Genomic DNA, 57,671 nt, shown 5'->3' with positions numbered 1-57,671 from the left:
GTGGGCGCCCCACGCCTCGTCCACGATCAGGGGCCTGCCGCGCCGGTGGCAGGTCTCGGCCAGGGTGCTCAGGTCCGAGCAGGTGCCGTAGGGGGTGGGGCTGGTGACCAGGGCGCATCGTGCGTCGGGGTGTTCTTCGAAGGCGGCCTCGAAGGAGCGGGCCGCCGGCGGGTGCGCCAGGTGCAGTACGGGGTCCCACTGGGGGTCGACCCAGATGGGCCGCATGCCGGAGAGGATGAGGCCGGAGACCACGGATTTGTGGGCGTCCCGGCCGACGAGGATTTTCTCGTGCGGGCCGGCGGCCGAGAGCATGGCCGCTTTGACCGACAGGGAACTCCCGCAGGTCGAGAAGAAGGTGTGGTCGGCGCCCACGGCGTCCGCCATCAGGGCCTGGGCCTGTTCGAGTACGCCGTGGGAGGCGGTGCGGTCGTCGAGCCCGCTGGTCGCCAGGACGTCGGAGCGGAAGACGGCGTCTCCGAGTACTTTCCGCACCCGCGGGTCCGCGCCCCGGCCTTGTTTGTGCCCGGGCGGGGTGAAGGGCAGCTGCCCCTGTGCGTGGTATGCGGCCAGTGCTTCCAGAACCGGGGCCCTCGAATGATCCATGCAGGGCGCGTGCCCCGGCCGGCGGACCAGGAAACAGCGACCCCCCGGCCCGGCCCACACCCCCCCCGGCCCGGCCCACACCCCCGGCCCGGCCCACACCCCCGGCCCGGCCCACACCCCCGGCCCGGCCCACACCCCCGGCCCGGCCCACACCCCCGGCCCGGCCCACACCCCCGGCCCGGCCCACACCCCCGGCCCGGCCCACACCCCCGGCCCGGCCCACACCCCCGGCCCGGCCCACACCCCCGGCCCGGCCCACACCCCCGGGGGCACCCACCCCCGCTCACCCGCCCCCGGACACTGCGACGCCCGCCCCCGGACACCAGGCTGCCCGCCCGCGGGTACTGCGCTGCCCGCCCCCGGGTACTGCGCTGCACTGCGCTGCCCGTTCCGGGCGTCGCGGCCGGTCCTGGTGTGGGTTTCGGGAGCCGTGTTCTCCTCCGCGGTGTGTCCGGTGGGGAACGCCGGTGTTCCCCGGGGCTCCCCGGCATGCCCCCCGGGCAGGCCGGTGCCCGGGGGTGGGGGCATGGAAGGCCCGCGGGTGTGGCAGGGGGTTTTCATGAGGCACGCTGCGGGAGGGAAGGTATGTGCGGAGGCGGCTGGGGTCGCACGGTCGGTGCGGCGGGCCTGGCGGGGGCCGGGCCGGGAGCGGGACCTGGTGGTCCTGGCGTGCAAAGCGACACTGGCGGCGGTCCTGGCGTGGTCGGTGGCCGCCTGGCTGTTGCGTAACACTCTTGCGCTGATGGCGCCGTGGGTGGCGCTGGTTTTGGTGCGGACCACGGTCTACCGGTCGGTGGCCTGGGCGGTCCAGCAGACGCTGGCCATCGCGCTGGGGACCGTCGTGGCGACGGCCGGTGCGATGGCCCTGGGCCGGCCGGTCGCGGCGATGCTCCTGGTCCTGCCGGTGATGCTGCTGATCGGTAACTGGCAGCACTTCGGCGAGCAGGGCATCGCCGGGGCGACGTCGGCTCTGTTCACTCTGGCGGGCGGCGAGTGGTCGGTGTCCATCGCGGCCGACCGGGTCCTGGCGGCGTTCCTGGGCGCGGGGGTGGGTGTGGTGGTCAACGCCCTGGTCCTGCCGCCGGTGTACCTGCGCAGCGTCCACGAAGCCGCGGGCGGTGTGGTGCGCGAGTGCTGCGCGGTCCTGGAGGCGGTCGCGGACGGGCTGCAAGGACCGTGGCGGTACGAGCAGGCGGTGCGGTGGCAGGAACGGGCCCGCCGGCTGCCCGGGCTGCTGCGTGGTCTGCGCTCGGCGGTGGAGCGGGCCGAGGAGAGCACCCGCCTGAACCCCGAGCACCGTCGCCGCGCCCAGCCGTCCGGGCCCCCGGGCGAGGAGACGCTGCGCACCCTGGAGGATGTGGCGGACCATCTGCAGGGCCTGACACGGGTCCTGGCCGAGGCGGCGGCGGACTCCCCGGCGGCGCGCTGCGTGCGGCACACCGACGTCACCCGCCCCTACGCGGACTTCCTGCACGGGGTGAGCCGGGCCCTGGCTGTCTACGGGCGCACGGTGACCGGTGAGGACACCGGGGAAGCCCGCCGGGAGCTGGAGCGGACGCTGCGCCAGGTGGAGGCCGCCCACGAGGACTTGCGGGCCCGTCTGGCCGGGCGGCCGGTCCTGGGGCCGGCCGCGATGGAGCTGTCCGGTTCCCTGCTGGCCGAGGCCCGCCGGCTGACCCGCCGCCTGTGCCCCGGGGGAGACACGGGGCGGGACGGACGCCCCCGCAGGGAGCGGACCACCGGCGCCCGCTGAGCCCCCCGGCGGCCGCGGCGACGGAACGCGGCGACGGAACGCGGTGACGGGCCGCGGTGGTGCACAGGGCGCGGGGTGCGCAGGGCTGCCCGCCGGCCCGCCACCGGACGGGGCACCGGTCAACGCGGCACCGGACGCGGCACCGGACGCGGCACCGGTCAACGCGGCCGGGCCGGGGGCCGGTCCGGCCGGGGGGTCAGGCGGCGGCGCGCAGGGTTTCCGGGCGGGTGACGGCTGTGGGGGGCAGGGCCGGCCCGGTGAGTTCGGGCAGGACGGCGGCGGGCGTGTGGCGCCGGTGGTGGAGCAGTGCGCCGGCTCCGACGGCACCGGCGATGAGGAGTCCGCCGACGGCCAGGGTGCCGCGCGCGCCGGCCAGTTCCATCAGCAGGCCCAGCAGCGGCGGCCCCATGAGCCCCCAGACGGTGCTCGCGCTGCGCCACACGCCCAGGACCCGGCCGCGCATGTGGGCCGGGGGGTCGGTCTGCAGGACGGTGGTTCCGGCGGTGTCGGACACCGACTCCACCACGGCCATCGGCAGCACCATGATCAGCAGGATGGCGAGAGAGGGGGAGAACCCGGCCACTGCCTGCAGCAGGCCTCCGGCGGCGGCCAGGGCGCCCACCAGGCGCACCGAGGGGCTGCGCAGCCGGGCCGCGAGAACGGCGCCGGCCATGCCGCCGACGGCCAGCACGGTGGAGACCGTGCCGAACGCCGCCGCGCCGGCCTGCAGCGGGCCGGTGACCAGGACGGCCAGGGTCAGGCCGTAGTTGCGTCCGAAGACCGCGCTCAGGCCCGTGATCCCGGCCAGTGCCATCAGGCGCGGGCGGCGCATGAAGAACGCCAGGCCCTCGCGGGCGCTGCCGGGCCGGTGCGAGCTGCCCGGGACCGGTACCTGCGGGGCTGCGGGGGTGGGTGCGGGCGGTGCCTGGACGGGGCGCAGGAAGGGGATGACGGCGGCGACGAAGAGGAAGGACAGGCCGTTGGCCGCGTAGGCGGATGCCGTGCCGAGGAACGCCACCGCGACTGCGGCCAGTGCCGTGCCCGCGAGCCGGCCGACGCTGTGGACCAGCGAGCCCACCGCGATGGCGGAGGGCACGTCCTTGACGGGTACCAGGTCGTTGCCCAGCAGGGCGCAGGCCGGCCCGTCGACGGTGGCGATGAGACCGGTGACGGCGGCCAGTGCCATCAGGATGCCGACGTTGAGCTCGCCGAAGGCCACCAGTGCGGCGGTGGTGAAGGCCACCAGGCCGAGCGCGGCCTGGCTGACGGCCGCGGTGACCTTGCGGGGCCACCGGTCGACGACGGCACCGCCGAACAGCCCCATCAGCAGCCCCGGGGCGGCCTGCACCGACAGCGACAGTCCCGTGGCGGCGGCGGAGCCGGTGATCTGCAGCACCAGCAGGTTCTGCACGGTCAGCTGCATCCAGGTGCCGGCGTTGGAGACGAGGTTGGCGGCCGACCACCAGCGCATGCTGCGGTGGCGCAGGGAGCGCCAGGGGGCGTGGTCGCCGTGCTGCTTTCCGCGGCGCGGGGAGCGGGGCAGGCGGGGGAGGGGCAGACGGCGGCCGGCCGGTACAGGGGCGGGCGGCACGGGGGCGGGGGCGGGAGAAGGCACGGCGGAGGTCTTCGTGAAGAGCCCGTCAGGCTCGGAAGGCGGATGCGGCAGGCACGGGGCACCGGCCGCGTCGCGCGGCGCCCTGGCGGAGATTCGGATGCGCCTTCCGGCACCGGTCCCGTGCGGGAAGCGCAGGGGCCTTGCCGTTCAGCGACGTCCCATCGTCACAGACAGCGGGGCCCGGCCGCCGCCGCGCTCACCCCGCACGGGGCCGGCCCGGCCGCCGGGCCCCTTGTGGCGCAAGGGATCGGGCCGAGTGGGTGGGGTTGCTCACACGAGTGGCGCGGCCGCCGGGAGCGGCGCGCGCACCACGGGGCCCGCGGCGGCGCACCATGAGCCCGGCAGAGCCCACCACCCCACCCCGCCCAGCCGTCCCACCTCACCACCCCGCCCGACCACCCCGCCGCACCGGGCGGCCCGACCACCCCGCCGCACCGGGCGGCCCGACCACCCCGCCCCGCCGGGCGGCCCGGCCGCGTACGGCCGGGCGGCCGTTCCACCCCCGGCTTCAGGAGGAGAGATGAACAGGCACCCCGCCGTACCCGTCGCGGTGATCACCGGGGCGGACTCGGGCATCGGCCGCGCCACCGCCGTGCGCCTGGCCGCCCAGGGCATGGACATCGGCATCACCTGGCACCTCGACCACGAGGGCGCCCAGGCCACCGCCGCCGAGGTACGGGCCCTGGGACGGCGCGCCGCGCTCGCGCCCATGGACCTCACCCGGCTGCCGGACGCCGCCGACGCCGTCGACCGGCTCGCCGGGGAACTGGGCCGCCTCGACGTCCTGGTCAACAACGCCGGCACCGGCACCGCCACCCCCTTCCTCGACCTCACCCACGACACCGTCCGCCAGGTCGTCGACGTCGACCTCATCGGCCCCCTGCTGTGCGCGCAGCACGCTGCCCGCCGCATGATCGCCCAGGGCGGCGGCGGCAGGATCGTCAACGTCACCAGCGTCCACGAGCACCAGCCGCGGGTGGGAGCCGCGCCCTACTGCGCCGCCAAGGGCGGCCTGGGGCTGCTCACCCAGGTCATGGCACTGGAACTCGCCGAGCACGGGATCAACGTCAACGCCGTGGCACCCGGCGAGATCGCCACCCCCATGACCGGGCAGGAGGACACCGATGTCCACACCGAGCGCCGCCCCGGTGTGCCGCTGGGCCGGCCGGGCGACGCCCGCGAGGTGGCCGCGGTCATCGCCTTCCTGGCCGGCCCGGACGCGAGCTACGTCACCGGCGCCTCATGGAGCGTGGACGGCGGGATGCTGCGCATGGGCCCGCAGGCCGGCTCGCACCTGAAGGACGACGCCTGGCGCCGGCCCTGAAACAGCCCTGAACCGCCCTGGACCGCACCTGGAGGCAGGGGAGGGGGCGGAGCAGCGGGCGGGCGGGCCTGCCGGGCGCCAGGGCGGTGCCCGCAGTCCGCTGACGGTCCCGCCCGCTGACGGCCCTGCCCGCTGACGGCCCTGCCCGCTGGCGGCCCCGGCTGCGTTCCCGCCCCACCCGGTGCGGCCCCGGCCCCGTTCGCCCCGGCCCGTCCCACGGCCCCGGCCGCGCCGGCGGCCCGTCAGGTGCCCCGCGGGCGCCCGCCGCTGTCGTCTTCTCCCCGCTCCCGCGGTTCGCGCTCCCCGGGGCCGGGGGTGATGTGCAGCGCGGCTTCCTCCGCCGAGGCGGCCCCGCCGTCGGTGCCGACGTCCCTGGCGACCACGTCGTTCGCGCGGAGCGGGAGCCCGTCGTCGGCCGCCACGACCCGCCCCGCGCGGGCCTCGCCGGCCTCCTCGTCCACGGCCTCGCCGTTCGTGCCCACCTGGTCACCGATGCCGTCACCCTCGGGCGGCGCGACATCGGGCTCCTCCTCGGCCAGGCGCTGCTCCAGGCTCTCGCCCTCCCGCTGCTCCCGCGCTGTCGTGCCGTGGTGCTCCGCGGCCAGGGGCTTCTCCGGCGGCGAGTACCCCTCGTCGAGGGTCTCGTCGAGCCCGTCCCCCTCCAGCGCGTTCTCCAGGTCGAGGTCGTCGGGGTTGTCGCGGGTGTCGGAGCCGGCCGGCTGGTAGACCTCGTCACCCATCGCCTCGTCGGACATCACGTGCTCTCCCTTCCCAGGAGCGGGAAACGGCCGCGTCGCCGCGCGGACGGCCTGGACGGCCATGGCCTGTCCAGCGTGGGCCCGCTGCGGCCCTCCGGCCGTCCGGCGGTGCCGTTCAGGTGACGCCGTGCCGGGCGTGCCCGTGGCTCCCCGCCGGCGCGAGGCCCTGCTGTCCCGGCACGGCGGCTGATCACCTCCGGCTTCCGCTCCTCCGTGCGGCTTCCCGCCCTCCACGGACGAAACGGTGTGAATACGCAGGATCGGTCTGTTCCGAGGTGCGGCGGAGATGCGGCGGAGGTGCGGCGGCGCCACCCGGGCCGGGCAGGCCGGGCGCGCGCGGGGCCCCTGCCCCCGCCCGCCCCCGCGGCGGCCCCGCCGGCCGGCCCCCGGACGGTGGCGCTTGCGCGTCGTGTGCCCGCGCGGCGCCCGGGGGAACACCGGGCGCGTCCCGCCCCGCCGCGTCCCGCGCCCCGCCGCGTCACCCCTGCCACCGCCCGCGCCCCGCCCCGTCCCGCCGCCGCCCGTCTGCCGTCCTGCCGGGCCGGCGGGGAGCCGGGAGACCGCTGATCCGTCACTGGGCCAAGCGGGGATTTACAACCAGTAAGACCGAATGCTCCGGGTTTGCGGGGGTACTGGGAGGCTCCGCCCCGGTTTCCGTTCCGGGCGGCAGCCGGCGAGCCCGGCACCACCGCACCACCGCACCACCGCCTCACTGCACGTTCCCGCATCACCGCAGAAGGAGAGATTCCCATGGCCGAGACCAACCCCATCGAGCTCCAGAAGGCCCTCAAGGGCGCGCCCTACCCCGCCGACCGGGAGAAGCTCGTCGCCGTCGCGAAGAAGAACAAGGCGGGCAACGACATGGTGGAGAAGATCTCCCACCTCGACCAGAAGAGCTTCGAGAGCCCCGCGGACGTGCAGAAGGCCGTCTTCGGGACGGAGTAACACCCCGCCGGCCACCCTCCAGGAAGGAGCCCTCATGGCCACCACCCCCGCTCCCCGGTGGGAGCACGCGGTCGTCACCGGCGGGGCCGGTTTCGTCGGTTCGCACCTGTGTACCGCGTTGATCGACCAGGGCACCGCGGTGACCTGTGTCGATGACTTCTGTACCGGGTCCCGCCGGAACGTGGCCCATCTGGAGGGCCGGGCCGGTTTCACGCTCCTGCCGGCCGATGTCACGCAGCCGTTCGAGACCGCCCCCGCCGATCTGGTCCTGCACTTCGCTTCCCCCGCCTCGCCCGCCGACTATCTGCGGCTGCCGCTGCACACGCTGGAGACCGGCAGTCTGGGGACGCGTAACGCCCTTGCCCTGGCCCGCCGTCACGAGGCCCGTTTCGTGCTCGCCTCGACCTCCGAGGTCTACGGCGATCCCCAGCAGCACCCGCAGAGCGAGAGTTACTGGGGCAATGTCAATCCGGTGGGCCCGCGCAGCGTGTACGACGAGGCCAAGCGGTTCGCCGAGGCGCTGACCACCGCCGAGGCCGACGGGCACGGCACCCGGACCGGCATCGTGCGGCTGTTCAACACCTACGGGCCGCGCATGCGCGGCCATGACGGCCGGGCGGTGCCCACCTTCATCCGCCAGGCCCTGGCGGGGGAGCCGCTGACGGTGACCGGGGACGGGCGCCAGACCCGGTCGCTGGCCTATGTCGACGACACCGTCCGCGGCATCCTCGCCATGGCGGCGTCCGACCTGCGCGGGCCGGTCAATCTCGGCAACCCCACCGAGATCACGATGCTCGAACTGGCCCGTACCGTCATCGAGCTGACCGGTTCCTCCTCCACCGTCCGCTTCATCGACCGGCCCACCGACGACCCGGCCGTGCGCTGCCCGGACATCACCCTGGCCCGCGGCAAGCTCCAGTGGGAGCCCCGCGTCCCGCCCGCCGAGGGGCTCGCCCGGGCCATCAGCTGGTTCCGGGCCCAGGCCGCCTGAAAACCCCCGCCCCCACCGGCCGTTGCCGTCCCCCCCCGCCCCCGCCCCCCAGCCGCCCCGCCCCGCCCTCGCCCGGCCCTTCCGCCCCTCCTGTCTCGCCTCTTCCGTCCCGCCGTTGTCGCCGCCGGCGCCGAGCGCCCCGCCCCGCAGGCCGGCCACGAAAGGCCCCACCCCATGCGCATCCTCGGAATCAACGCCCTCTTCCACGACCCCGCCGCCGCCCTGGTGATCGACGGGGTGACCGTCGCCGCCGCCGAGGAAGAACGCTTCTCCCGGCGCAAACACGGCAAACGGCCGGTGCCCTTCTCCGCCTGGGAACTGCCCGGCCAGGCCGCCGCCTGGTGCCTGAGCCAGGCCGGCCTGCGCCCCGCGGACCTCGACGCCGTCGCCTACTCCTTCGACCCCCGCCTCGCCCGCCCGGCCGACACCATGGGACTGCACGACCCCTGGGACCACCTGCGCCTGACCTACGCCCGCGAGGCCCCCGGCTTCCTGAGCGAGGCCCTGCCCGGCCTCGACCCCGCCCTCGTGCACTTCGTCCCGCACCACATGGCCCACGCCGCCTCCAGCGCCTACGCCGCCCCCGGCGCCGAGAACTCCTCCGTCCTCGTCCTCGACGGCCGCGGCGAGGCCACCTCCCACCTCGCGGCCCGCCGCACCGGCAACCACCTCGAACCCCTCCACGGGCAGGAACTGCCGCACTCCCTGGGCCTGGTCTACGAAGAACTCACCGCGCACCTGGGCTTCCTGCGCTCCAGCGACGAGTACAAGGTGATGGCGCTGGCCTCCTACGGCACCCCGCGCCTGCTGCCCGAGCTGCGCCGCCACGTCCATCCCACCGGCGACGGCGGTTTCCGGGCCACCGGCGTGCCGTGGCAGGAGCTGTGCCCGCCGTGCCGGCCCGGCGAGGCCTGGACCCAGGCCCACGCCGACCTCGCCGCCAGCACCCAGGCGGCCTTGGAGGAGACGCTGCTCGACCTCGCCCGCTGGCTCCACGGCCAAACCCACGACGGTGTCCTGACGCTGGCCGGGGGAGTGGCGCTCAACTGCGTGGCCAATTCCCGTCTCGCCCGCGAGGGCCCCTTCTCCCGGGTGTGGGTCCAGCCCGCCTCCGGTGACGCGGGCACCGCGCTGGGCGGCGCGCTGCTGCTGTCCGCCGGCGCCGGGCACACGCCCCGCCCCCCGGCCGGTGCCGACCTCGGCCGCGGCTGGTCGGACGCGGAACTCGAAGCCTGGCTCAAGACGGCCCAGGTGCCCTTCGAACGGCCCGAGGATGTCGCCGAGACCGTGGCCGAGGCCCTGGCCGGCGACGCGATCGTCGCCTGGTTCCAGGGCCGCGCGGAGTTCGGCCCGCGGGCCCTGGGCCACCGCTCCCTGCTCGCCCACCCGGGCCGGGTGGGCAACCTCGAGCGCCTCAACGACGTGAAGGGACGCGAGCAGTTCCGCCCCGTGGCCCCCATGGTCCTCGCCCACCGCGCCCCGGAGATCTTCGACGGCCCGCTGCCCAGCCCCTACATGCTCTTCGTCCACGACGTGGCCCCCCGGTGGCGCGAGCGCATCCCCGCGGTGGTGCACGTGGACGGCACCGCCCGGATCCAGACCGTCGAGGCGGACACCGAACCCCTCGTCGCCCGGATGCTCACCGCCTTCGAACGGCTCACCGGGCTGCCCGTGGTCGTCAACACCAGCCTGAACACCGCCGGCCGCCCCATGGTGGACGACCCCCGCGACGCCCTGGAATGCTTCGGCTCCGCCCCCGTGGACCTGCTCGCGATGGGCCCCTTCGTGGTGCGCCGCCGGGAATTCTTCGCCGCCGGCCGGCCCGACCTGGCCACCACCACCGCCGGCCCCCAGGACAAGGGCTGCGTCCGGTGAACGGCACCCCCCTGCCCGACCCGGCCGGCCCGCTGCCCGACCCGGCCGCCGCCCTGCCCGGCCCGCTGCCGGCGTTGGCGTACGCGGTGGTCATCCCGACCCTGGGCCGCCCCAGCCTGACCGACTGCCTGCGCGCCCTGGACCGCGGCCAGGGGCCGCGGCCCACCCGGATCGTCCTGGTCGACGACCGGCCGCTGGAGGACTGCACGCCCCTGCCCGTGACCGTCCCCGCGCGCTTGCGCGACCTCACCGACGTGGTGCCCGGCCGCGCCGCCGGCCCTGCCGCCGCCCGCAACGCCGGCTGGCGGGCGGCGGCCGAGCCGTGGATCGCCTTCCTCGACGACGACGTCCTGCCCGGCCCCACCTGGGCCGCCGACCTCGCCGCCGACCTCGCCGCGGCCGGCGCCCGCACCGCCGCCGTCCAGGCACACATCACCGTCCCGCTGCCCGAGGGCCGCCGCCCCACCGACTGGGAACGCACCACCGCGGGACTGGCCCGCGCCCGGTGGATCACCGCCGACATGGCCTACCGGCGCACCGCCCTGGAGGAGAGCGGCGGCTTCGACGAACGCTTCCCGCGCGCGTTCCGCGAGGACGCCGACCTCGCCCTGCGCGTCCTGGACGCCGGCTGGACCATCACCCAGGGCACCCGCCGCACCACCCACCCCGTACGCCCCGCGGACCGCTGGGTCTCGCTGCGCACCCAGGCCGGCAACGCCGACGACGTGCTGATGAACCGTCTCCACGGCCGGACCTGGTGGGAGCGGGCGGGCGCGCCCCGCGGCCGGCTGCCGGCCCACCTGGCCGTGAGCGCGGCCGGGGCGGCGGCACTGGCGGCCGCGGCCGCCCGCCGGCCCCGGGCCGCGGCCGGCTGCGGGGCCCTGTGGCTGGCGGGCTGCGCGGAGTTCGCCTGGGCCCGTATCGCCCCGGGGCCGCGCACCGGCCGGGAAGTGGCCGTCATGGCGGCGACCAGCGTCCTCATCCCGCCCGCCGCCGTCCTGCACTGGCTGCGGGGCCTGGCCCGCCACCGCCACGCCGCCCCGCGCCCGCTGCCCCCGCGCCCGCCGGCCCCCGGCCGGCCCCCCTCCACCCCCGCCCCGGCCACCGCCCCGCTTCCCCAAACCTCCCCCTGACCCCGCCACGCCCCTCCCGCCACGCCCCTCCCGCCACGCCCCTCCCGCCACGCCCCTCCCGCCACGCCCCTCCCGCCACGCCCCTCCCGCCACGCCCCGCTCCCGCCCGGTGCTCCCGGCCGGGCCCCGCCCTGTCCCGCCGCTCCGCTCCGCCTTGCCCGCACCCCATCCCGCTCCGCCCGGGCACGGGCACCGCCCCGGGCCGTCCCGGCCGCGCCCGGCCGTGCTCGCACTTTGTAGCCGTTTGGCGTGGTTTTAGTGGTCGCCACCGGGTTACTCAGGGTGCGTGTTCACCACTTCCACCCCTCGAACCCCACCGGTCCCGGCCGGCGGCCCGTGGCTCTTCCCCCCGGGCCCCCCGGATCCGACGGCTGCCCCGGGCCCCCCGGACCCGACGGATGCCCCGGGCCTCCTGGACCTGCCGGGCCCCCCGGACCCGACGGCCGCCCCGGGCGGCCCGGGCGGCCCGGCCCCGTCGCGCTCCCAGGAGCCCGCCCCCTCCCGCTCACCCCGCCTGCTCACCCCGCCCGGCCCGCCCCGCCCGCCGGGGGGCCTGCCCGACGCTGTCCTCTTCGACCGTGACGGCACCCTCATCGAGGACGTCCCCTACAACGGCGATCCCCGCCGGGTGCGCCTGATGCCCCAGGCCCGTGCGGCCGTGGACACCGTCCGTTCCTGGGGGGTGCCGGTGGCGGTGGTGAGCAACCAGTCCGGTGTCGCCCGCGGTCTGCTGGACCACCGGCGGGTGAGGGCGGTCCAGGGCCGCGTCGAGGAACTCCTGGGCCCGTTCGCGCTCTGGGCGGTCTGCCCCCACGGCCCCGGCGACGGCTGCGCCTGCCGCAAGCCCGCCCCCGGGCTCATCCACGCCGCCTGCCGGCGCCTGGGCGCCGACCCCCGCCGGGTCGCCGTCATCGGAGACATCGGCTCCGACGTCGCCGCCGCCCGCGCCGCCGGGGCCCGCGGCGTTCTCGTCCCCACCGCCCTCACCCGCCCCCAGGAGACCGCGGCCGCCCCCGAAAAGGCCCCCGACCTGCTGGCCGCGGTACGGCTGCTGCTGCCCGGCGGACAGGGAGCCAGATGACCACAGGCGGACACACCCTGGTGGTACGGCTCGACAGCGCAGGCGACGTGCTGCTCGCCGGGCCCGCGATCCGTGCCGCCGCGGCGGCCTCCGCCCGCACCGCCCTGCTGTGCGGGCCACGGGGCGAAGCCGCCGCCCGCCTGCTGCCGGGCCTGGACGACATCCTGGTCTACGACGCCCCCTGGGTGGGCTTCGACGCACCCCCGGCCCGCCGGGCCGACACCGACGCGCTCCTGGACGCCCTGGCCGCCCGCCGCTTCGACCGGGCCCTGATCCTCGCCTCCTACCACCAGAGCCCGCTGCCGGCCGCCCTCCTGCTCAAAATGGCCGGCGTGCCCTGGATCGCCGCGGACAGCGAGCACTACCCCGGCTCCCTCCTGGACCTGCGCCACCACCGCGCCCCCCACCGCCACGAAGCCGCCGCCGCCCTCGACCTCGCCGAAGCGGCCGGCCTGCGCCTGCCCCCCGGCGACAGTGGCGCCCTGCGCGTGACCTGCCCGGCCGCGGCCCCCCATCTGACGGGCCCCGGCCCCTACCTCGTCGTCCACCCCGGCGCCGCCGTGCCGGCCCGCGCCTGGAGCGCCCCGCGCGCCGCCCGCGCCGTCGCCGCCCTTGCCGCCGCCGGCCACCGCGTCGTGGTCACCGGCGGTCCGGCCGAACGCGACCTCACCGCCGCCGTCGCCGGCCGCCACGCCCTCGACCTCGGCGGACGCACCACCCTGCCCGAACTCGCCGCCGTCATCGCCGCCGCGCGGACCCTCATCACCGGCAACACCGGCCCCGCCCACCTCGCCGCCGCCGTCGCCACCCCCCTGGTCTGCCTCTTCGCACCCGTCGTACCGGCCCACCGCTGGGCCCCCTACCGCGTGCCCCACGTCCTCCTCGGCCACCAGGACGCCCCGTGCGCCGGCACCAGGGCCCGCACCTGCCCCGTCCCCGGCCACCCCTGCCTCGACTCGGTCACGGACGCCGAACTCCTCACCGCCGTGGACACCCTGCTCACCCGCACCCCCGGCCCCGGCCCCGACCAGGAGGTCACCGTATGAACATCCTGCTGTGGCACGTGCACGGCTCCTGGACCACCGCCTTCGTCCAGGGCCCCCACACCTACCTCGTCCCCGTCACCGAGGACCGCGGCCCCGACGGCCTGGGCCTGGCCCGCACCTTCCCCTGGCCCGAGTCCGTCCGCGAACTGACCCCCCACCAGCTCCGCGACACCCCCCTCGACCTCATCGTCCTCCAGCGCCCGCACGAGGAGGAACTGGCCATGCGCTGGCTCGGCGGCAGGCGCCCCGGCCACGACATACCCGCCGTCTACCTCGAACACAACGCCCCCCACGGCCACGTGCCCGACACCCCCCACCCCTGCGCCGGCCGCGGCGACCTGACCCTGGTGCACGTCACCCACTTCAACCGCCTCTTCTGGGACAACGGCACCACCCGCACCGAAGTCATCGAGCACGGCATCGTCGACCCCGGCCACCTCTACACCGGCCACCTGCCCCGGGCCGCCGTCGTCGTCAACGACCCCCTGCGCCGCGGCCGCACCACCGGCACCGACCTTCTGCCCGCCCTCAGCGAAGCCGCCCCCCTCGACGTGTTCGGCATGGGCACCGAAGGCCTCGCCCGCCACCTCGGCCTGACCCCCGCCCGGTGCCGCACCGCCGACCTGCCCCAGGCCGAACTGCACACCACCATCGCCCGCCGCCGCCTGTACCTGCACCCGGTGCGCTGGACCTCCCTGGGCCTGTCCCTGCTGGAAGCCATGCACCTGGGCATGCCCGTGGTGGCCCTGGCCACCACCGAGGCCACCGAAGCCGTCCCCGCGGGCGCCGGCGTCCTCTCCACCCGCCCCCGGGCCCTGGCCGAGGCCGCCCGCCACTACCTGGACCACCCCGCTGCCGCCGCCGAGGACGGAGCCCGCGCCCGCGACGCGGCCCTGGCCCGCTACGGACTCAAACGCTTCCTGGCCGACTGGGAAGACGTCCTGCAGGAAGCGGTCCGCCGATGACCGCCACCCCGCGCCCCGGCCGCACCATAGCCCTGGTCTCCGAACACGCCAGCCCCCTCGCCGTCCTGGGCGGCGTCGACGCCGGCGGCCAGAACGTCCACGTCGCCCACCTCGCCGCCGCCCTCGCCGACCACGGCCACCACGTCACCGTCTACACCCGCCAGGACGCCCCCCACCTGCCTCCCCGGGTCGCCCTGCGCCCGGGCGTCGACGTCCGCCACGTCCCCGCCGGCCCGCCCCGCCACATCCCCAAGGACCAACTCCTGCCCCACATGGAGCAGTTCGGCCACTTCCTGGCCGACGAGTGGCGCCACCGGCCGCCGGACATCATCCACTCCCACTTCTGGATGTCCGGCATCGCCGCCCTGGCCGCGGCCCGCGAACTCGGCCTGCCCCTGGTGCACACCTACCACGCCCTCGGCACCGTCAAGCGCCGCCACCAGCGCCAGGAGGACACCAGCCCACCGGACCGGATCGCCCTGGAAAAAGCAGTCGGCCACGGCTGCGACCGCATCATCGCCACCTGCCGCGACGAGGTCCGCGAACTGGCCGCCATGGGCATCGCCGCCGACCGCACCACCATCGTCCCCTGCGGCGTGGACACCACCGTCTTCACCCCCCACGGGCCCGCCGCCCCCCGCCCTCCCCGCCGCCACCGCCTGCTCCAGATCGGACGGCTCGTCAAACGCAAAGGCGCCGCCCTGTCCATCACCGCCCTCACCGCCCTGCCCGGCACCGAACTCCTCATCGCCGGCGGCCCCCCGCCCCACCAGCTCCACCAGGACCCCGAAGTACGCCGGCTGCGCGAGACGGCCCGCCGCACCGGAGTCGCCGACCGCGTCCGCTTCACCGGCGGCCTGCCCCGCGAAAGCATCCCCGCCCTGCTGCGCAGCGCGGACGTGGTGCTGTGCCCCGCCGACTACGAGCCCTTCGGCATCGTCCCCCTGGAAGCCATGGGCTGCGGCACCCCCGTCGTCGCCACCGCCACCGGCGGCCACCTCGACACCGTCGCCGACCCGGCCACCGGCCGCCTGTTCACCCCCGGCGACCCCGCCGCCCTGGCCAGGGCCGTCACCGCACTCCTGGCCGACCCCGCCCGCCGCGCCGCCTGCGGCGCCGCAGGCCGCCGCCGGGTCCTGACCCGCTACGGCTGGGACCAGGTGGCCGCCGCCACCTGGGACGTCTACCACGACGTGCTGGCCCTGCACCCGAGCCACCCGAGCCGCGGCAGGAGCGAGGTGACCCCCGGCCCCGCGCGCTGACCCCGCCCCACCCCCCCCCGGGGGGCGGGGCAACGACCACCAGGCGAAGCACAGGCGAAGCACAGGCGAAGCACAGGCGAAGGAGGCAAGGGCCGCCCCGGCCACCACCGGAGCACCCCCACCCACCATGACCGATCCCCTGCACGCCGCACACACCCACTGCCAGTCGCTGCTCGACGCCCTCGGCCACCTCCGCCGCCGCGGACTGGGACAGCTCACCGAATGGGGCGGCCACCTCGCCGCCGTCCTCCCCCTCGGCGGCCGCCTGCTGGCCGCCGGCAACGGCGGCAGCGCCGCCCAGGCCCAGCACCTGACCGCCGAACTCGTGGGCCGCTACCGCACCGAACGCCCCGCCTACTCCGCGATCGCCCTGCACGCCGAGACCTCCACCCTGACCGCCATCGGCAACGACTACGGCTTCGAGGAGCTCTACGCCCGCCAGGTGAGCGCCCACGGCAGGCCGGGTGACGTGCTGCTGCTGATGTCCACCTCCGGCCGCAGCCCCAACCTGCTGGCCGCCGCCGACACCGGCCGCCTGGCCGGGCTGCGGGTCTGGGCCATGACCGGCCCCCGCCCCAACCCCCTGGCCGACCGCGCGGACGAAGCCCTGTGCATCGAAGCGGACAACACCGCCACCGTGCAGGAAGCCCACCTGGTGGCCCTGCACCTGCTGTGCGAATCCTTCGACGCCGCCGCCCGGACCGACGCCGCCGCCCGCGCCGCCACCGGCCCTCTCCCCGCCGGCGCCCACCCCGCCCCCACCGGCCGCACCACCGGCCACCTCACCGCCACCACCGGCCACCCCACCACCGGCCATCCCGCCACCGGCCGCACCGTCGCCGGCCGCCGCGCCCCCGTTACCGAACACCCCGTCACCGAAGACCCCGTCACCGGGGGGCCCGCCCCGGCTCCCGCCCCCGGCACACCCCCGCCCGCCGCGCCCGGCCCCGAAGTACCGGCCGGCTGAAAGGGACGAACCCCATGAGCAGCCACACCGATTCCCGCACCGATCCCCGCACCGGCCCCCGTCACCACAGGCGCACCAGGCGGGGGAGCGGACAGCAGCCCCTCCTCGTCGTCGGTGACACCCTCCTGGACCAGGACATCGACGGTGAAGCCACCCGCCTGGCACCCGATGCCCCCGCCCCGGTCGTCGACGTCCGCCACCACCGCAGCCACCCCGGCGGCGCGGGCCTCGCCGCCGCCCTCGCCGCCCGCGACGGGCGCACCGTGGTGCTGGTGACCGCCCTCGGCGACGACCAGGCCAGCGACACCGTCCGCCAGGCCCTGGCCCCCCGCGTCCACCTGGTGGAGCTCTCCCTCGACGGCACCCTGCCCGTCAAGACCCGCGTCCGCGCCGGCGACCGCCCCCTGGTCCGTATCGACGACGGCGGCGGCACCCCCGGCGAGCCCGGCGACGCCGTACGGGAGGCCTTCGCCGATGCCGGGGCCGTACTCGTCGCCGACTACGGCCGCGGCACCGCCCGCGCCGTGCGCAGCCACCTGCACACCGCCGCCCGCAGGGCACCGGTCCTGTGGGATCCCCACCCCAGGGGCGACACCCCCGTCCCCGAGGTGCGGCTGGCCACTCCCAACGCCGCCGAGGCCCGCGCCCTGGCGCCCCCGGCCGCCGAGCCCGCCACCGGCGACTCCCTGCGCGCCCACGCCCTGCGCGGCGCCGCTCTCGCCCGGCACTGGCAGGCCGCGGCCGTCGCGGTCACCCTCGGCGAGCGGGGCGCGATCCTCACCCGCAACGGCAGCGACAGCCCCATGCTCGTCCCGCCCCCGCACCCGGCCACCGGCGACCCCTGCGGGGCCGGCGACTGCTTCGCCGCCGTCGCCGCCGCCGCACTGGGCGACGGCGCCCTCCCCGAGGAAGCCATCCAGCGGGCGGTCGCCGAAGCAGCGGCCTTCGTCGCCGCGGGCGGCGCCGGCAACCCCCGCCTGTGGGACCCGCAGAGCCCCGCGCCGCCCCCCGCGCACCACTGCCAGGACCCCTTCACCCTGGCCGCGGCCGTCCGCGCCCGCGGCGGGACCGTCGTCGCCACCGGCGGCTGCTTCGACCTCCTGCACGCCGGCCACGTCGGACTGCTGGAAAGCGCCCGCCGTATCGGCGACTGCCTCATCGTCTGCCTCAACTCCGACGCCTCCATCCGCCGCCTGAAGGGACCGGGCCGCCCGCTGACGCCCGAAGCCGACCGCGTCCGCGTCCTGTCCGGGCTCGGCTGCGTCGACGCCGTCGCCGTCTTCCACGAGGACACCCCCGAAACCCTGCTGCGCACCCTGCGCCCGGACGTCTGGGCCAAGGGCGGCGACTACACCGCCGAGACCCTCCCCGAATCCGCCGCCCTGCGCGAATGGGGCGGACAGGCCGTGACCCTGCCCTACCTCGCCGGCCGCTCCACCACCGAACTCGCCCGCCGCGCCGCGCTCGCCCCCCTCACCCCGCCGACCACCACCCGCCCATGACCCCCCAGCACCCGCCCAACCCCCCACAGCCGCACGGTCCGCGGCTGCTGGCCCTGCGCGCCCTCGGCCTCGGCGACCTCCTCACCGCCGTGCCCGCCCTGCGCGCCCTGCGCCGCGCCCACCCCGGCCACACCCTCGTCCTGGCCGCCCCCGCACGCCTGGCCCAAGCCGCCGCGGCCACCGCCGCCGTCGACCAGCTGCTCCCCGCCCAGGCCCCCGGCCGGGCCGTCCCCGCACGCCTGGACTGGACCGGACCGCCGCCCGACCTCGCCGTGGACCTGCACGGCAACGGCCCGCCCAGCCACCTGCTGCTGCACGCCCTTGGCCCCCGCCGCCTCTACGCCTACGCCCACCCCGGCACCCCCCACCTTCCCGGCCCCGCCTGGCAGGAGGACGAGCACGAACGGGCCCGCTGGTGCCGGCTCCTGCGCTGGTACGGCACCCCCGCCGACCCCGCGGACCTGCGCATCCCCCCGCCTGAGGGCCCCTCACCCGCCCCCGGTGCCATCGTCATCCACCCCGGTGCCGATGCCCCGGCCCGCCGCTGGCCGCCGGGGCGGTTCGCCACCGTGGCCCGTGCCCTGCACCGCGCCGGGCACCGTGTCGTCCTGACCGCCGGCGCCGGCGAAGGCCCCCTGGCCCACCGGATCGCGGAAGAAGCCGGCCTGCCGGCCACCGCCGTCCTCGGCGGCACCACCGACCTGCCCTTCCCCCGCCTGGCCGCCCTCGTCGCCCACGCCCGCGCTGTCCTCGTCGGCGACACCGGCCTCGCCCACCTCGCCACCGCCCTGGACACCCCCTCCGTCGTCCTCTTCGGCCCCGTCGCCCCCCGCCTGTGGGGACCACCGCAGGGCCCCCGCCACCACGTGCTGTGGCACCCCGGCCCCGGCGACCCCGCCCGCCCCGGCGACGCCCACGGCCCCGCCCCCGACCCCCGGCTGCTGCGCATCACCTGCCAGGAGGTCCTCACCGCCCTCGACTGCCTGCCCGCCCCCCACCGAGCCGCGGAGACCGTGTCATGACACCCCCCGCCACACCCTCCGGTCCCGCCGCACCCCTCGGTCCCGCCGCATCCCCTCACTCCGCTGTCCGGGTGGGTGTCGTCGTCATCACCCGCAACCGCCGCGAACGCCTGCTGCACACCCTGGACCGTCTGGCCGCGCTGCCCGAACGCCCGCCGGTGACCGTCGTCGACAACGCCTCCACCGACCACACCGCCCACGCCGTACGCACCCGCCACCCCGGCGTCACGCTGCTCACCCCGGGCCGCAATCTCGGCGCCGCGGGCCGCAATGTCGGCGCCGCCGCCCTGAACACCCCCTACATCGCCTTCGCCGACGACGACTCCTGGTGGGAACCGGGCGCCCTGGCCCACGCCGCCCGCCTCTTCGACACCCACCCCCGCCTCGCCCTGATCGCCGCCGCCACCCACGTCGGCCCGGCCGGCCACCCCGACCCCCTCAACCGCCTCCTGGCCACCTCACCCCTGGGCCACGCCCCCGACCTGCCCGGCCCTTCCGTCCTGGGCTTCCTCGCCTGCGCCGCCGTCGTACGCCGCGACGCCTTCCTCGCCGCCGGCGGCTTCCACCCCCTGCTGCACTTCGGCGGCGAGGAAACCCTCCTGGCCCTCGACCTGGCCGCCGCGGGCTGGGGCCTGGCCCACTGCCCCCAGGTCATCGCCCGCCACGACCCCGACCCCGGCCCCCGCACCGGGCGCACCGCCCGGCTCCTGCGCAACGAACTCCTCACCCTCTGGATGCGCCGCCCCCTGCCCCGCGCCCTGGCCCGCACCTGGGCCCTGGCCCGTGCCTGCCCCGCCGACCCCGACGCCCGCAGCGCCCTGGCCGCCGCCCTGGCCCGCCTGCCCGCGGCCCTCGCCCGCCGCCGCCCCCTGCCACCCGCCGTCGAACACAGCCTCACCACCCTGGAAACCCCGCCCGCCCCGCCCCCGCACCCCGCATGCCCGCCCGCACCGCACCAGGGCACCACCCCCAGGGAGAACACCCCGTGAGCGACCCCCGCACCACCGTCATCGTCATCACCCACAACCGGCGCGACGAACTCCTGCACACCCTGGACCGTCTGGCCGCGCTGCCCGAACGCCCGCCGGTGACCGTCGTCGACAACGCCTCCACCGACCACACCGCCCACGCCGTACGCACCCGCCACCCCGGCGTCACGCTGCTCACCCCGGGGCGCAATCTCGGCGCCGCGGGCCGCAATCTGGCCGCCCGCCTGGCCACCACTCCCTGCCTCGCCTTCTGCGACGACGACTCCTGGTGGGAACCCGGCTCCCTCAGCGGTGCCGCCGACCTCCTCCAGGCCCACCCCCGCCTCGCGGCCGTCACCGCCCGCATCCTCGTGCACCCCGCCCCCACGCAAGCACCCCCCGCCCCCGCGGAAGAACCCCCCGCGGGGGCGCCCTTCACACCCGCGGAACAACCCCCCGCGGAACAACCCCCCGCGGAACAACCCCCCGCGGAACAACCCCCTGCGGAAGTACCCTCCGCAGAGCCCTTCGAGGACCCCATCGTCAGCGAGCTGCGCCACTCACCCCTCCCACGCCCCCCATGGCTGTCCACCCCCGCCCTCGGCTCCTTCCTCGCCGCCGCCACCGTCGTGCGCACCGACGCCTTCCGCACCGCCGGCGGCTTCTCCCCGCGCCTGTGGCTCGGCGGCGAGGAAGAACTCCTGGCCGCCGACCTCGCCGCCCACGGCTGGTGGCTCACCTACGCCGACCACCTCACCGCCCACCACCGCCCCTCGCCCCACCGCGACACCCGCCTGCGCCGCCGCCACGGCATCCGCAACACCCTGTGGTCCACCTGGCTGCGCCGCTCCGCCCCCGCCGCCCTGCGCCGCACCGCCCACCTCGCCCGCACCGTCCCCCGCGACGCCACCTCCGCCCGCGCCTTCGCCGAGGCCGCCGCGGGCATCGGCTGGATCCTGCGCGAACGCCGCCCCGTGCCCCGCGCGGTCGAGGACCGGCTACGCCTGCTCGACACCCCCCAGAAGACCTCCACCGCCCGCCGCTATGTCGGCTGACGGCATGCCGGCCGGCCCCCCGCCAGCGGCGGCGCCCCGCCCGCCCGCCGCTGTGCCGGCTGACACCCCATCAGCAGCGGTGGACCACCGCGCCCGGCGCGTCCTGCTCACCGGCTGGTTCAGCTTCCTGCACGGCGAAGTCACCGCCGGTGACCTGCTCGCCGCCCAGGCCGTCCAGCAGACCCTGCACCAGGCCGGCATCGCCCACGACACCGCCTTCTCCCCGCGCTTCGCCCCCCGCGCCCTCCACCTCGACGCCGCCGACCCCGCCCGCTACACCCATCTGGTCTTCGCCTGCGGCCCCCTGCACTCGCGCCCCGCCCCCGACGGCACCAGCCCCCTGCTCGACCTGCACGCCCGCTTCGCCCGCTGCCACCGCATCGCCGTCGGCGTCTCCGTACCCGACCCCACCGACCCGGCCGCGACCCTCTTCGACGACCTGCTGCACCGCGACCTGGCCGGCCGCGCCCCCGCCACCGACCTCAGCCTCCACGCCCCCGCCCCGGCCCGCCCCCCGCTGCTGGGCGTCATCCTCACCCACGGCCAGCACGAATACGGGCCGCTGCGCCGGCACACCGCCGTCACCCGCGCCCTGACCGACTGGCTCCCCACCACCCGGGCGGCCCGGCTGCCCCTGGACACCCGCCTGGACACCCGCGACTGGCGCCTGCCGGCGACCCCCGACGAACTGCACACCCTCCTGGCCCGCCTCGACGCCGTCATCACCACCCGCCTGCACGGCATGGTCCTCGCCCTGCGCGCCGGCGTCCCCGCCCTGGCCGTCGACCCCGTCGCCGGCGGCGCGAAAGTCACCGCCCAGGCCGCTGCCCTGGGCTGGCCGGCCGTCCTGCCCTGCGAGAGCGTCCGCCCCCGCCACCTGGACCGGATGCTGCGCTGGTGCCTGTCGGCCCAGGGCCGCCGGCACGCCGCCGCCTGCGCGGCCCGCCCCGCCGAGGCCACCGTCCTCGACGACCTCCTGCGCCGCCTGCACCAGCCCCCCGCCCACCCCGCCCGGGGGAGCGGGGAAGAAGGCCCCCGAGCCCCCCACCGGACCTGAAAAGACCTCAGATGACCCCCGGCCACCGGCAGGCACCCCGGATCCGCGAGGGCCCGCGTGAGATGCCGCCGCCCGGGCACACGAGGCCACGAAGGCATCGGGGTGAAGCCGCGGCCCTGCCCCCGGGCGTCGCCGCCGATCCGCCCGCACTGCGGCGAAGATCGGCGCTACCGGACCCGGGAGCACCCCGGGCGCCCCCGGACACGACCGAGGAGAGAAACGAGATGACCACAGCCCGCGAGATCATGACCGAAGGCGCCGAATGCGTCGGCGCCCAGGAAAGCGTGCTGGACGCCGCCCGGAAGATGACCCGGATGGGCGTGGGCGCACTGCCGATCTGCGGCACCGACGACAAGCTCAAGGGCGTACTGACCGACCGGGACGTCGTGGTGAAGGTCCTGGGCGCCGGCAAGGACCCCTCCGCCGTGAAGGCGGGCGAACTCGCCCAGGGCGAGGCCGTCACCATCGGCGCCGACGACGACGCCGGCGAGATCCTGCGCACCATGGGCTCGCACAAGGTACGCCGCCTGCCGGTCATCGACGGCCACCGCCTGGTGGGCATGGTCGCCCTGGCCGACGTCGCCCGGGCCCTGCCGGACCGCCAGGTCGGCGACCTGCTGGAAGCCCTGTCCACCGACTGACCCCCGAAGGGGGCGTCCCGCGACGACGCGAAGAAGGGGGGCGCTCGTGCCCGGGCGGCTGCGCCCGGCCCGCACCGGGCGGCCCCCCGCCCCCGGAACCGCAGCCCCGGCAGCACGGTCCGCGGGAATCTCCTGGACCGTCCGGATGGCGTGCGGCACCCGGACCGCCTGCGGGGCCCGGCCCGGGGTATGCGGCTGAGGGAGGTGATCGTTGTGACGCAGGAGAACCGGGACAACCCGGCAGAACGCTACCCGCGGCCTGAGTTCCCCGACCAGGAACAGACACCGCCCGGGCACACCGGCCGGATGGACCCCCGCCCGGACCACGGTGAGGACACCTACCGGGGCAGCGGCCGGCTGGAAGGCCGCCGGGCCGTGATCACCGGTGGCGACTCGGGCATCGGACGGGCGGTGGCACTGGCCTTCGCCCGCGAAGGCGCGGACGTGCTGTTCACGCACCTGCCCGAGGAGGACAAGGACGCCCGCGAGACCTCCGCCCTCATCGAGGCGGCGGGGCGCCGGGCGACAGCCCTGCCCTGCGACCTGCGCGAGGAGGGGGAGTGCCACCGGGTGGTGGACCACGCGGTGCGGGAGTTCGGCCGCATCGACGTGCTGGTGAACAACGCGGCGTACCAGATGGGCCAGCCCGACGGCCTCGAAGCGATCACCACCGAGCAGTTCGACCGGGTACTGCGCACCAATGTCTATGCGATGTTCTGGCTCTGCAGAGCGTCCCTGCCGCACATCCCCGAGGGCGGCAGCATCATCAACACCACCTCCGTGCAGGCCTACAAGCCCAGCCCCCACCTCCTGGACTACGCCATGACGAAGGGGGCGATCGTCACCTTCACCCAGGGGCTGGCCGGGCAGCTCGCCGAACGGGGCATCCGCGTCAACGCCGTGGCCCCCGGCCCGGTCTGGACCCCCCTCATCCCCGCCACCCTCCCGGACACCGCGAGCTTCGGGAAACAGAGCCCGCTGGGCCGCGCGGCCCAGCCGGCCGAGATGGCCCCCGCCTACGTCTTCCTCGCCTCGCAGGAAGCGAGCTACATCACCGCCGAGATCCTCAACGCCACCGGCGGCACCCCGCTGCCCTGACCGGAAAACCGGCAACGCATACGCCGCCCCCATCGGGGTACCCAGTCGGCTGCCCCGCCACCACGGCGCGGCGGGGCAGCCGGACCACGACCCCAAGGCGGCCGACATGCCCCGACACCAGCCCGATGACCCACGCCGCACCCCCCAGGAGCGGGCCCGCGACGAGAGGGGACCTGGAGCCCACTCCGGCCGGGAGAGCCGGCCGCGTGAGCGCTCCGTGCCGGGCACCGCCGGCGCCCGCGAGGGCTACCCCGCCCGAGGCGGCACGGCACACGACGAGCCCCTCGAAGGCGTGCGAGCGCGCGGCGGAAGAACCAAGAAAGACGCGGAGAAGGAGCGCACACGCGACGAGGGACACGGCAAGAACACCCAGCCATGACGAGCCGGGGCGAGACGACAGGACGGCCCCGGCCCGCGACGGCCCGCGCCGGCCCGGCAGAGGCAGGCCCCCATGGTGTCCCCGCCGGCTGAGCACCACCTCGCCTTCCCCCTGCTCGAGGCCCAGTGGCTGTGCCAGACCTTCGTCCACTGGCCCTACGAGCCGGCCGTGGTGCAGGCGCTCCTTCCCCCCGGCCTGAGCGCAGACCTCTACCACGACGCGGCCTGGGTCAGCTTCACCCCCTTCCTCATGAGCCGCGTACGGCCCCCCGGCCCGCCGGCCGGCCGCCGGGCCGCCTTCCTGGAGACGAACCTGCGCACCTATGTCCGCCTCGAGGACGGCACGGAGGCCTTGTGGTTCTTCTCCCTGGAGGTATCCAGTGCCCTGATGCTCACCGCCCGCCTCGCCGGCGCCCCCTACCACCTCGGGGACCTCAGCCTGCGTACCAGGGGCGACGGGAGCATCACCTACACGGGTGTCCGCCGCGGCGGATCCCCCTCCTACCACCTGACCGTCCGTCCCGGCCGGGCGCTCGTCCCCGGTGAGCGGGACATCTGGCTGACCTCACGCTGGCGTGCGGTCACCCGCCGGGCCGGACGGCTGTGGCAGACCCCCGTCACCCACGAACCCTGGCCGCTGTCGGCCGCCCGCGAGGACGGGCTTCAAGAGTCCCTCACCCGGGCCGCGGGCCTGCCGCCCCCCGACGGCGCCCCGGTCCTGCACTTCTCGCCCGGAGTCCGCCGCGTCCGCCTGGGAGCTCCCCGCCCCGTATCCCGCCGCGGCTCCGGGGCTGGCCCGCAGCGCCCCTGAGTCCGCTCGTCTCCGCGCCCGCGGGGTGGGCCCGGGGGGCGTGACCGTGCCGGCGGGGAGAGCGCCCCGCAGCGGCCGGTGCGGAACGAAGCCGGTCCTGCTGGGGAATCTAGCGCCTGCGGCCCGTGGCGGAGGCGAAGCCGAGCCAGGTGTGGCGGTTGCCCCACCAACACCAGCCGACCTTCGGGGCGTTGCGCCGCTCGCGCCCGTCCCGCCCGGTGCCGTTGCTGATCCAGAGCGCCGGGGTACGGGCGTCCAGGGCGCCGTTGGCCTTGCGCAACCGGGAACCGATGGTCATGAAGCAGCGGTTGCGCTCCAGGACGGCCGGCTGCTGGAGCAGCCAGTGGATGCCTTCGGCCAGCAGCAGCGGGGTGCGGTCCTGCCGGGCGAGGGCGGGCAGCGCCTCCTGTGGGCTCCAGTCGGCCAGGTGGTCGCCACGGTCGAGGCCGGTGATGAGGTAGAGGGGGGCGTCGGGCAACTCCACGCCACAGGGGCCGAAGCGGTCGACGTCGGGCATGTCGGTGACGACGAAACCGGGCTTGCCGTCGTGCCGGAGCAGGGGTGCGAGGGCGGAGGCGGGGGCGCGGTCGGGGTGGACGGCGAGCAGGGCGTCGCTGTCCCTGCCGGCGGCGTCCGCGGCGAAGGCGCGCAGCTCCTGGGCGGGGATCCCCGCGAGCTCGTGCACCCCGAGCGCGATCAGGTGTTCCGCCTGGGCGGTGAGCGGCGGGAGAGGGGCCACGGTGGCGGAGGACGCGATGTCAGGCAAGGCACTTCCCGGTTCGGGTCAGGAGCAGCAGGGACCCGGGATCAAACGAGGCGGCCCCGCCGGAGTATTCCCGGCAGCCCACGTACGGGACCACGCAGCGCACCTACGAGGCCCCGCAGGCCCCGCAGCCCGGCCGGCGGAGCCGGGACGCCTGGCTACGGGCGCCCCGGCCGGTGAAGGGGAAAGAGGACGGGAAGCGGGAGGGCCTACCCGTCCTGTCCGAACAGCGTCCGGGCGAAGTACTGGGTGTCGAAGTACTCCCGCATGCTCACGATCCGTCCGTCGCGGACCGTGAACTGCGCGCTGATATCGATCGCGTACTCGGTGCCGTGCACGGTCGTGGAGCGGGTGACGCACTCGACCGACACCTGGTCGCCCTCGGCGAGGAGGTGCGAGACCTCCACCGCGTAGGCGGCCTCCGGGTCGAACAGCGCCCCCATGGGGGTGAAGAACTTCCTCGCGATCTCGTCCAGGCCGTGGAAGGTTCCGGCCAGCGGGTGGCTGCCGGGGATGCGGTAGACGGCGTCGGCCGCGATGAGCTCGGGGATCGCCTGCGCGTCACGGGTGCGCAGGGCCTTCAGGTAGCGGGTGACGACGGTGCGTGCGTCGGGATGGGTCATGCCTGCTCTTCTGTCGTGTCCGGTGGTCTCGGCCGCAAAGGGGGGTGGTTCAACTGCCCAGCAGCTGGGGGGTCAGGGCCCGCTGGAAGGGGGCGAAGAGCACGGACTGCGGTGCGCGGCGCAGGTAGGCGTCGCGGACGGCGCACAGCACCGGGTTCTCCACCTGCTCGAAGCCGGCGAACTTGGCCGAGGTCTCGACCATGAACCGGGTGCGTTCCCGGCGGGTGTTCTCATACGCCCGCAGCGCCGCGACCGGGTCGCTGTGCGAGGCCAGGCACTGGGCCAGCACCACGGCGTCCTCGATGGCGGTGCTGCCGCCCTGGCCCAGGCTCGGCAGCATCGGGTGCGCCGCGTCGCCCAGCAGGGTCACCGGGCCGTCGCCCCACTGCTCCAGGAAGGGCCGGTCCAGCGCCGGCACGGCGACGATGTCCTCCACGGGCGTGGTGCGCACGGCGTGGCGGACCTCGTCGGCCCAGCCGGCGTACGCGCGGACGATCTGGTCCTTGTCGCCGTTCCAGGCGCGGGCCGCGTGGACCGGCATGTTGATGGTGCCCCACCAGTAGGCGCGGCCGTGGCCCACGTCGTGGATGCCGAAGCGTTTGCCGACCCCCCAGTAGTGGCCGTTGAACCCGGTGGTCATGCGCGGGTGTTCGTAGGGCGTCACGGCCAGCCAGCACAGGAAGCCGCCGTAGCGCGGCCGGCCGTCGCCCGTGCGCTGGCGCCGCACGACGGAGTTGATGCCGTCGGCGCCGATCAGGATGTCACCGGTGGCCTCGCGGCCGTCCTCGAAGCGCACCCGCACCCCGCCGGAGGCCGTGCGTTCGTAGCCGGTGGCCACGGCGCCCGTGCGGACCACCTGGTCGCCGAGGCCGTCCAGCAGGGCCGCGTGGAGGTCGCCGCGGGCCATGGCCACGCTCGGCGCGCCGAGCCGGTCGCCTTCGGACTCGATCGGCAGTGACCGCAGGGTCCGCCCGTCGCCGGTCATGATCTCGGTGTGCACGATGGTCTGGCCGCGCTTCTCCAGGCCGAGGTCGATGCCCAGCACGCGCAGGGCGGACACGGCGTTGCTCACGACGGATATGCCGAATCCGGCGGGCCGCAGCTCGCTCGCGCGTTCGTAGACCTCCACCTCGACGCCCACGCGCCGCAGGGCCACGGCGGTCGCGAGCCCGCCGATGCCGGCTCCGACGACGATCGCCCGGGTACGGGTGTGCAGGGACATGGTTCAGTGTCCTTTCGGGGTGGAACGGGTGGAACGGGCGGGGGAGGTGGGGGAGGTGGGGGCCGGCGGTGCGGTGACCGTGCCGGTCAGCTCCGCGATGGCCCGGGCCACGTCCGCCACGTGCGGCTCTTCCATGATCGTGAGGTGGTCTCCGGGGACGGTCACGACCTGCACCGCACCGGTGGTCACCTCCCGCCATCCGTTGGCCGGGTCGGTGTACCGGGTGCCGGCGGCGCCGTGCATCGACCGCAGCACCTGCGGCAGCGGCTCGCTCGCCCGCAGCAGGACGATGTCCTGGTCGGCCGGGCCCGCCCGGTGCTCCACGGTCGCACGCCAGTTGGCGGCGTAGACCCGGAACAGTCTGCGGACCAGGGCGTCGGCGCCGTCGGCGGGCAGGACGCCCTCACCGACGGCCAGGCCGGCGATGAAGGAGAACTTCTCGTCCAGCGTGGTGAGTTCCGCGGGGACGACGGCCAGCGGCGAGGAACCCCCGCGGCGCAGCCAGAGCAGTTCCCAGAAGAACCAGCCCAGCAGCGCCTCGTCCGAGTAGGCGCCGCGCCGCGCCTCGGGGCCGACCGCGACCGTGTCCAGCAGGATGACCCGCGCCGTCTCCTCGCCGGCCGCCCGCAGCTGCCGGGCCATCTCGAAGGCGACGAAGCCGCCGAAGGACCAGCCGCCGATCAGATACGGGCCCTCGGGCTGGACGCGGCGCATGGCCGCGATGTACGAGGCGGCGATCTCCGGCAGCGTCCGCAGCGGTTCGCTGCCCGGCTCGGCGCCGGCCGCCTGGAAGGCGTACAGCGGCTGGTCCCCGGGCAGGTGCCGGCCCAGCGGCAGGTAGCACAGGACGTTGCCGCCCATGGGGTGGGTCAGGAACAGCGGCCGCCGGCTGCCGCCCGTACGGATCGGCACCAGCGGGTCGAAGGCGGCGGCCGCGTGGCCGGAGCGCAGCAGGGCGGCGAGCGCGGCGACCGTCGGCGCGGCGATGAACCGGGAGAGACCGATCGCGACGCCGTAGCGCTGCTCGATGAGCACGACGAGCCGCATCACGGTGATCGAGGTGGCACCGCAGGCGAAGATGTCGTCGTGGATCCCGACGGGGCCGCCGCCCAGCAGGTCGGCGAGCATCTGCACCAGCGTCCGCTCGTAGGCGTCGCCCGGCGGGGTGCCGCCGCGGGAGCCGCCCCCCGAGAGCGGCAGGGTGCGCAGTGCCCCATCGTCGCGTTTGCCGGAGGGCGTCAGCGGCAGCGCGGGCAGCCACTGCCAGTGGGTGGGGACCATGAAGTCCGGCAGGACGGTGCGCAGTTCGGTGCGCAGCGCCGGCAGGTCGGTGCGGCCGGCGTCGCCGACGAGGAAGGCGACCAGGGCCGTCTGCCCGCCGGGGTCCTCGCGTGCCACCACCGCGGCCTCCCGGACGCGCGCCCCGTGGCGTGCGGCCAGCTCGGTCAGGGCGAGTTCCGCCTCGGCGGGCTCCACCCGGTAGCCGCGGACCTTGACCTGGGTGTCCGCGCGGCCCGCGTAGTGCAAGGTGCCGTCGGGCAGGACCAGGGCGAGGTCGCCGGTCCGGTAGAGCCTGCGCGTTCCCCAGGGGCCGGCGAGGGTCACGAACCGTTCGGCGGTCAGCGCCGGATCGCCGAGATAGCCGTCGGCGAGCACCGCACCGCCCACGTGCAGCTCGCCCTTGACGCCGGCCGGCACCGGCCGGCCCCGTTCGTCCAGGACGTGCACCTCGGCGCCCTCGACGGGGGTGCCGATCGGGGCGAGCAGCGGGAAGGAGGCGGGGTCGCCGGTCATGGTGTGGCGGGTGACGACATGTGACTCGGTCGGCCCGTACTGGTTCTCCAGGACCGCCCCCGGCAGCGCGGCCAGCAGCCTGCGGATCTCGTCGGTCACCCGCAGCTGCTCGCCGGAGGAGACGATGACGCGCAGCCGCCGCGGGACGATGCCCAGCGCGGCGGACGCCTCGGCCAGCTGCTGCAGCGCGACGTAGGGCAGGAAGATACGCTCGACCTCCTCCCGGTCCAGCAGCCGCAACAGTGCGGGCATGTCGCGCCGTTCGTCCTCGGTGACCAGGCGCAGGGTGCCGCCGCAGCAGAGCGTGGAGTAGATCTCCTGGAAGGAGACGTCGAAGCTCAGCGGCGCGTACTGGGCCGTCTTCCCGCCGGGCGCCGCGGAGGCGCCGCGGATCTGCCAGCCGATGAGGGCGGCCAGCGAGCGGTGCGGCATCGCCACGCCCTTGGGCCGGCCGGTGGAGCCGGAGGTGAACAGGACGTAGGCGCCGCCGGCCGGATCGACCGCCGGCAGCACCCGCTCCGCGGCCCGGGCGTCCAGCGGGCCCTGCAGCGACTCGGCGGGCAGCAGCAGGCCGGGATCCGGCACGAGGCCGGCGTCCGCCGCCCGGGCGATGATCCGCACCGGACGGGCCTGCTCCACCATGGCGGCCAGCCGCGCCGCCGGATAGGCGGGGTCCAGGGGCACGCACACGGCACCGGCCTTGGCGATGCCGAGGACGGCGGCGATCGTCTGCAGTGAGCGGCCCGTGGCGAGGCCGACCCGGTCCCCGGGCCGGGTGCCGAGGTCCAGCAGCCGCCGGGCCACCCGCTCGGCCCTCTCCCGCAGGTCGCGGTAGGTCCATGCGCCGTCGCCGGCGGACACGGCGACGGCGCCGGGGGTGCGGCCGGCCTGCCGGTCGAACAGGCTCACCACGTCCTGCGTGGCCGCCGGGCCCGGCAGCGCCCGGGGCGGGGGAGCGAGGAAGGCGAAGTCCACGGCCTCCTCGGGGCGGGCGACGATCCGGCGCAGCACCGCGGTGAAGGTGCGGGCGAACAGCTCGGCCTGCCCGGATGTGATGCCCTGGCCCCCGCCGTCGACCCGCAGCCCCATCCGCCCGCCGACGGGGTCGGTGAAGGCGTTGACGAGCAGCTGGAAGTCGGTCTCCTCCCAGGTCGTGAAGGACTCCAGCCGCAGACCGGGCAGGCTCAGCACCTGCGCCAGGACGTGGAAGTGCACATAGTTGAACGCCGTGTGCAGCACCGGGCCGCCGTGGTCCTCCTGGATGGCGCTCAGCGGGTACCGCCGGTGGGCGTGGGCGGCGCGCTCCTGCCGGAACAGCTCCCTGACCACCTCCAGCCAGCTGCCCGGCGCCTCGGCGCGGGGCACGCCCACCCGCACGGGCAGGGTGTTGAGGAACAGTCCGGCCATCCGCTCGGCGTCCTCGCGCTCGGGACGCCCGTGGGTGATGAGCCCGGTGGTGAACTCCTCGAGCCCGCCGAACAGGCGCAGGGTCAGGCAGTGCGCGGCCAGCAGGACGGACTTCACCGGCACGGCATGCTGCCGCGCCAGGCCCCGGACCTCCTGGGCGAGATCGTCGGGGAAGAACGCGTGGTGCACCACACGGCCACCCCCGCGCGGCACCCCGGCCGGTGCGAAGCCGTCCAGGCGCAATACCTCGGCGCCCTGGAGCGTGCGCCGCCAGTGCTCCCGCGCCGCGGGGTCGGCCTGCGCCGCCCGCTCCTCGCGCACATGGTGGGCGGGGCTGGGCAGGGCCGTGTCCGCCACGGGGCCGATGGCGGCCCCCAGGGCGTGCTGGTAGTCCTGGAGGAGCTCGCGCAGCAGGCCGGCGACGCTGCCGCCGTCGAGCAGGGCGTGGTGGAAGCTGAACACCAGCTCCACCGCCCCCTCGCACACATGCGCGCGGAAGAGATACAGGGGGGCCCGCTCGAAGTCGTAGCGGTGGAAGCGCCGTTCCTCCACGTGCGCGCCGATCACCGCCTCGGCGGCCTCCGGGGTACTGCCGCGCAGGTCGGCGACGTCGAGGCCGCCGGTGGCGCTCGCGTGCACGATCTGCAGCGGCTCACAGAAACCGCCGAGGTCGAAGGAGGAGCGCAGAGCCGGGTGGCGGGCGGTGAGCCGGCCGAAGGCGGACCGGAACCGCTCCTCGTCCCACACCATCGCCAGGCGGTAGCGGAAGACGTCGTGGTAGACGGCGGAGTGCTCCTCGCGGCGGCTGTGGTAGACGAGCCCGATCTGCAGCCGCGTCATGGGGAACGCGTCCACGGCCCCCTCCGCCAGCCGCCCGCGGTCCACGTCGGGGACCAGGGCGAAGGGCGCCAGCGCGGTCTCCCGCGCCGGAGCCGGTGCGGACGAGGTGTGGGCGACGTGCGCGGCGAGGCCGGCCACGGTCGGGTGGCGCATGAGGTCGTCCAGCGTGAAGCGAAGCCCCTGCCGTTCGGCCAGCGCGCGGACGCGCAGCATCAGCAGCGAATCGCCCCCCAGGGCGTAGTAGTTGTCGTGCGCGCCGACCCGCTCCACGCCCAGGACCTCGGCCCAGATGGCGGCGAGCGCCTTCTCCCCGGCGGTGCGCGGCGCGGCGCCCGGCGCCTTGCCCTCCACGGCACCCGGTGCCGGCAGCAGGCGCCGGTCCAGCTTCCCGTTCGGCGACAGGGGCAGCCGGTCCAGATGGACGAACCGGGCCGGGATCATGAACTCCGGCAGCTGGTCGGCCAGTTGCCCGCGCAGACCGGCCCCGTCCAGGGCCCGTCCGTCCCCGGTGACGTAGTACCCGACCAGATACGTACCGCGCCCGGCGCTTGCATGGTCGGCCACCGCGGCCTCGCGGACGCCCGGCACCCGGGCCAGCGCGTCCTGCACCTCGCCCGGCTCCACCCGGTTGCCGCGGACCTTCACCTGCCCGTCGATGCGCCCGAGGTACTCCAGCGTGCCGTCGGCGAGCCAGCGGGCCAGATCACCCGTGCGGTACAGCCGGCCGTCCAGCACCCAGGGATCGGCGACGAACTTCTCCTGCGTCAGCTCGGGCCGGTTCAGATAGCCGCGGGCCACCTGGACCCCGGCGATGCACAGCTCACCCGGCACACCCACCGGCTGCGGCGCCCCGTCCGGCCCCAGGACGTACAGCTCCGTGTTGTCGACGGGCCGCCCGATGGGCACCCGCGCGACCGCCGCAGACGGCTCGCACTCGTACACCGAGACGTCGACCGCCGCCTCCGTCGGCCCGTACAGGTTGACCAGCCGCGGCGCACCCCCGGCGGCCGGTGCGAAGACCCGGTGGAACTGCTCGACGCGCCCCGGCGGCAACGCCTCGCCGCTGCAGAACACATACCGCAGCGACCGGGCCTCGGCCAGCCTCTCCGGTGCCTGCTCCAGCAGGTCCAGGAACGGCCCCAGCATCGACGGCACGAAATGCAGCACACTGACACCGCGCTGCGCGACCGTGCGCAGCATCAGCTCCGGGTCCTTCTCCCCGCCGGGCGGCAGCAGGGCCACAGCGGCGCCCTCGAGCGCCCACCAGAACAGCTCCCACACCGACACGTCGAAGGAGACGGGTGTCTTCTGCAGCAGGACGTCACCGGCACCGATCGGGTAGGCGCGCTGCATCCAGGCCAGCCGGTTGACCACCGACCGGTGCTCGACCATCACGCCCTTGGGCTGCCCGGTCGAGCCGGAGGTGTAGATGACGTAGGCCAGGTCCCGCGCGGTGGCGCCGGGCCCCGCCGGGCTCTCCGCACCGGGCGGCCCGTCCGCACCGTCCGGGCCGTCGAGCAGCTCCTGCACCGGGCAGAGGGCAACACCCTCCGGCACCGGCACCGCCGTCGCCGGGGCGTCCGTCACCACGGCCTTCGCCCCACTGTCCGCCAGCACGAAGGCGATCCGCCGCACCGGATGACCGGGATCGACGGGCACATACGCGCCCCCCGCCCTCAGGATGCCCAGGACCGCCGGCAGCAGGTGCGGGCCGCGCGCCATCAGCACGGCCACCCGGTCACCCGGGCCCACACCGCGGGCGCGCAGCGCCGCGGCGATGCGGCCGGAGCGGGCCTCCAGCTCCGCGTAGCCCATCGCACCCGGCCCGTCCGGCCCGTCCGGCCCGTCCGGCCAGAACACCGCCGGCCGCCCGGGCACCAGGGCAGCCCGCGCCTCGAACAGGGCGGGCAGCGTGGCCTCCTCGGCGAACGCCACCCGCGGCCCCCTGGCGAAGCCCCGCAGCCGCTCCAGCTCCGCCCCGCCCGCCAGGGGCAGCCCGGCCGCCGGCTGCTCCGGCTTGTCCAGACCGTGCCCGATCAGCGACATCAGGTGCTCGGCGAGCGAGGTGACCGGCAGGTCCGCATCGAAGACGTCGGTGGCGTAGTTGAGGAAGACCCGCAGCTCGGAGCTGCCCCGCGTGCTGACCGTGTAGACCGCCAGCGCCTCCTGGTCGTGCGGCGGCGCGAAGTGCAGCGGCCCGCTGCGCCCGACGCCCTCCGCCAGCGGCTTGACGGGCTTGAGCGACATGAAGGACAGCGTGACGTCGTAGAGCCTGCGCTCCCCGCCGCCGGCCGCAGGCAGCTCCCGCAGCACTTCCCCGTAGGGCAGCCGCTGGTGCTCCTGGAGCAGCGCCAGGGAGTCCTGCACCTGCGCCGCCACCTCCGCCAGCGGCCGGCCTTGGGGGACCTCGACGCGCAGCGGCAGGGTGTTGGCGTACTGCGCCACCGTGGAGAGCTCCGCGCGGCTGCGGTTGAGCAGCGGCATGCCGAGCACGGCCTCGGAGGTGCGGTGGACGCGCGCCAGCCAGGTGCCCAGCGCGGCCGCGAGGAACGCGAACGGCGAGCCGCCGCTGTCCTTGATGCGCTGCACCACGTCGCCGGGCACGGTGAACGCGTGCCGGCCGAAAGCGGGCACCGCCTGCCCCTCGTGCCGCCGGGCGAAGAAACTCGGCTCCATCCGCGCCAGTTCACCGCGGTGGAAGGCCCGGTCCGCCTCGTACTGCGGCGAGGCGAAGTAGTCGCCCCGCCCGGCGGCGGACTCCAGCGCCGACGGCGCCGCGTCCCGCACCTCCACAGCCCCTGCGCGCGCCCGGCGCGTGTACTCCTGCGTCGCCTCGGCGTGCACGAGGTCCATGGCCCGCCCGTCGGCGACCAGATGGTGCACCTGGATCACCAGGTGGACGGCCGTGCTGCTCTCCCGCAGCAGCGCGACCCGGAACAGCGGCCCGCCGCCGAGGTCGAACGGTGTCCGCAGGACCCTCTCGCGCCAGTCGAGGCACGCGGCCCCGGGATCCGGCGCGGACGAGAGGTCGACGACCTCGACGGCCGGTGCGCCGTCGGCCACCAGGGCGCCGGCGAGCCACTGCCGCGGCACGCCGTCCTTCTCGCCGAAGCGCAGCCGGAAGGCGTCGTGGCGCTCCAGGGTCAGGGTCAGGCAGTCGCGGAGCAGAGCAACATCCACCGCTCCCGTGAACTCCTCGACGATCGTGGCGTTGAACTGCGGACTCTTCGGCGCGCGCTGGGCGGCCGGCCAGATGTCACGCTGATACGGCGACAGCGGAACGCTTTGCTCCGTGGGCAGCCGAGAACTCCCGGTGTTGATGAGCTTTTCCCTTTCCCGGAAACCGTGCTGTGGGCAGCCGGACCCACGCCCTCGACGGACGCGGCGGCGGATGGCGGGGCCGGGCGCTTCAGCCGGCACGTCGAACAGACCGGCAACGGTTCCGCGGTGATCCGGCCGGTGCGCCCATGGGCGCGAGACCGACGGCCGGAAGGGCCCCAACTGCGGCGGTGGCGGCAAGCCACATCGCCTGACCTCAGCGTTGTCTCACAATGTCCTTCACGGCAACTCCCCCTTGATCCCGGCCGGCCGGACTGATCTGGCTATCGTGTGCGTGGCGTGATCTATTCGAAAACCAGGGAATCGGCCACTCCGCTGGCCGGAAACAGCACGTGACCAACGCGACCCTCCGCCGCCGAGACACTCCCTCGACCGAGCACACCGGCGCTGCTACCGTGCCCCGCCCCGCAGCACCCCGGACCTGCCACGACACCGCTGCTGGACGGTCCACACAGCGACGCTGGAGCGGTCGGTGGACATCCGCAACCACACCTCGTCGCCGCCTGGCATGAACGCCACCTCAAGCCGCAGCTCGCCCCACGTCCCCACCGGGTACATCCACTCGATGCCGTCGGGCCCGCGTGGGCGCGCCGCTGTGAGAGCGGACAGCGCAAGATCCTTGTAGGCGGACGGGACGGCCCCCGCTGGGCGGACAGCTGATCTCCCTCTCCGTGGACCCATTCGTGTCGGTTCCGAACAGACGATCCCTCCGGGGGTTGGCTCAGTGCTGCCTGGCATTGAGACCGACCACCCGGAGGGACGTTGAAGAAGTCTGACAGGGAGATCATGGAAATCTTCGAGGCCCTGGACGCCACTGAATGTGCGCATTCCGCGGCTGCGCTGGCGGGGGTCGATCCCAAGACCGTGCGACGTTACGCACGGATGAGGGACACCGGTCGGCCAACCGGTCTCGTCCGCCGGCCGAAGATGATCGACCCGTTCATGCCGAAGATCGAGGAGTGGGTCGACCGATCGCAGGGCAGGGTGCGGGCCGACAAGCTCCACGACCGCCTGGTCCTGCTGGGGTTCACCGGTGATGAGCGCACGACCCGGCGGGCGGTGGCGAAGGCGAAGGAAGCCTGGCGGGCCGGGAACCAGCGGACCTATCGGCCCTGGATCACCGAGCCGGGGCTGTGGTTGCAGTTCGACTGGGGCTGGGGGCCGAAGGTCCCGGGCCCGGGCGGCGGTGAGCCCCGCGTGACGCTGTTGTTCTGCGCGTGGCTGGCCTGGTCGCGGTTCCGGGTGGTGATCCCGACCTGGGACCGGACTCTGCCGACGCTGGTGACCTGCATCGACTCGACCTTGCGGGCGATCGGCGGGGCGCCGACCTATGCGCTGACCGACAACGAGAAGACGGTCACGATCGACCGGGTCGCCGGCATCGCGGTCCGTCATCCCCAAGTCGTCGCGACGGGGCGGCATTACGGGATGCAGGTTCACACGTGTGTCCCCTTCGATCCCGAGTCCAAAGGCGGGTCGGAGGCGACGGTCCGCATCGCGAAGGCGGATCTGGTGCCCACGACGGCGAATCTCCGCAAGGAGTACGACTCGTTCGCCGAGCTCCGCGGCGAGTGCGCGATCTTCTGCCAGACGGTGAACAACCGGACCCACCGCGAGACGGGCAAGGCTCCGTCCTCGATGCTCGACGTCGAGCGGACCAGGCTGCATCCGCTGCCGCCGGCGCCTCACACGCTCGCGCTGGGCGAGTCGAGACAGGTGCTGCGGGACCAGACCGTCCGTTTCGGGTCCGTGCGCTATTCGACGCCGTCCGGGCTGGTCGGCCAGGAAGCCTGGGTGAGGGTCGACGGCGACGAGCTGGTCGTCGTGGCCGACCTGTCGAAGCTGGCTCACCGGCCGGAATGGATGCAGGGCCCGGCCGGCCTGGCGGAAGTCGCCCGGCACGAGATCGCTCTGCCCGGCCGTCCGGTCATCCTCGCCGAGCACTATCCCAACCACCCGCAGGAGATGGACGGTTCACCGAAGCCGCCGCGGCCCCGGCCCGTCGATGCCGCCGAGGAAGCCTTCCTCGCGCTCGGTCCCGGGGCGAAGTCCTGGCTGATCGAGGCCGCTGCGGCGGGGACCACCCGGATGCGGGTGAAGATGGCCGCCGCCGTCGAGCTCGCGGCCCTGGTCAGTGTCGCCGAGGTCGACATGTCGCTGGGGCTTGCCGCGACCGCGGGCCGATTCGCCGAGGACGACCTGCTCTCCATCGTCCAGCATCGCAAGTCCGGCGTCCGTCCCGCCGACCTCGTCGTCGCCGACGAGGCCCACTCCGTTCAGCCCGGCACTTCCGCCTGGGCTGACTTCGGCCGCAACGGCGGCCCGGCAGAAAGGAATCTTCCATGACCGGCATCGCGTTGCTGGACCCGGAAACCGACCAGCCCGTCCCGGCCCCGTCTCCGGTCCCCTCCTCACCGGCCCCGCCGCCGATCCCGGCCGATCTGGAATCCGTCCTGAAGCGGATGCGGTTCCCCTACTTGCGCAAGGCGGCCCCGGACGTGCTGGCCACCGCCCGGTCGCAACGCTGGGACCCGGCCGAAGTGCTGCGGATCCTGCTGGAAGAGGAGATCAAGGGCCGGGAGGCGGCGACCCGCCGCAGCCACCGCAAGCAGGCGAACCTGCCCACCGGCAAGACGTTCAGCTCCTGGCGGGAGGAGGACTCCTCCATCCCCGCTCCGACCCAGCAGGCCCTGATGACGCTGGAATGGGTCGGCCGGTCGGAGAACCTCGCCATCGCCGGCCCGTCGGGCACCGGCAAGAGCCACTTCGCCGAGGCCCTGGCCCACAAGGCCATCGACCGGGGCATGCAAGTCGCCTGGTTCAGCCTCGAATCGCTGACCGCCCACGTCGGCCGGGCCACCGTCGACAACTCCGTCGCGAAGGCGATCGCGAAGATCACCCGGGCCAACCTCATCATCCTGGACGACATCGGGATGCTGCCGTCCGGCCAGGCCGCCGCCGAGGCGTTCTACCGGGTGATCGATGCCGCCTACGAACGCAGGTCCGTGATCGTGACCTCGAACCTGCATCCGTCGGGATTCGACTCGATCATGCCCAAGACGCTCGCCACGGCAGCAGTCGACCGGCTGTTGCATCACGCGCACATCGTCCTGACCGAGGGCAGCAGCCTCCGGCTCACCCAGGCAACCACGGGCAAGGGCGTCAAGCCACTGCACTGAGCCAGTCGAGGGACGAAAAGTCACACCGCACAAGGAGATGAACTGTCCGCCCACAAAGAGGTGCAATGTCCGCTCACCCGGATGACCGCGTGTCCGTGGACACGCTGTTCCGAAGACGTCGGCGTGGCGCTCACGGCCGGGGCCGGAACCGCCGGCGCCGACGAGACGGGTGACCTCGCGCCCGACACCGATGTCTCCGTGTCCACGCGCGGCCACAAGGCGATCTGCATGAAGGCCGTATCCGGCAACCTGCCCGAAGGACACCGGTACAAGCTGCGTGGGTGCGTCGTGAAGGGCAGCGAGCGCCAGTGCACCCCATGGCACGCGGTCCGCGCCTGATCCGCTGAAGGGCCGGGCCGCTCAGCGGCCCGGCCCGCGCCCGTGCAAAGACTCCTGTCGGACGTCACCGCCCGGCCCTTTGAAGGGCGGCTGTCTGCCGGCGAGTGAGAGCGCCCTGGCCCAGTCCGCCGGTACGCAGGGCGATGGGCTCACGGGCGAGCACTACCAGGGCCAGGACCTGTCGGCTCGTTCGCAGACTTCGCCGCCGGGTGCCCCTTGGCGAGGGTGCAAACGCCGTCCACACACCGGCGCTCCAGACGGCCGAGGGAAATGGTCTGCGCCAGGCCGGCCATCCAGCAGGCAGGGCAGCCGCGGAAGGCGATCAGGGCCAACGGGGCCGCCAGCAGGGCAGCCGGGCCGGCGACGGGCACCAGGGCGATCGAGCCGATGACCAGGCCGGCGCCGATGGCGCCCCGCGCCAGATGCCGCGGGACGGACTTGCTGGCGAACTGCATCCCGGGCGCGGCGGACTGTGCGGCGGCCTCGGCCTTCGCGCCCTGCGCAGCCTTCACGGAGTTCATGGTCTTCACGGTCGTGAGACTCCTCCCACTGGTTGGCCGATCGCTTGATCGCGCGCCTGACCGGCGGCTCGACCCAGTGGTCGGTCCGCCACCGCCAGAGAGTGACGCAGTGCGGCGCGTGCTCTGTGCAGCCGCGACTTCATCGCGGCGCTGCTCAGACCGAGCGCATGGGCGACGGTCCTGCCGGGCAGGCCCTGTACGTCCCGCATGATCAGGACCTGCCGCTGGTCACGGGGAAGGGCGCTGACGGCAGCCGCGATGCGCTCCGCCTCCAGCCTGCGCAGCACCGCGTCCTCGGCGGACGGTTCCGCAGCCGCCTCCGGTCCGGCTGTCGCCTCGTCGCTCCGCGAGACGAGCAGCCGTACCTGCCGGAGGCACTCGTTGCGCACGATCCGGAACATCCATGAGGCAAGCGCACCAGTGGCCCGCAACGTGCCGATCTTCCGATAGAGGATGATCAGTGCCTCCTGCGCCGCGTCCTCCGCGTCCTGCGGTGAGGAACACAGCGATATGGCGAACCTGCGCACATGAGGCTGCGACTCCATGACGACGGCGGTGAGCGAAGTGACGTCGCCGTCCTGAGCGGCCTTGATCAGCCGCTCGTCCGGCCAAGTGAAGCGTTGGTTCATCTCGGACTCCTCCCCGGAAGGCGCCCCGCGGGCACGGTGCTGCTGGTCAGCTTCGGCCCTTGTAGCGGCGCATCAGGTGCCAGCTGCACGCGCCCACGAGCAGGGCTGCGATCACTACGAGGCTGGTGACCATCATTGGTGGTTCCTCCCGGTTCTGCCGGCCCGTTCGGCCGGTACACAGACAAGAGACAGGGAGACCCGAAAAGGATTCGTCCTTCAGCGGCCAAGGGCGGCATACCGGCCTCAGGCTGTGGTCGCGGGACCACCGGGGGGGGGGAGGGGAGGGGAGGGACTGGTGGCGGGCGGTGTTCACGACCTGTCCAGGACGCCGAGCGGCGCGGTGAACCGCGACTGCCAGCCCTCCTTCGTCAGCACCACCAGCTGAACCGCCGCCGCACGGGTACGCAACGGCAGCAGGCTGCCGACCGCAGCGCGGACATGAGCGGCAGCTGTCGGGTCGTCCGCACCCATGGCGACCGTGACATGGGCGGCGGGCCGCACCCCGAAGCGGCCCCTGTACGGGCGCAACCCGGGCCACTGGGCACGGAACGCATCGACGAGCGGTTGGAGTCCCGGAACGGTGACGGCGACGAAGCCGGACGCCGTCACGACCTCCTCCAAGAGCAGATCAGCTGCCGGAAAACTCGCCGCCAGGCACCGCACACCCTCCTCGTCCTGACCCGTCAGCGCCGATTCCGGCACGAACGGATAGAGCAACGAGACGTGCGCCGGCACCCCACGGCGCACCAGAGCCGGGTCGATACGCCACGCCGCATCGAGGAGCGGGGCGGCATCGGGCAAGACAATGACGACGGCAGTGGTCCCCGGCTCTGGCATGCCGTCATCATCGCAAGCCGGTCCGCTACTGCGCCCGTTGCACTCCGAGGAGGGCGAGGCAGACGGCTTGGGCGCAGTCGAGACGGTCGCGGCCGGCGCCTCGCAGCGTCCCGGACGTCGTCGGCCCGCACGGCGATGAAGCACCCCCCGGCTTTTCACCCGGCGCGCTCCGAGCCGATGTGGGCGAGCAATGAAGCGGCGCCGTCCTCGGCGGCGATCTGGCGGGCGAGTTCGGCCGCGCGGCGGCGGTGGGCCGGCTCGGACAGGCAGGCCGTGATCGCGTCGCCGAGCGCTTCGGCGGTGAGGTCCTTGAACGGCAGAGGCCGGGGGGCCACTCCCAGCCGGTACAGCCGGGACGCCCAGAACGGCTGGTCGGCCATGACGGGGACCGGCAGGGCGGGTACTGCGGCCCGCAGCCCGGCTGCGGTGGTACCGGCCCCGGCGTGGTGGACGACGGCGGCGGTGTGAGGGAACAGCCAGTCGTGCGGCACGTCGCCGATGGCCAGGACGTCGGCGCCGCAGCCGCTCAGTTCGGCCCACCCCGCCTGCACCACCGCGCGCACCCCTGCCCGCTCCACCGCCGTGGCCACCAGCTCACTGAGCCGTTCTCCCTGCCCCACCGCCATACTGCCGAATCCGATGAACACCGGCGGCGGACCGGCCTGGAGGAAGTCGACCAGTTCGGCCGGGGGTTGCCAGCCGTCCGGGCGCGCCGGCCACCAGTAGCCCGACACCTCGACCCCGGGCGGCCAGTCCTCGGGGCGCGGCACCACCAGCGGGCTGAAGCCGTGGAAGACCGGCCGGATGTCCCCCGGCGCCGAGGGCCCGTCGGCCGGCAGTCCGAGGCGGGCGCGCAGCCGGGCCACGGTGCCCGCGAAGAGCCCTTCCGCGCGCCTCAGTACGTCCCGGCCCGCGGCGAGGTTGCCCTCCGGCCCCAGGCCGTCGTCGTTCCGCGCGTTGGGCAGCGGGAACGCTCCGGTGGCGAACGCCGGCGCGAGGTAGGTACCGATGACGGGCACGCCGAACGCTTCGCCGGCCGCCCGGCTGAGCGGTGCCGGGCCGAAGGCGGTGAGCAGCAGGTCGGCCCCGCCCGCCACGGCCTCCGCCACACCATCGGCGAGCCCGTCCGCGTACGCCCTTGTCAGCGCCCGGGCCTCCTGTGGCGACGCCGCCCGGGACCAGTCCCGGACCAGCCCCTGCGGGTCTCCCGGCACAGGCCGGTGATCGAGACCGCACCCGTCGACGAGTGCGGCAAAGGACGGGTGAGCGGCCACGGCGACCTGATGGCCCGCGTCCAGCAGGCTCCGCCCCAGGCCGGTGAAGGGCGCGACGTCTCCCCGCGACCCGGCGGTGACGATCACAATGCGCATGAAGCGATTCTCCCCGGCGTATGCCGCCCGGTCACCGTCGCCGTCCAGAAAATCGCCAGACGATACGGCGGGCGCCGCGGAGGGGCGCGAACGCTTTCGCGGGACGGACACAAGAAGGAGGAGGGGGCCGCGGAAGGCGCGGCCCGTGGAAGGGGAGGTCCGTGGCAACGGACGAGGAACAGCTGGCGCGCTCGGCAACCGACGCGTCGGCCTTTGAACCGCTCGTGGAGCGCCACTCGCGGGCGCTGCACGGCTACTTCGCGCGCCGGGCGCCCGGCGCGGCGGACGACCTGCTGGCCGAGGCATGGCTGCAGGCCTACGCGGCGCGCGGCACCTACGACGCGGCCCGCGGGCCGGCCAGGGCGTGGCTCTTCGGCGTGGCCCGCAACGTGCTGGCCGCGCACTGGCGTGGCCAGGAACGACCCGCGGCCGCCGCGCTCGCCGGCGAGGCGAGCAGCGACCCGTGGCACGCCGTCGACCGGAGACTGGACGCGGCGGCGGTCGCGCCGCTGATCCGCCTGACCCTGGCCGAGCTGCCGGCCGTGGAGCGCGAGCTGCTGCTTCTGATCGCGTGGGAGCAGCTCAGCCCCACCGAGGCCGCGGCCGTCGTCGGTATCCCCGCGGGCACGGCCAGGTCCCGGCTGCACCGGGCGCGCACCCGGCTGCGCGCGGCGCTCGGCCCCTTGGCCCCGCTTTCCCTGACAGGAGACCTCGTATGACCGGGCAGGACAGGAACACGGACGGCACGGACTTCCTCGACTTCCCCGGTGCCAAACGGCTGGTGGCCGCGGGCAAGGTCGCGCCGCCCTCGGCGGACGCCGTCGCCGCGGCGCTGGCCGCGGTGCGGTCGGCGGCCGGCCGGGCGCAGGAGGACGGGCCGGACGGGACGGCCGTCGAGCTCGCGTGGGAACCGGCGGCCGCGGTCGCGGTCGTCCCGGTGCGGACGTGGCGGCGCCTTCCCGTGCTCGTCTCGGTGGCGGCGGTCATGGCGATCGCGCTGGGCGCCGCGTTCCAGCCCGGGCAGGGCTCCGGGGACCCGCAGAACTCCCCGGCGGCCGAGCGGACGGCGGCGCCGGAGCGGACCGGCACGGCACCGTACTGGAAGGTGCGGACCGTCCAGTGGAACCGGAGCAGCACCCGGCCGCCGGACGAGACGCACCAGACCGAATGGCGGAGCCGGAGCGACCTACGCGGGAAGTCCGGTGACGGCCCGGTCCAGTACTACTCCTTGGACATCGCAGGGATTCCCTACAAGATCTGCAAAAATCCGGTCATGTGGGACGAGCTCAAGGAACTGCCCACCGACCCGGCGGCCCTGCGGGCCCGGCTCGTCGGGAAGACCACCGGGGAGTCGGTCGCGGAGGGGCTCTTCGACGGGGTCGAGGAACTGCTCTCCCAGTCACCCGCCGAACCGCGCCTGCGGGCCGCGCTGTTCCAGGTCCTCACCCGGATTCCCGGGGCGCGGGTGACGGAGCGGGTCAAGGACAGCACCGGGCGCGCCGGTACGGCCGTCGACCTGGACGCCGACACCTGGCACCGGCGGCTGATCATCGACACCGGGGAATTCCACGCGCTGGAGTCCGTGGACACGGCACGGGACGACGGCCTGATGTGGGGCAAGCAGAAGCTCCGGGCCGGGGACCTCCTCCACCGCACCACCTACCTCTCCGTCGGACCCGCCTGGGAGGCGCCGAAGCCGTCCCCCCGCCCCTAGGGCTCGGTGAACACCGGCGAAAACGGTGCGGAGAATGCCGGGTGGCCGGGACCGGTACCGCCGCACGACGAGGGGCATGGATGACACGACCTGGGCAACCCGCTTCCTCCGCGACGGCTTCGTCAAGCTCCAGGGCGCCGTCGCACCGCGCGTGGCCGCGCACCGCGCGCGGCTGCTGTGGCGAGAGACGGGCTGCGACCCGCACGACCCGGCCACATCGGCCCAGCCGCCGCTGGTACCGGCCGCGCCGTACGAACTGGAGCGGGCCGACGGCGCGTACTCACCCGTGGAGATCGCGATCCGCCGGGGCCCGGGCCGGAAGCCCCCCGGCCCGGACGGGACCGGCACCGAACGCAGCGCCGGATGGACACCCTTCCAGCGCCTGGGCAGCGGCACGTCCGGCGGCGCCGCACCAGCCGTTACCGACCAGCGCGGCGAGCGCTGACCCCCTTCCACGCCGCTGCGCGGCCGTAAGTGTTCCCAAGCGCGGCCCGGCCCATCGTGCGAAGAGACGGCCACTCCGCGCGCCTGGCCCGCGAGAACGCCCGGCCGTGTGATCGTCGTCCCCAGTGAACGACACGCCACCGGAGGAACCCGTCTCGTGCCAGCCGCGCTCTCCGCGCTGTTCGCCCTCCTGGCCGCCGTCGGCAACGCCACGGGCACGGTGCTGCAACGCGTGGGCGCCCGCACCGTGCCGCACGGGGACGCCTTCAGCGTCCGGCTGATCCGGCACCTGCTGCACAGCCCGGCATGGCTCGGCGGCATCGCCGTGATCCTCGGCGCCGCGGCCTGCCAGGCACTGGCCCTCAACCTGGGCTCGCTGTCGCTGGTGCAGCCCATCCTGGTGACCGAACTGCCCTTCACCCTTCTCATCGCCTCCGCCTACGCCCATCGCCGGCTGCCCGCGGCCGGATGGGCGGCGTCCGCCATGGTCGCCGCCGGCCTCGGCCTCGGGCTCGCCGCCGCCGCACCGTCCGGCGGCCACAGCACGGTCCCGGCCGGTACGTGGGCACTGGCCCTGCTGACCACGGGAGGAGCCATGACGCTCTGCGTCCTGGGCGCCCTGCCGAGGCCGCGCGGCCCGCTCCGCGCGGCCCTGTTCAGCTCCGCCTCGGCGATCGCCTACGCCCTGACCGCCACCCTCATGGCAGCCGCCACCGACGTCTTCGAGCGCGACGGCGCCGGAGCGTTCTTCACCGCCTGGCAGTTCTACGGTTTCGTGGCCACCGGGGCCTGCGCCCTCTTCCTCCTCACCAACGCCATGGAATCCGGCCCGCTGATCGCCTCCCAGCCCGCCCTCACCCTCGGCGAAGCCCTCGTCAGCCTCGCCCTGGGCATGCTGGTGTACGGCGAACGCGTACGCACCGGCTGGTGGCTGCTCCCGGAGGGGATCGGAGCGGTGCTGGTCACCTGCGGGGTACTGATCCTGCCGAGGGTCGACGCGAAGAGCCCGTCCGAGCTCTGACAGAGGGCCGGCGGCGGAATCGCGCGGCCCGGGCGACAAGGGCGCCGGGAACGCGCCCCGCCCCGCACGCCCCCTTCGCACCTGCAGGGGATGCGGGCCACGCGCTCAGTCGGCCCGTACGCGGGGCACCTGGAAACGTTCCGCGTGCTCCGCCGCCCACTGTGTGAACGTGCGCGGCGGGCGGCCCGTCACCTGTTCGACGGTGTCGACGACGGTGGTGGCGTCATCGCCCGGAGCGGCGTACCAGCCGACGACGTACTCGGCGCCCGCCCGGGACACGCCGGTGGCCATCAGTCTGTCGACGGCCTGTTCGTGCGTGATCGGAGCGAAATCGATGCCGCGGCGTATCGTCCGGGACAGGATCGCGATCCGTTCACGCGGGGTCAGCGGTTGGGGCCCCGTGAGGTTGTACGCGTGCCCCGCGTGGCCGTCGTCGAGGAGCGCGACCGCCGCCACGGCCCCGATGTCCGCCTCATGGACCAGCGCGCTGGGAAGGTCGTACGGCTCACGCACGATCCCCTCGGTGCGAATCGAATCGACCCAGGTCAAGGTGTTGGACATGAACTCCTGCGGTTCCAGGCGCGTCCACTGCACCCCCGACTCCGCCACGGCCCGCTCGACCGGCCCCACCCAGCCACCCCACACCACGGTGATCCGCCGCACGCCGGCACCGACCGCCCGCCGCACCAACTCGGGCCCGACCTCGGCGAGCCGGGCCGTCACCGTGATGTGCAACCGGCTGACGCCGTCGAGGGCTGCGTCCAGTTCCTCCGGCGCCGTATGCGTGCCGGCCGCCAACTCCACCTCGCCGGGGAACAACCCCGCGGCCGCGGCCGGATTGCGCGTCAGCGCTCGAACGCGCTCTCCTCGGCGGACCAGCTCTGCCACCACATGCCGGCCGGTGTTCCCCGTGGCACCCGTCACCAACGTCGTCATATCGTCGACTCCCTTTCGTTCCCGACGACGCTAGAAGATCAACCGCACTTGAGGTCAACGGCAGACTGCGGTCGACGCTCCGAGCCGCCCCGAAGCCGCAGATGCATTGCTGATCGCAAAAACGCATCAAATATGCACTCTGTACATTGCGCTTCGGTATGATGGGGAGTATGGGACTGAGCCTGGAGGAATCACTTCGATTGACGGTTGCGGCGTTGATGCAGGCGACGGGAGAGTCGCAGCGGGCAATCGCTTCGGTGCTCGGCCTGACGCAGACCCAGATCTCACGCCGCCAGTCGGGCGCCGCCTCATGGACCCTGGACGACGTCGACGCCCTGGCCGTGCACTACGGCATCGGCCCCCTGGACCTGCTGGCGGGCCCGACCCGGGCGTGCGAAGCCCTGCCCGCTTCCCGGCACCGCACGGCCGCCACCGTCAGGAAGGGGCGGTCCGGTGAGTGACTTCGACGCCATCGACTCGCTGCTCGCCGCCGTCGGCCCCCAGGCCGGGCTCCCGGCGCCGGAGCAGCGACGGGAGCTGCGGGAGCGGGCCCGCCTGTCGAAGGCCCAGGTCGCCCGGGCGCTCGGGGTGAGCCCGAGCACGGTCGCAGGGTGGGAGAAGGACAGAGCCCCGGTCGGCGAGCTCCGCACCAAATACGCGTATCTGCTGGACGGCTTGGCCGCGAAGTTCACCGCCGAGACGGAACCGGGAACCGCTCCCGGACCTGGGGAGGTACCCGCTGACGAACCGGCCGGACAGGCCGCGCCCGGGAGCCCGACCGAGCCCGCAGCAGGCGGTGACGGCGACGAGGTGGAGGTCCTCGCCGTGCCGCAGCCGTGCGTCCTGTGCGGCCGGCCGGCCAAGCACCGGGTAGAAGGCTTCACTCAGCACCTCGACCCGGCTGACTGCCAGACCACGGCTCCCGCCGCCCCGGCACCCGCGAAGCCCGTCAGCACAACTGCACGGCCCAAGACCGCACCGGCTGCGCAGCCCTCGACGCGCCCGTCCGAGCGTCCCCCCGGGCCCGCCCGGCGCGCGTTCCAGGAGCCCTCCGGCCCGGTCGACCTGATCGGCCAGGCGGTCCAGGCCGCCCTCGCCGAGCACCACGGCGACGTCGACGCGGCCACCGCGGCACTGCTGAAGAAGGCGATCCCGGACGCGATGCGCTTGCTGGACGAAACCCGCAAGGGCGCCCGGTACGACATCGTCGCCCACCCCTGGATCCCCGACATCCTCAAGAAGCAGACTTCCCGCGGCGCCGACCAGATCTGGGAGGCCCGCCCCAAGTGGACCCGCCACGACCTGCCGCCGGGCCGGCACGAGGTGACCGCGCTCGACATCAACGGCGCCTACCTCTCCGCCCTCAAAACCCACCTCCCGCTCGGCCGGCTCGAGCACTCCACCGGCCTGGCCCACGACCGCCGCCGCGCCGGGCTGTACCTGATCACCCCACCCGCGTGGGAGCACGAGGCGGTCCTGCCCAACCCGATCGGCAACCGCGACGAACCCGGCCCGCTATGGGTCACCGAACCCACCCTGCGCCTCCTCCTGCGCCTCTCCGGCCCGAAGCACGGGCTGTGCGCCCCCCCGGAGATCCACGAGTCCTACACCTCCGGCGCCACAGAGAACCTGCTGGAGAAGTTCCGCATCGCGTTGAAGGACGCCCGCGACGCGGCGATCGAGCAGGACGACGAGGTGACACTCGAGTACGTGAAGGCGATGTACTCGAAGTTCGTCTCGACGATGGGGGAGTCGAACTACAACCGGGAGCTCTACCGCCCCGACTGGATGCACATCATCCGCAGCCAGGCCTTCGCCAACCTCTGGCTCAAGGCCCTCAAGGCCCACGACGAGGGCCTCATGGTCGTCCGCGCGATGGGCACCGACGAACTCCACATCACCGGCGACTGGCGCCGTGTCTTCCCCGAAGGCCGCGGCGTTACCGAAGTCAAGGTCAAGGACACCTACACCGCCGGAACCGACGCGACCGAACACACCGAGACGGCAGGGGAGGGACAGCAGTAGTGCCGGAGAAGAACCTCGACTTCGGGAAGTTCGGCGCCCGCGGCATCAAGGGAAGCGCCGCCGTCGCCCGCAAGCTCGACGAACTCGCAGGCGGCATCGCCACCCCGGTCACCGCCAAACGCGGCCTGATAGCACGCCTGCACTACCTGACGAAGTCCGGCAAGAGCCGCCAGGCAGCCAAGGACGCCGGGCTGACGGTGACCGACCGGACGCTGAAGGCATGGCTGGAGGGCAAACGCCGGCCGTCGAAGGCCAACCTGGAACGCATCGACCGGGCCTACCGGATGGTGCGCCGCCAGAACGTCGCCCGCCACCTCCTCCAGCGCCTGAACCGGGACGGCCGCGGCACGCGGGTGGAGATCCACCCCCTCAACCAGTCCCAAGTGCCGCGCCCGCTGCAGCGGGTGGTGGAGTACCGGACGATGAACGTACGCCGCTGGGACAAGATCGTCACCTCCTGGGCCGCCGGCGACCACCAGGGCCTGGACGACGCATGGACCACCGATGTGCTCCCGGACCTCGGAAGCCAGTGGGGCCAGTACGAGTACGTCACCAACATCGGCTTCGCCGCATAGAACAAGCCCCCGGACAGGAAGTGGTCACCGACGCCCGTCGCAGTGGCGTACGGTGGGGACTACCGACGCGGGGTGGAGCAGCTCGGTAGCTCGCTGGGCTCATAACCCAGAGGTCGCAGGTTCAAATCCTGTCCCCGCTACTGCTTCGGCAGGGCCCGGATCCACCTGGATCCGGGCCCTGCCGCGTTTGCGGCTGCGGCCGCCCGGGTGGGCGACGAGCGCCGGGCCCAGGACGGCGTCGCCCGAGATCACGTTCAGCACGCCGGGCGGCAGCACCTCACGGCGCAGCCCGCCCGTCCGCAGCACCGCCAACGGGGTGTCGCGACCGTGGCCCCGGACTCCACGGCCGCGCCGAGGAGTCCCCGGGACTGCAGCAGGAACGGGGGCGCCGGCAGCCCGCGGAGAGAGCCGAGCGGCGGCTTCCCGCCGAAGTGCCATACAGGTCATCGACGCGTCGCAGGAGCCGAGTTCGGACGCCCGCCATGAATTGACGCGAGCGTCTCCCACAGTTCCGGAGTGCCTTCCGGAGATGGTTGCGACCCCGTTCCGGATGTGGTCTCATCGAGGAATCTCGGTAACTCGTTCATGAGCACGGTCACTCGCACAAAACCCCTGGGGGATCTGTGTCGGAAAAATTAACTGACCGGAATTCCGAAACCTCGACTCTCGCCGTGGCGGAGCGCGTCCGGAAAATCTGGGCCGAAGTCCTGGAAGTGACGCCCGAGTCCATCGACATCCACCACGGCGACTTCTTCGAACTCGGCGGATACTCCCTGCTCGCACTCCAGGCCATCGGCCGTCTGCTGGCCGAGTACAGCGTCGGCGAGATCGAGTCCGTAGAACTGGAAGGCGCCCTGCTGGACCGGCTGTTCGACAACCCGACAGCCACCGGCCAGGCCGAATGCCTGGTCGCCGCCGGCTACGGCACGGGCGACGCATGACCGCTCGCCCCGGCCGCGCCGCGCCGACGTCACCGCGTCCACCGACCACCGGCCGCCCCGCGCGGCCGCCGGCGGACAGCACGTACCCGCTCACCTACGGCCAGCAGGGCATGTGGTTCCTCGAACGCATGACGCGCCCCGTGCAATACCTGGACCCGGGCACCTTCCGGCTCACCGGCGAACTGTCCGAACCCGCCCTCCGCCACAGCCTCGTGGACGTGGTGCGCCGCCACGACGCCCTGCGCACCGCCTTCCCGACGGCCGACGGGCGCCCCGTGCAACGGGTCACCGCCGAGCCGGACCTCCCCTACCGCCTCCACGACCTCACCCACCTCGGCCCGCGCGAACGCCAGGCCGCCGCGGCAGCGCTCCTCGAAGCCGATCTCCACGACCCGTTCGACCTGGCACAAGGACCCCCGATCAGGGTCGCCCTCCTCCGGCTCGCCCCGGACGAGCACCTGATCCGGCTCACCCTGCACCACCTGGTCTCCGACGCCTGGAGCGGATGGGAAGTGATCTTCCCTGAGTGGGGCGGGCTCTACCGCGCCCGCCTCCACGGAGCCGAACCCGCGCTTCCCCCACCAGCGGCCCAGTACGGCGACTTCGTGGCCTGGCAGACACAGTGGTGCGACGGACCCGTCTACGCCCGGCAACGCGACTACTGGCAGCAGACACTGGCCGGAGCACCCCCGCTCCCCGACCTGCCGCTCGCCGCGCCCGGCGACGCACGCCCCGAGAGCGGACGGAACCCGTCCGCCACCGAGCGGCTGACCCTGCCCGACCCCCTCGCCGCCAGCCTCCGCGAAATTGCCCGCCGCGAGCGGGTGTCACTGTTCATGCTGCTGCTGGCCGCGTTCAACGCCCTGCTGCACCACCACACCGGCGCCACCGACCTGGTGGTGGGGACCCGCGCGGCCCTGCGCACCCGCCCCGGCTTCGAACAGGCGGTCGGATTCTTCGTCAACGTCCTGCCCATCCGCACCCGCGTCGACCCCGCCGCACCCTTCACGCACCTGCTGCACGAGGTGCGCCGCTCCTCACTGGCCGCCTACACCCACCGCGAGATGCCCTTCGAAAAACTCCTGACGGAGCTCGGGCTGCGGTGGCGCCCGGACTCCTTTCCGCTGGCCAACGTCCTGTTCACGTTCCAGAGCGCCCCCGAGGCGCCACCCGCGCTCGACGGCCTCACGGTCACCGCGGCCGACCAGGACCCCCAGTCGCCGTACGCCTTGGACGCCGTCATCAAGGACGGCGGCGGCGAGCTGCGGATGCAGTTCACCTACCACCGCTCCCGCTACGCGCCCGAGGCCGTACGCCGGCTCATGACCCAGCTGCGCGATCTGCTCGACGCCGTCGCCCGGGACACCGGCGCGAGCACGGACGCGCTGCTGGCCCGCGCCACCGCGACGGACGGGTGACGCCCGTCCGCACCACCACCGCAGCCGGCGCGGCCCGCCCTCCCGGGCCGCGCCACCGCTCTGCCCGGTGACCGCGATGCCGGACACGCCCCGTACCAGGACCAGCACCACCACCAGGCCCGCCACGACCGCGTGGAATTCGCCGAAATCGGCCGCCGCCCCGTTTTTTCAGCACCGCGTCAAACACCGGCCCGGTAACGAAGGGCAGGACGGCGGTCACTGCCGAATACATGGGCCGCCACGTACCACCGGAAACGCCACACTTGGGTCGGCATCCAGCGCCCCACGGTGGTGGGTGCGGTCCTCCTCCGTCATTCCGCTTCCATTAATTCAGCCGCCGGTGTTGTTCTTCCCTCAGCGGCCATCGGTCAGAACGATCGCACGCAACAAAACCCTCCCCCTAGCGGCCGGGCACGGAAAGCCCACCACTGTTCACCGGCAAGCCCATCACTCTCCACCGGCCCACGTTCACGGGCCGGCCGCCGCACGGGAAGCCCCCGGCGGCCGCTCCGTCGGAGTAGCCGGAAGGCTAGGTCCACAAGAGCGGGTGCCCCCGTCGACCACCCGTCGCTAAAGTCGGTTCCGGCCGAGGAAAGGAAAGGCAGCCGTGGCACAAGTGGTCCGACGCCGTGTCCCTTTCAGCGGAGAACGGTCCGCCGTGGCACCGGCAACCTGCGCGCAGCGACACATGTGGAACCTGATCCAGCGTCAATTACCCGACGCCGCCTTCTACAACCAGGGGCTCTGGACCGAGCTGCCCACTCGCGGCACGCCCCAGGACGTGCTCGACGCCTTCGCCGAACTCGTCGGCCGCTACGAGTCATTGCGCACCGCCTTCGCGCGCACCGCGGACGGCTCACTGACCCAGCACATCCTGCGCACGGGGCACTTCGAGGCAGAGATCCTCACCACCGGCCCCGGCGAGAGCCCGCAGGACGCGCTGCGCACATGGCAATACCGGATGCGGCACACCGCCTTCGACCTCGCGACGGCCCCACTGTTCCGCGCAATGGTCGTGCTGACCGCCGGCACCCCCGCACTCGCCGCCTTCTGCGTCTCGCACATCGCCGCCGACCTGATGTCCATGCGCCACCTGATCAGCGAACTCACCCGCCTGCTGGACGCCAGAACCACCGGCCGCCCGGCACCACCACCCGCCGCCCGGCAGCCCGTGGAACAGGCACAGTACGAACGATCCCGCAAAGGACGCGCCCTGCTGGCCCGGTCGCACGACTACTGGCGGCGGCAGCTGGCGACCGCCCCACCCTCCCTCTTCCCCACCCGCCGCCCCCGCCTCACCAGCACCCCGGACCCCGACCGCGCCGGACCGGAGCACTACAGCGCGGCCATGAACTCCCAGGCCGTACCGCTGGCCATCACCGCCCTGTCCCGGCGGTGGCGGGTGAGCGGTTCCGCGGTACTGCTCACCGCCGTCGCCCTGCTGCTCGGCAGCCGCGCACGCCTGCCGGCCTGCACCCTGCGACTGCTGACCGCCAACCGCTCCGAGCCCGAACTCCACGCCGCCGTCGCCAACCTGCACCAGGAAGTCCCCGTCACCGTCCCCCTCCAGGGCGAGCACGTCGCGGACATCGCCCGCGCTGCCTTCGCGGCCTGCACAACCGCCTACGCCCACGGCCTGTTCGACCCCGACCGGGCCGACGAGCTGACCCGGGCAGCCGGACGCGAGCGCGGCACCCCCATCGACCTGTCCTACTGCTTCAACGACATAAGAAACGCCCACGAGAGGCGAGCAGACACCGGCACGCCGCCACCGGCCCACGCCGTACGCGCCGCCACGGCCACGACCACCGTCGAGCCCTGCGACTTCGAAGAGGCCGAGACCTTCTTCTTCGTCGTCGTCTCCTACCGGCCCGGATGGCTGCGCCTGGTGGCCGACGCCGACACGGCCGCGCTCGCGCCGGACGAGGTGCACGGCTTCCTGCACGGCGTGGAACGGCTCCTCGTCGACCTGGCCTGCGAGCCGGCGGAGAAAACGCCCCCCGCCGAACTCGCCACCCGCGCCTGGCCGGACCTCCGCCATAGCCGGATGACCACGCCCCAAAGTGGCAGTGCCACCACCGGCACCGCCCGGGGAGACCGTTACGGGTGTACCACCTGGCAATAACGGGACCGAGAACTCCGGCCCGGGCGCCGGAGCCGTGGAACGGCTCGTCCTGGAACCGAAGGGGGCCCGTCTCATGTTCTGGTCCACCGCGCTGGACGGTGCCGGGCGGCACGACCGCGCGGCTGACCGAAGCCGCCGGTGCCGGGCACGGCGCCCCGTCCTGTCCGCGAGAGGAGCACCGGTGAGAGCGCTGCGGTGGCACAGGCCCGACCACGCAGAGATCGCCGACGACACGGCGCAACCCCGGATCGCAGCCCCGCGGGACGATGTGCGGGAACCGCCGATGAGCCTGGCGTCGGAGAGGCGGACCGACCCGACCGCCGGTGAGGCGGTCAAGGTGGTGCTGACCCCGTGACGAGGCCCGCCCGGTTCTGGCTGGCCGGAGAGGGCCTGCTCCTGATCGCCTGCGCCGGCGTGCTGCTGTCCCGCGGCCACCGGGTCACCGGTGTCGCCGGCCCCGAAGGCCCGGCGCGGAGCTGGGCCGAGGACCACGGCATCCCCGGCTCGCAGCGGGTGAGGCACCTGACCGGCCCGCGGCCCGACTTCCTCCTCAGCATCGTCAACCCGCATGTCCTCAACGCCGCAGAACTGGCCGCCCCGGCCCGGCTGGCGGTCAACTTCCACAGCTCCCCGCTGCCCCGCTACGCCGGGGTGCACTCGACGGCCTGGGCCGTCCTCAACGGGGAGACGGAGTACGGGGTCACCTGGCACGTCATGGCGGAGGAGGTGGACAGCGGTGACATCCTCGTCCAGCGCCGCTTTCCCATGGACGAGGACGAAACCGCCCTGTCGCTCGGCGTGAAGTGCTACCACCACGGCCTCGACTCCTTCACGGCCCTGATCGACGCCCTGGAACAGGACCGGCTCGCCCCCCGGAAACAGGACGCGGGGCGGCGCAGCTACTACACCCGCCGCGACCGGATGCCCGGCGCCGGCCTCATCGGTGCCCACCACACCGGCCAGGAGGTGGCCCGCTGGTGCCGGGCCGCCCACGTCGGCAACGCGGACAACGCCTTCGGCCTCCCCAAGCTCCTGGCCGGCGGGACGGCCGTCGTCCTGGACGAGGTGGCCGTCCGCCCCGCCCGCGACACCGCCCGGCCGGACCGCCCCCCGGGCACCCGCGTGCCGGCTCCGGGCGACGCGGTGGCCATCGCGACGGCGGGCGCCGATCTCCTCGTCACCCGCGTACGGCGACTGGACGGCACCCCCGTTGCCGCCCGCGAGTGGGCGGCCGACCTGAACTTCCACGAAGGAGACCGGCTGGCCCTCCCCACCCCCGAGACATGCCGCACGGCCGACGCGATCGACCGCGCCCACTGCGTACGGGAGGCCTACTGGGCCGCCGCCCTGGCCGCCGCACGCCCCCTGCCGACCGAGCTCACCGCCCGCCCCGCCCACGCCCCACGGACACAGCACCACATCCCGCTGCCCGCCCGCGCGGGTGTCTCCACCTGCACGGAGGCCGGCCGACGGGACCTCCTGATCCGGCTGGCGGCAGGCTGGACCGCCCACGCGGCCCGCCGGGGCGGCACGGCGCAGACGATCTGGTGGAGCACCCCTGCCGTACGGGCGGCGGCCGCCCCGCTTCCCGAACTCTTCGCCACCGCCGTGCCGGTGACTACGGACACGCCGACCACAGCGCTGGCGGAGGCGGTCCGCGCGGCGGAACGCCAGGGCACCTTCGCCCGTGACCTCCCCTTGCGTCACCCGCGGCTGGCGGCCCTGCCCTCCGCCGGCGACGGCCTGCTCTTCGCCCTGGACACCGACGGCTTCCGGCGCTTCCGCCCCGAGCCCCGCGCGACGGTCTGTCTGGACGCACCGGGGGAGCGGTTGCATCTGCTGACTTCCGACCCTGCCATGGCCGACACCCTGACTGCGATTCTTAGGAGCTGCTGCGCCCCCGCGTCTACGAATCGTAGAGAATAAGGCAGACCTGCCTCGGATCCGTAACTGGAATCTCTCATTTCGCCCGGGCGGATGAGTCAGTAAGGCCGCAGCGCGTTGGTCTCGAGGGTGAAGGAAAAGGGGCTGGGGATGTGGATCGGTTCACCGAAGTCGGCGTCTTCCCTCATGCGGTAGCGGCCGTTTTCAGGTTCGCTGAAGAGCGCGACGGTTTTCTGGCGTGCGTCCACGACGAGATAGAGAGGGATACCCATCAGGGGGTAATCGCGAAGTTTCCCGACCCAGTCGTTCTCCGGGTTGGAAGGGGAAACGATCTCTACCGCGATCAGAGCAAGTTCAGCCGGTACGCTGCTCTCCGTCGTCGCCATCGACTCTTCAGGCAAGTAGGTGAGGTCCGGATTGCGCACTTTCGCTGTCTGTGGCGACTCCAGGTCGGTGTTCCCTGTGTCGATGTAGCCGGCCGGGATGTGCGCATCGAACTGTTTCCGGATTTTGCTCAAGTTGAGCTGATGGATGGCTGAGGGCGAGGCTTGCATGACGATGATGTCGCCGGACAGCTCTGCTTTAAATCCGTCAGGCAAGGCGCGACGTGCCTCTTCCAACAACTCGAAATGCTTGGGGTCCACGGCGGCTACTCCTCCTCGGCATACTTTTCCCGGCATATCTGCAAATGCCTCAGGGCTGAAGTCTAGTGGCCCCGACGTGACACCAGTCCGTCCCACAGACTTTGAGGACGCTTACGGCTTACCGGCTCGGCACCTTCATCACCGGCCAGCGCACCCCACCTACCACCAGCACACCCACACCGCCAACTCGATCACTGAGCTCGAGAGCCTCGGCATGGCCTGGGACGAGAACAAAGCCACCCGGCAGGGACACATGACCACCGTCAAGGCCTTCCATGCCAGACCAGCCGGTCATCCGCTGTGTACGCGACACCTACACTCAGCTGCCCGCAATCTCGACGCCATCGTCCTTCCGGACCCGAACTGCACAGCCACACAACTCGTGAATGTTCCTGCGCCCGCTTATGGCGCAAGACGTGCGGCACGTGGCCCGCACCAGGGTCCTCGTGCCCCACGCCGTAGACAACGACGATGCCCCGCCGAGTGACCAATCCCTCCTCGTCCAGCGCGTCACTGCCGCCTTCTGGGCACATGACCCTACAGGTCCATCGCTCCACCACGGTGAGCAAAGCTTTGGCGCCCGCCTTCGGTCATCGCTGACGTAACTTCTGAGCCGCGCTAAGGCATCTCTGCAGGTCCCCGCACTTCAGCAAGGCTGGGAACCGACCGCGAGCCTGCGACCGCCGTCTCCGGTACGGCGGGTCGCGGGACCGGATTGTGCCGATCACCGAGGCAGGAGTGGCGCCGTGCTCCTTTCAACTCGCCGCCTCGATGTCGCGGACGGAGCCCGGACCGTACGCGCTCAATCCGGCCGGGTTGTTGTCAGTGGGGCTCACTAGGCTGAAGGGGCACAACAGCCGAAGGAGACCGACGTGGCCGTAATAGCGGCATTAACCAGCGGGAGATCGACAAGTTCGTCAAAGGCCTAGCCAAGGGCTTTGAGGGCGCCGCCCGCAGGAACCCCATCCGCGTTCCTGTTCATGCGGAGGCCAGGGCAGTCACCACGTCCTGGAGCTCCGAGGCGGACCTGGAAGAAGATCTGCTGCTCGCGAAGCTGCTGCTGTGGCTCGGCGACTACGCGATGGAGCACCCAGGGCAGTACGCCGAAACCGCGGAGTTCGCGGAGCAGAGGGCATCGGGCTGATGAAGCCGAGGTCCTCGTCCTCGCCCTGGAGCAGGCCGACTTCGTCAAGGTCCTGCGCTCCCTGGCGGCGATCTCCCGTCCATGCTCAGCGACAAGGGCCGGGTGCAGGTACGCCGGCTGCGCGTCCTGCAGCAAGACGGTGCGGCCCGGCTCCGGCATACGATCAGCGCACTGCTCAAGTGGCTCTTCGCTGTCGCCCCCGACCAGAAGCCCGTCGACCCCTCGGACTTCCTCGCCGCCCGGCGGCGTTCTTTGCGGGCGCCCCTGTGTCCGGCGAAGACCTTAGCCGTTCCGTGGCGCACCTGGCGCAGCGCGAACTGATCGAGCTCATCGACACCACACCCGCCACTGTCGCGCTCACCGGCGCCGGCATCGACACCGTTCTAGCAGGAGCAAGCGTGACCACACCACCGACCCGCTCGGGTGACAACTACACCTTCCACAACTCCAGCAACATCGTCGCCGGATCTCAACAGAGCGTCGTGCAGAACAACACCACCGGATCGACGCCTCCGCACTGCACGAGTTTGCCGCGGTCGTCAAGCAATTTGCTCCGGTCCTGGCATCACCCCGAGGAACAGGCGAGTTGATCGAAGACGCCGAAATCCTCAGTGACGAGAGTGCCCAGGGCGAGGACCCGGGCCGCATCCGCGCCGCCTACGACCGGGTGCGGGCGCGCTTGGAGGGGATCACCACCGTCACCGCCGGGCTGACGACACTCGCTACACAGGCCAAGCGGCCTACCAAGCCGTCTTCGGCGCCTGACATCCGGAACCCGTTCCGCCAAGGGCGAGGCGCGTCAGTTCTTGTTGATGCTGATCGAAGGGGTGCGAGCCGGTCGAGCACCGCTCACAGCTCGCTAGTCGCCTGCTCGCGGCCTTCAAAGAACAGCGGGTTGTCGGGTCAGCTCGATGGTGTCATCTGATTAGCAATTCTGCAATTGTTTTCCATGATGATGATCAGTGGGCTGGTGCAGAGCGCACCGCCGCACCCCTGATTGCCGAAAAACCCACACGACCACCACCTCCTCCTCCTCGGTCCACCCGGCCGCATCACCACCGCCAAAAAAAACCGCCCCCCCCAGCAC

The 57,671-nt window shown here is 74.0% G+C and carries 49 protein-coding genes, 1 tRNA gene and 1 pseudogene (1 of these 51 running past the window's edge); 38 read left to right on the top strand and 13 right to left on the bottom strand.

The annotated features are described in order from the left end of the window. On the bottom strand, positions 1-603 hold the start of the coding sequence (locus JO379_RS32950; protein WP_209519111.1) for an aminotransferase class I/II-fold pyridoxal phosphate-dependent enzyme. 867 nt of this gene lie to the left of the window's left edge; only the first 603 of its 1,470 coding nucleotides appear in the window; the start codon lies at positions 601-603; its stop codon lies beyond the left edge, outside the window. A 559-nt stretch (positions 604-1,162) separates the two neighbouring features. Here JO379_RS32950 and JO379_RS32945 point away from each other — a divergent pair. Further along, a complete protein-coding gene (locus tag JO379_RS32945; RefSeq protein WP_209519109.1) occupies positions 1,163-2,356 on the top strand; it encodes an FUSC family protein in 1,194 nt (397 codons plus the stop codon). A 196-nt stretch (positions 2,357-2,552) separates the two neighbouring features. Here JO379_RS32945 and JO379_RS32940 read toward each other — a convergent pair whose 3' ends face one another. Then, positions 2,553-3,827 carry an MFS transporter gene (locus tag JO379_RS32940; protein WP_245382769.1) on the bottom strand — a complete coding sequence of 425 codons (1,275 nt, stop codon included), beginning with the start codon at positions 3,825-3,827 and terminating at the stop codon, positions 2,553-2,555. Positions 3,828-4,491: 664 nt separating this feature from the next. On the opposite strand from JO379_RS32940, the gene JO379_RS32935 reads away from it, so the two are divergent. Continuing rightward, positions 4,492-5,295: an SDR family oxidoreductase gene (locus tag JO379_RS32935; protein ID WP_209519106.1), complete on the top strand. Its 804-nt coding sequence runs from the start codon at positions 4,492-4,494 to the stop codon at positions 5,293-5,295. A gap of 242 nt (positions 5,296-5,537) precedes the next feature. On the opposite strand, the gene JO379_RS32930 is transcribed toward JO379_RS32935, so the two are convergent. Continuing rightward, positions 5,538-6,050, bottom strand: a complete 513-nt coding sequence (locus JO379_RS32930) for a DUF5709 domain-containing protein (RefSeq protein ID WP_242626329.1) — start codon at positions 6,048-6,050, stop codon at positions 5,538-5,540. 753 nt (positions 6,051-6,803) lie between these two features. On the opposite strand from JO379_RS32930, the gene JO379_RS32925 reads away from it, so the two are divergent. The 18 genes and pseudogenes from JO379_RS32925 (at position 6,804) to JO379_RS32835 (ending at position 24,850) form a co-directional block, all read left to right on the top strand. Further along, the gene (locus JO379_RS32925) at positions 6,804-6,998 is read left to right on the top strand and encodes a DUF2795 domain-containing protein (RefSeq protein WP_130880631.1); all 195 of its coding nucleotides are present in this window, start codon (positions 6,804-6,806) and stop codon (positions 6,996-6,998) included. Positions 6,999-7,032: 34 nt separating this feature from the next. After that, entirely contained in the window at positions 7,033-7,989 is a 957-nt protein-coding gene (locus JO379_RS32920; RefSeq protein WP_130880632.1) for an NAD-dependent epimerase/dehydratase family protein, read from the top strand. A gap of 174 nt (positions 7,990-8,163) precedes the next feature. Then, complete coding sequence (locus tag JO379_RS32915; RefSeq protein WP_130880633.1) at positions 8,164-9,864, top strand: carbamoyltransferase family protein; 1,701 nt, start codon at positions 8,164-8,166, stop codon at positions 9,862-9,864. A gap of 53 nt (positions 9,865-9,917) precedes the next feature. Further along, a complete protein-coding gene (locus JO379_RS32910; RefSeq protein WP_245382768.1) occupies positions 9,918-10,997 on the top strand; it encodes a glycosyltransferase family 2 protein in 1,080 nt (359 codons plus the stop codon). A 286-nt stretch (positions 10,998-11,283) separates the two neighbouring features. Further along, positions 11,284-12,078: a D-glycero-alpha-D-manno-heptose-1,7-bisphosphate 7-phosphatase gene (locus JO379_RS32905; RefSeq protein WP_372449156.1), complete on the top strand. Its 795-nt coding sequence runs from the start codon at positions 11,284-11,286 to the stop codon at positions 12,076-12,078. Further along, on the top strand, positions 12,075-13,124 hold the full coding sequence (locus JO379_RS32900) for a glycosyltransferase family 9 protein (RefSeq protein WP_209519104.1): 1,050 nt from the start codon (positions 12,075-12,077) through the stop codon (positions 13,122-13,124). The genes JO379_RS32905 and JO379_RS32900 overlap by 4 nt, the downstream gene beginning before the upstream one ends. Further along, positions 13,121-14,089 (top strand): glycosyltransferase, encoded by a 969-nt coding sequence (locus JO379_RS32895; RefSeq protein ID WP_130880636.1) that lies wholly within the window; start codon positions 13,121-13,123, stop codon positions 14,087-14,089. The genes JO379_RS32900 and JO379_RS32895 overlap by 4 nt, the downstream gene beginning before the upstream one ends. Then, positions 14,086-15,351: a glycosyltransferase gene (locus tag JO379_RS32890; protein ID WP_209519103.1), complete on the top strand. Its 1,266-nt coding sequence runs from the start codon at positions 14,086-14,088 to the stop codon at positions 15,349-15,351. Before JO379_RS32895 ends, JO379_RS32890 begins: the two co-directional genes overlap by 4 nt. 127 nt (positions 15,352-15,478) lie before the next feature. Then, a pseudogene (locus tag JO379_RS32885) lies at positions 15,479-16,084 on the top strand (D-sedoheptulose-7-phosphate isomerase); the annotation flags it as partial. Between the two features lie 248 nt (positions 16,085-16,332). Continuing rightward, positions 16,333-17,820, top strand: coding sequence for a D-glycero-beta-D-manno-heptose 1-phosphate adenylyltransferase (gene rfaE2, locus JO379_RS32875; protein ID WP_130880638.1), 1,488 nt, complete (start codon positions 16,333-16,335; stop codon positions 17,818-17,820). Next, on the top strand, positions 17,817-18,842 hold the full coding sequence (locus JO379_RS32870) for a glycosyltransferase family 9 protein (RefSeq protein WP_209519101.1): 1,026 nt from the start codon (positions 17,817-17,819) through the stop codon (positions 18,840-18,842). Before rfaE2 ends, JO379_RS32870 begins: the two co-directional genes overlap by 4 nt. Continuing rightward, positions 18,839-19,831 (top strand): glycosyltransferase family 2 protein, encoded by a 993-nt coding sequence (locus JO379_RS32865; protein ID WP_209519099.1) that lies wholly within the window; start codon positions 18,839-18,841, stop codon positions 19,829-19,831. The genes JO379_RS32870 and JO379_RS32865 overlap by 4 nt, the downstream gene beginning before the upstream one ends. Next, positions 19,828-20,865 (top strand): glycosyltransferase family 2 protein, encoded by a 1,038-nt coding sequence (locus JO379_RS32860; protein ID WP_307842233.1) that lies wholly within the window; start codon positions 19,828-19,830, stop codon positions 20,863-20,865. The genes JO379_RS32865 and JO379_RS32860 overlap by 4 nt, the downstream gene beginning before the upstream one ends. Positions 20,866-20,917: 52 nt before the next feature. Then, positions 20,918-21,922 carry a polysaccharide pyruvyl transferase family protein gene (locus tag JO379_RS32855; RefSeq protein ID WP_307842232.1) on the top strand — a complete coding sequence of 335 codons (1,005 nt, stop codon included), beginning with the start codon at positions 20,918-20,920 and terminating at the stop codon, positions 21,920-21,922. A gap of 224 nt (positions 21,923-22,146) precedes the next feature. Next, positions 22,147-22,563 (top strand): CBS domain-containing protein, encoded by a 417-nt coding sequence (locus JO379_RS32850; RefSeq protein WP_130880642.1) that lies wholly within the window; start codon positions 22,147-22,149, stop codon positions 22,561-22,563. 213 nt (positions 22,564-22,776) lie between these two features. Then, on the top strand, positions 22,777-23,661 hold the full coding sequence (locus tag JO379_RS32845; RefSeq protein WP_372449155.1) for an SDR family oxidoreductase: 885 nt from the start codon (positions 22,777-22,779) through the stop codon (positions 23,659-23,661). Positions 23,662-23,767: 106 nt separating this feature from the next. Further along, complete coding sequence (locus JO379_RS32840) at positions 23,768-24,040, top strand: hypothetical protein (RefSeq protein ID WP_130880644.1); 273 nt, start codon at positions 23,768-23,770, stop codon at positions 24,038-24,040. Positions 24,041-24,112: 72 nt separating this feature from the next. Next, complete coding sequence (locus JO379_RS32835) at positions 24,113-24,850, top strand: YqjF family protein (protein ID WP_130880645.1); 738 nt, start codon at positions 24,113-24,115, stop codon at positions 24,848-24,850. Positions 24,851-24,959: 109 nt separating this feature from the next. Here the strand turns inward: JO379_RS32835 and JO379_RS32830 are convergent, their stop codons facing one another. The 4 genes from JO379_RS32830 to JO379_RS32815 form a co-directional block, all read right to left on the bottom strand. Further along, positions 24,960-25,616, bottom strand: coding sequence for a DUF5701 family protein (locus JO379_RS32830; RefSeq protein ID WP_209519093.1), 657 nt, complete (start codon positions 25,614-25,616; stop codon positions 24,960-24,962). Between the two features lie 206 nt (positions 25,617-25,822). Beyond that, positions 25,823-26,236, bottom strand: a complete 414-nt coding sequence (locus JO379_RS32825) for a nuclear transport factor 2 family protein (RefSeq protein WP_209519092.1) — start codon at positions 26,234-26,236, stop codon at positions 25,823-25,825. Positions 26,237-26,285: 49 nt separating this feature from the next. Beyond that, positions 26,286-27,458 (bottom strand): FAD-dependent monooxygenase, encoded by a 1,173-nt coding sequence (locus JO379_RS32820; protein WP_130880648.1) that lies wholly within the window; start codon positions 27,456-27,458, stop codon positions 26,286-26,288. Between the two features lie 3 nt (positions 27,459-27,461). Next, the gene (locus JO379_RS32815; protein WP_209519117.1) at positions 27,462-34,799 is read right to left on the bottom strand and encodes a non-ribosomal peptide synthetase; all 7,338 of its coding nucleotides are present in this window, start codon (positions 34,797-34,799) and stop codon (positions 27,462-27,464) included. A gap of 825 nt (positions 34,800-35,624) precedes the next feature. On the opposite strand from JO379_RS32815, the gene istA reads away from it, so the two are divergent. From istA to JO379_RS32800, 3 genes are all read left to right on the top strand, one after another. Beyond that, a complete protein-coding gene (gene istA, locus JO379_RS32810; RefSeq protein ID WP_209513316.1) occupies positions 35,625-37,184 on the top strand; it encodes an IS21 family transposase in 1,560 nt (519 codons plus the stop codon). Beyond that, complete coding sequence (istB, locus tag JO379_RS32805) at positions 37,181-38,017, top strand: IS21-like element helper ATPase IstB (RefSeq protein ID WP_245381325.1); 837 nt, start codon at positions 37,181-37,183, stop codon at positions 38,015-38,017. The genes istA and istB overlap by 4 nt, the downstream gene beginning before the upstream one ends. A gap of 123 nt (positions 38,018-38,140) precedes the next feature. After that, on the top strand, positions 38,141-38,356 hold the full coding sequence (locus tag JO379_RS32800) for a hypothetical protein (RefSeq protein WP_209519090.1): 216 nt from the start codon (positions 38,141-38,143) through the stop codon (positions 38,354-38,356). A 149-nt stretch (positions 38,357-38,505) separates the two neighbouring features. On the opposite strand, the gene JO379_RS32795 is transcribed toward JO379_RS32800, so the two are convergent. From JO379_RS32795 to JO379_RS32780, 4 genes are all read right to left on the bottom strand, one after another. Then, positions 38,506-38,877 carry a hypothetical protein gene (locus JO379_RS32795; RefSeq protein WP_209519115.1) on the bottom strand — a complete coding sequence of 124 codons (372 nt, stop codon included), beginning with the start codon at positions 38,875-38,877 and terminating at the stop codon, positions 38,506-38,508. A gap of 5 nt (positions 38,878-38,882) precedes the next feature. Next, positions 38,883-39,506 carry an RNA polymerase sigma factor gene (locus JO379_RS32790; RefSeq protein WP_130880649.1) on the bottom strand — a complete coding sequence of 208 codons (624 nt, stop codon included), beginning with the start codon at positions 39,504-39,506 and terminating at the stop codon, positions 38,883-38,885. 309 nt (positions 39,507-39,815) lie between these two features. Further along, complete coding sequence (locus JO379_RS32785) at positions 39,816-40,343, bottom strand: 2'-5' RNA ligase family protein (RefSeq protein ID WP_130880650.1); 528 nt, start codon at positions 40,341-40,343, stop codon at positions 39,816-39,818. Between the two features lie 155 nt (positions 40,344-40,498). Then, positions 40,499-41,713 (bottom strand): glycosyltransferase, encoded by a 1,215-nt coding sequence (locus tag JO379_RS32780; protein WP_209519088.1) that lies wholly within the window; start codon positions 41,711-41,713, stop codon positions 40,499-40,501. Between the two features lie 161 nt (positions 41,714-41,874). Between JO379_RS32780 and JO379_RS32775 the strand changes: the two genes are divergently transcribed. From JO379_RS32775 to JO379_RS32760, 4 genes are all read left to right on the top strand, one after another. Further along, on the top strand, positions 41,875-42,432 hold the full coding sequence (locus JO379_RS32775; protein WP_130880652.1) for an RNA polymerase sigma factor: 558 nt from the start codon (positions 41,875-41,877) through the stop codon (positions 42,430-42,432). Continuing rightward, on the top strand, positions 42,429-43,427 hold the full coding sequence (locus tag JO379_RS32770; protein ID WP_209519086.1) for a hypothetical protein: 999 nt from the start codon (positions 42,429-42,431) through the stop codon (positions 43,425-43,427). The genes JO379_RS32775 and JO379_RS32770 overlap by 4 nt, the downstream gene beginning before the upstream one ends. A 76-nt stretch (positions 43,428-43,503) precedes the next feature. Then, positions 43,504-43,872 (top strand): hypothetical protein, encoded by a 369-nt coding sequence (locus JO379_RS34290; RefSeq protein WP_372449154.1) that lies wholly within the window; start codon positions 43,504-43,506, stop codon positions 43,870-43,872. Positions 43,873-44,028: 156 nt separating this feature from the next. Then, on the top strand, positions 44,029-44,892 hold the full coding sequence (locus JO379_RS32760) for a DMT family transporter (protein ID WP_209519084.1): 864 nt from the start codon (positions 44,029-44,031) through the stop codon (positions 44,890-44,892). A gap of 105 nt (positions 44,893-44,997) precedes the next feature. Here the strand turns inward: JO379_RS32760 and JO379_RS32755 are convergent, their stop codons facing one another. Further along, positions 44,998-45,828, bottom strand: coding sequence for an NmrA family NAD(P)-binding protein (locus JO379_RS32755; RefSeq protein ID WP_209519082.1), 831 nt, complete (start codon positions 45,826-45,828; stop codon positions 44,998-45,000). A gap of 170 nt (positions 45,829-45,998) precedes the next feature. On the opposite strand from JO379_RS32755, the gene JO379_RS32750 reads away from it, so the two are divergent. The 9 genes from JO379_RS32750 (at position 45,999) to JO379_RS32710 (ending at position 54,838) form a co-directional block, all read left to right on the top strand. Next, a complete protein-coding gene (locus tag JO379_RS32750; protein WP_130880656.1) occupies positions 45,999-46,289 on the top strand; it encodes a helix-turn-helix domain-containing protein in 291 nt (96 codons plus the stop codon). Further along, entirely contained in the window at positions 46,282-47,853 is a 1,572-nt protein-coding gene (locus JO379_RS32745; RefSeq protein WP_209519080.1) for a helix-turn-helix domain-containing protein, read from the top strand. Before JO379_RS32750 ends, JO379_RS32745 begins: the two co-directional genes overlap by 8 nt. Beyond that, positions 47,853-48,428: a transcriptional regulator gene (locus JO379_RS32740; RefSeq protein ID WP_130880658.1), complete on the top strand. Its 576-nt coding sequence runs from the start codon at positions 47,853-47,855 to the stop codon at positions 48,426-48,428. The genes JO379_RS32745 and JO379_RS32740 overlap by 1 nt, the downstream gene beginning before the upstream one ends. Before the next feature lie 66 nt (positions 48,429-48,494). Next, positions 48,495-48,568 (top strand) — tRNA-Met (locus JO379_RS32735). Positions 48,569-49,099: 531 nt separating this feature from the next. Beyond that, positions 49,100-49,369, top strand: a complete 270-nt coding sequence (locus JO379_RS32730) for an acyl carrier protein (RefSeq protein WP_207304009.1) — start codon at positions 49,100-49,102, stop codon at positions 49,367-49,369. Then, entirely contained in the window at positions 49,366-50,787 is a 1,422-nt protein-coding gene (locus tag JO379_RS32725) for a condensation domain-containing protein (RefSeq protein ID WP_209519077.1), read from the top strand. Before JO379_RS32730 ends, JO379_RS32725 begins: the two co-directional genes overlap by 4 nt. Positions 50,788-51,445: 658 nt before the next feature. After that, positions 51,446-52,912: a condensation domain-containing protein gene (locus JO379_RS32720; protein ID WP_130880661.1), complete on the top strand. Its 1,467-nt coding sequence runs from the start codon at positions 51,446-51,448 to the stop codon at positions 52,910-52,912. Positions 52,913-53,093: 181 nt separating this feature from the next. Further along, on the top strand, positions 53,094-53,267 hold the full coding sequence (locus JO379_RS32715) for a hypothetical protein (protein ID WP_165451635.1): 174 nt from the start codon (positions 53,094-53,096) through the stop codon (positions 53,265-53,267). Beyond that, complete coding sequence (locus JO379_RS32710; protein WP_209519075.1) at positions 53,264-54,838, top strand: formyltransferase family protein; 1,575 nt, start codon at positions 53,264-53,266, stop codon at positions 54,836-54,838. The genes JO379_RS32715 and JO379_RS32710 overlap by 4 nt, the downstream gene beginning before the upstream one ends. Before the next feature lie 56 nt (positions 54,839-54,894). Here JO379_RS32710 and JO379_RS32705 read toward each other — a convergent pair whose 3' ends face one another. Then, entirely contained in the window at positions 54,895-55,440 is a 546-nt protein-coding gene (locus tag JO379_RS32705) for a Uma2 family endonuclease (protein WP_242626333.1), read from the bottom strand. A gap of 1,225 nt (positions 55,441-56,665) precedes the next feature. On the opposite strand from JO379_RS32705, the gene JO379_RS32700 reads away from it, so the two are divergent. Together JO379_RS32700 and JO379_RS32695 are read left to right on the top strand one after the other, a co-directional pair. Beyond that, positions 56,666-56,905: a hypothetical protein gene (locus tag JO379_RS32700; RefSeq protein WP_209519073.1), complete on the top strand. Its 240-nt coding sequence runs from the start codon at positions 56,666-56,668 to the stop codon at positions 56,903-56,905. Continuing rightward, positions 56,878-57,174 carry a hypothetical protein gene (locus tag JO379_RS32695; RefSeq protein WP_209519071.1) on the top strand — a complete coding sequence of 99 codons (297 nt, stop codon included), beginning with the start codon at positions 56,878-56,880 and terminating at the stop codon, positions 57,172-57,174. Before JO379_RS32700 ends, JO379_RS32695 begins: the two co-directional genes overlap by 28 nt. Positions 57,175-57,671: the final 497 nt, after the last annotated feature.

Source organism: Streptomyces syringium (assembly GCF_017876625.1).
Classification (GTDB): Bacteria; Actinomycetota; Actinomycetes; order Streptomycetales; family Streptomycetaceae; genus Streptomyces; species Streptomyces syringius.
Note: the sequence above shows the minus strand (reverse complement) of the source record. Positions and strands in the feature narration are given on the sequence as shown.

Bases quoted from the DNA above. Each gene is read 5' to 3' on its own strand.
- JO379_RS32700 (WP_209519073.1), top strand. From the start codon at position 56,666: ATGCTCAGCGACAAGGGCCGGGTGCAGGTACGCCGGCTGCGCGTCCTG.
- JO379_RS34290 (WP_372449154.1), top strand. From the start codon at position 43,504: ATGGATGACACGACCTGGGCAACCCGCTTCCTCCGCGACGGCTTCGTC.
- JO379_RS32780 (WP_209519088.1), bottom strand. From the start codon at position 41,713: ATGCGCATTGTGATCGTCACCGCCGGGTCGCGGGGAGACGTCGCGCCC.
- JO379_RS32835 (WP_130880645.1), top strand. From the start codon at position 24,113: ATGGTGTCCCCGCCGGCTGAGCACCACCTCGCCTTCCCCCTGCTCGAG.
- JO379_RS32865 (WP_209519099.1), top strand. From the start codon at position 18,839: ATGACACCCCCCGCCACACCCTCCGGTCCCGCCGCACCCCTCGGTCCC.
- JO379_RS32925 (WP_130880631.1), top strand. From the start codon at position 6,804: ATGGCCGAGACCAACCCCATCGAGCTCCAGAAGGCCCTCAAGGGCGCG.
- JO379_RS32850 (WP_130880642.1), top strand. From the start codon at position 22,147: ATGACCACAGCCCGCGAGATCATGACCGAAGGCGCCGAATGCGTCGGC.
- JO379_RS32725 (WP_209519077.1), top strand. From the start codon at position 49,366: ATGACCGCTCGCCCCGGCCGCGCCGCGCCGACGTCACCGCGTCCACCG.
- JO379_RS32750 (WP_130880656.1), top strand. From the start codon at position 45,999: ATGGGACTGAGCCTGGAGGAATCACTTCGATTGACGGTTGCGGCGTTG.
- JO379_RS32890 (WP_209519103.1), top strand. From the start codon at position 14,086: ATGACCGCCACCCCGCGCCCCGGCCGCACCATAGCCCTGGTCTCCGAA.
- JO379_RS32825 (WP_209519092.1), bottom strand. From the start codon at position 26,236: ATGACCCATCCCGACGCACGCACCGTCGTCACCCGCTACCTGAAGGCC.
- JO379_RS32795 (WP_209519115.1), bottom strand. From the start codon at position 38,877: ATGAACTCCGTGAAGGCTGCGCAGGGCGCGAAGGCCGAGGCCGCCGCA.
- JO379_RS32755 (WP_209519082.1), bottom strand. From the start codon at position 45,828: ATGACGACGTTGGTGACGGGTGCCACGGGGAACACCGGCCGGCATGTG.
- JO379_RS32770 (WP_209519086.1), top strand. From the start codon at position 42,429: ATGACCGGGCAGGACAGGAACACGGACGGCACGGACTTCCTCGACTTC.
- JO379_RS32930 (WP_242626329.1), bottom strand. From the start codon at position 6,050: ATGTCCGACGAGGCGATGGGTGACGAGGTCTACCAGCCGGCCGGCTCC.
- JO379_RS32940 (WP_245382769.1), bottom strand. From the start codon at position 3,827: ATGCGCTGGTGGTCGGCCGCCAACCTCGTCTCCAACGCCGGCACCTGG.
- istA (WP_209513316.1), top strand. From the start codon at position 35,625: ATGGAAATCTTCGAGGCCCTGGACGCCACTGAATGTGCGCATTCCGCG.
- JO379_RS32785 (WP_130880650.1), bottom strand. From the start codon at position 40,343: ATGCCAGAGCCGGGGACCACTGCCGTCGTCATTGTCTTGCCCGATGCC.
- JO379_RS32900 (WP_209519104.1), top strand. From the start codon at position 12,075: ATGACCACAGGCGGACACACCCTGGTGGTACGGCTCGACAGCGCAGGC.
- rfaE2 (WP_130880638.1), top strand. From the start codon at position 16,333: ATGAGCAGCCACACCGATTCCCGCACCGATCCCCGCACCGGCCCCCGT.
- JO379_RS32840 (WP_130880644.1), top strand. From the start codon at position 23,768: ATGCCCCGACACCAGCCCGATGACCCACGCCGCACCCCCCAGGAGCGG.
- JO379_RS32790 (WP_130880649.1), bottom strand. From the start codon at position 39,506: ATGAACCAACGCTTCACTTGGCCGGACGAGCGGCTGATCAAGGCCGCT.
- JO379_RS32820 (WP_130880648.1), bottom strand. From the start codon at position 27,458: ATGTCCCTGCACACCCGTACCCGGGCGATCGTCGTCGGAGCCGGCATC.
- JO379_RS32945 (WP_209519109.1), top strand. From the start codon at position 1,163: ATGAGGCACGCTGCGGGAGGGAAGGTATGTGCGGAGGCGGCTGGGGTC.
- JO379_RS32915 (WP_130880633.1), top strand. From the start codon at position 8,164: ATGCGCATCCTCGGAATCAACGCCCTCTTCCACGACCCCGCCGCCGCC.
- istB (WP_245381325.1), top strand. From the start codon at position 37,181: ATGACCGGCATCGCGTTGCTGGACCCGGAAACCGACCAGCCCGTCCCG.
- JO379_RS32920 (WP_130880632.1), top strand. From the start codon at position 7,033: ATGGCCACCACCCCCGCTCCCCGGTGGGAGCACGCGGTCGTCACCGGC.
- JO379_RS32895 (WP_130880636.1), top strand. From the start codon at position 13,121: ATGAACATCCTGCTGTGGCACGTGCACGGCTCCTGGACCACCGCCTTC.
- JO379_RS32935 (WP_209519106.1), top strand. From the start codon at position 4,492: ATGAACAGGCACCCCGCCGTACCCGTCGCGGTGATCACCGGGGCGGAC.
- JO379_RS32870 (WP_209519101.1), top strand. From the start codon at position 17,817: ATGACCCCCCAGCACCCGCCCAACCCCCCACAGCCGCACGGTCCGCGG.